The sequence below is a fragment of the Alcanivorax sp. DG881 genome (assembly GCF_000155615.1).
GTDB lineage: Bacteria > Pseudomonadota > Gammaproteobacteria > Pseudomonadales > Alcanivoracaceae > Alcanivorax.
This window is the reverse complement of record NZ_DS989915.1, coordinates 128,917-186,587: the sequence shown is the minus strand read 5'-3', so window position 1 is coordinate 186,587 and position 57,671 is coordinate 128,917. Positions and strand designations below refer to the sequence as shown.

The following is a 57,671-nucleotide window of genomic DNA, read 5'->3' as shown; positions in this document are numbered from 1 at the left end:
AGCAGGTGAGCCAGCGCCTGGAAGACGCCGCCCAGTGGCTACAGGAAGCCCCCGTGGTAATCGATGTAAGCCCGGAGCTGGATAGCGATCCAGTGGCGCTGATGGCCGCTGTGGATACGCTGCGCAGCCTGGGGGTCAATCTGGTTGCCCTGGCCCGCAGCGAGAACATTGATGCGGACACAGCAAGCATGCTGGGTCTGGGCACGTTGAGCCTGGCCGGCGGCCGTGATGTACCCCGCCGCGCCGAACCCGCACCGGCCACGGACGATGGTGCTGCGGACAGCAAGCCCGCTGCGCAGCAGGTTGAAACCATGGTCATCGACCAGCCAGTACGCTCCGGTCAGCAGGTCTACAGCCGTGGCGACCTGATCGTGCTCGCCCCGGTGAGCACCGGCGCGGAAATCATGGCCGACGGCAACATTCATGTGTACAGCAACCTGCGCGGTCGCGCCCTGGCCGGGGTTCGCGGCGATACCAGCGCACGTATTTTTTGCCAGCAACTGAATGCCGAACTGGTATCCATTGCCGGCCATTATCGGGTGGCCGAAGACCTGCCCGAGTCATACCGTAACCGGCCCGTGCATCTATACATGCAGGGCGAAGCGATGCATTTTACCGCGCTGAACTAGCGTGCATGAAACATGGAAGGTAAGGAGAAGAGCGTGACGAAGATCGTGGTCGTGACATCCGGCAAGGGTGGCGTCGGCAAAACCACCACCAGTGCAGCGCTGGCCACAGGCCTTGCCCTGCGCGGTTTTAAAACCACTGTGATTGATTTTGATGTAGGCCTGCGCAACCTGGACCTGATCATGGGGTGCGAACGTCGTGTGGTCTATGATCTGGTCAACGTGATCAGTGGCGATGCCAACATCAAGCAAGCGCTGATCAAGGACAAGAAGGTGGACAACCTGTTCATCCTCCCCGCCTCCCAGACCCGCGACAAGGACGCCCTCACCATTGAAGGCGTGGAAGGCGTGCTCAACGCCCTGCGTGATGACATGCAGATGGACTACATTATCTGCGACAGCCCCGCCGGTATCGAAAAAGGCGCCCTCATGGCCGCCTACTTCGCCGACGAGGCCGTGGTCGTCACCAACCCGGAAGTCTCCAGTGTACGGGACTCCGATCGCATCATCGGCATTCTGGCCAGCAAGACCCGCCACGCCGAACTGGGCGACGGGGACATCCCCTCCCGCCTGCTGCTGACCCGCTACTCCCCGGAACGGGTAGAGAACGGACAGATGCTATCGGTAGAAGACGTCCAGGAAATTCTCGCCATTGAACTGCTTGGCGTGGTCCCGGAATCCCAGGCGGTGCTCAATGCCAGTAACTCCGGCAGCCCGGTCATCCTGGATACGGATTCCGATGCCGGGCAGGCCTACAGCGATGCCGTTGCCCGCTTCCTGGGTGACCAGCTGCCGCACCGCTTTCTTACCACTAACAAGAAAGGTCTATTCGGCCGTCTGTTTGGAGGCTAACGGATGAGCATCTTCAGTTATCTGCTTCCTAAAAGGCAGAACACGGCATCTGTGGCAAAAGAACGCCTGCAGATCATTGTCGCCCGCGAACGCTCCACCCGCGGTGGCCCGGATTACCTGCCGCAGCTTCAGGAAGAACTGCTGCAAGTGGTGCGTAAATATGTCCCTGTGGACCAGGACGCCGTGAACGTCCAGATGGACCGGGAATCCGGCTGTGAAATTCTCGAACTGAATATCACCCTGCCGGAAGCCTGATTCCATGGCGATCGCCCCTGTTGCTGGCAACCACTGCAGCGCAGGGGCGACCTCTACCTCCCTGCCTCATCTCACTTCGGGCAAACCCACCTGCCCCCTTCTCACTGCGGTAACACCTGCCACTCCGGCTCGTCGTACTCACCGATCACGCTGACCTCAACCACTTTGGCGTGCTTTTCCAGAATCGCCTTGACCCTGGCGCTGCGGCTGTCGTCCTTGGCATCACGGTGTGCTTTGCTTTCCCAATGGGCGATGGCCAGTACTGTGTCCGGGTAGCCGATCTTGCGGTGTAAATAAGTACCTTTTGCTCCTTCGCTTTGCTGAATGATTTCGCTGGCCTCAACCCAACCCTTGGCATATTCCTCCACGCTAAAACCCGGCTTGACGCGTACCTCAAAAATAAATTTCATCATCGCTCTCCCTGTCGATAAAACTGTGCCAACAGGCGGTACAGAGCCGGCCAGTCCTTGTAGAGCTGATCCGGCCCTTCGAAAAAGGCCTCACTGCACACCGCAAAAAACTCACCCGGACCGGTCAGCGCATAAGCATCCACCGGCATGGGCCGGTGGTGCTGATAGTCGCTCAGCAACTCTTCCCAACACGCGGTGAAGGTTTCATGCCATTGTTTCGGGTTCATCCCGGTATGCAACGGCGGCCTGCCGTTGGCGCCATTGCGGCGCATATCCAGTTTGTGGGACATCTCGTGAATCACCACATTGCTGGCCCGGTTTTCCGGCGCGCAGGCATCACAGATCGCGTCCCAGGACAGAATCACCGGGCCCTGATGCCAGGCCTCGCCAGCCAGCACCGGCCCCTGGGCATGGACTACACCGTCTTCGCTCAGGTGTGGTCGATTGGGAATAAAGGCGCCTTCATACAAAATCACCGTGTACCAACCGTCATACCAATCCAGTCCCAGGTACAGAATGGGCACACAGGCCATGGTCGCCACTTTCAGGCACATGGCATCGGTGTAAGCGAACCCACCGCCCGAGGCGATGCTTTTTCGGGCCAGAAAACGCAGCGAGAGATCAAACAACGCATCCCGCTCTTCACCCGCGAACCGGGCCATTAACGGCCAGTCCGATACTGCGGCCTCCCACTCCTGCCGGGTATATCCCATCTTCCTGACCCGGCGAGCGTCCCGCCAGTTCTTCCAGGCTGCAAACATGCACTGCCCTCACGTGATTGCTTGGTCGTATTGTGATTACCGGTGTCTACTTTGACCATGATCGCGGCGTTTCACCAGTCGTTACCGGCCGGTACGCCTGTGCTACCATCGCCGCCTGTCTCTGCTGCGAATAGTGTTCAGTGTCTATCCACCAAGCTCATAAAGCTGACCTGCTGCTTCTGGTGGTCACGCTTCTGGCTGCCATCAGCTGGATGTTCTCCAAAGAAGCCGTGCTGGCCATGCCTCCCCTGCTATTCATGTCGCTGCGTTTCCTGCTGGCCGCAAGCCTGCTGGCCATGGCGGCGCACCGCCAGCTGCGCCGCCTGAGCGGCCAGCAACTGCTGCGTTGTGTCCGGGTCGGTACCGTTTTCGGCATTGCCATGAGCTGCTGGGTAATGGGCCTGGCCATGGGCGAGCACGTGGGGGAAGGCGCCTTTCTGACCAGCCTGGGAGTGGTGCTGGTGCCAGTGATAGGCCGGTTGATCTTTGCCGAGCCGGTGCCTGGCAGTACCTGGCTGGCACTGCCGGTGGCCGCTGCGGGGCTGGCCCTGCTGTCCTTGGATCAGGGACTGCACCTGGAAGCCGGGCAGTTATTTTTTGTGGCCGCCGCCACCATTTTTGCGCTCTATTTCAATCTCAATACCCGCGCCGCCAATACCCTCTCCACGCAGGGCATGAATGGCGAGTGTATTGAACACCCACGCGTCCCTGCCCTGGCGCTGACCACGGTAGTGCTCGCCGTGGTGGGCATACTAACCGGGGTGTTGTCCGCCATTTTTGAACCCTGGCAAAGTGTTGCGGCCAACGCCACACCCATACTGGCCCTGTGGGTGGTACTCAGTGCCACGGTAGGCACCGCCCTGCGTTTTCTGGTACAAACCTATGCGCAAAGCCTGTCACTGCACAGCCATGGTGTTGTCATTATGGTGCTGGAACCCATGTGGACCGCACTGATGGCAGCCGCCTGGTTCGGTGAACAGATGACACTGCTGCAACTGGCAGGCTGCGCGCTGATCTTTCTGTCGCTTCTGGTCAATCGCTGGCGAGCTGTACGCAGCCTCCTCAAGGTTTTCCTGAGCCGGCTTTTTGTTTCAACCCCAAAGTAAAAGGAGTTCCAATGGGTGGAGAAATAGCGCAACTCATCACCATGACGCTACCGACCTTTCTGGTCGCCATCGCCGGCTTTGTACTGGCCGGCATTTTCATGCCAAAGGCACGGACCGCCGCCATTCTGGTATTGATCGCCTCGCTGCTCAGCCTGGTCCATATCGCCTATATGTGCCTGCAGCAATTCGTGCTGATAGAAATGCTGTATGACGACAAGATATCTGGCGATCTCTTTGCCCTGATCTCCAGCGGCATCTACAACGGGCTGTACCTGATCATCAGCGCATTGATGCTGGGTGCCGCCTTTAGCGGTCGCCATCAGCCTGTGACAAACGCCCCGCAAAACCCCGCCATCAACACCAACGCGGCGCCGCACCGTGGTGGGCTGGTACTGACACTTGGCCTGTTGGGGGTACTGCTTTTTGCCCCTGTCGGCATTGTCGCCTGGATCCTGGGCAACAAGGATTTAGCTGCCATGCGCCAGGGCAATATGGATAACAGCGGTGAAGGCATGACGCTGGCGGGCAAGGTGCTGGGCATTCTGGCCACAGTGATGTTCATCGTGGGGATCCTGGTGGTCATTGCTGCGGTTGCCATTGTCGCAACCAGCTATCGAGGATTCTGATCTCCATCCCCACATCCCTGCTTCACAACACCCGTGAAGCGGGGAGCATTCCCCCTCCGGCAAGCCCCACCTGACGACTTTGTCTACTCCCGTGTGACCCAGTTCCTTCTCTCATTCGCCAGTTGGCGCACCATTTGGGCCCAATAATGCCAATAAAAAAAGACTGACATAATGATGGGACCGTTCTCACGTGCTGCTCTCGCCAGCCTGACCCTGACATTGCTGCCCCTCGCCAGCATGGCCGACTCGGCTTGCCTGAGCGCAGCCCCCTTCGCTGCCTCATCCTCCTCACTGGCCATCAGCCAGGATGATGAACAGCTTCTGGACCTGCTGGGCCACCAGGCGACCACAACGCAAGCCCGTACACTGCTTGCCTATAACCAGCATGCCAGCAGCATCAACAAACCGATTCTGGGTAATTACGCGCGCCTGCGGCTGGCCGCACTGGCCCTGAAAGACGGCGATACCGCCTTTGCCCGTCAGCAACTCAGCGAAGTGGAGCAAAACAGCCCCGCTGCTGTCGATGCCGCCTTCCTGCTGGCAGAGAGCTATCGGCGCGACGGTGACGAGGAACGGGCCCGAGCCTGGTTTATCCGTATTGCCGCGCGCTTCCCGGGCAACCCCCGGGCAGTATCCGGGCTGGTGCTGGCCGGCGATGACTGGCGCAATCAGGGCGCCGATGCGCTGGCCCTGCCGGTGTACAACCTGGCGCTGACCAAGGCGGCGGAGAACCTCAATGCCCTGGATCAACTCTCCAGCCAGCCGGAGCAGCTCTACCGCACCCTGACCAACACCGTTGCGGGCAACAGCACCACGGTGATGGACCAGCTGGTACTGGCCATGGTTCGTGATAACGACAGCCAGGTACTCACCGCCACCCGCCAGTTAATAGCGGCGCACCATCAACAGAAGTGTCTGGATCGCCGGGAAACCGATCTGCACAACGCCATCCAGCATGCCACCGCCAGAGACCTGACCAACGGCGCCTTTCGCACCGCCGCAAAACGCGAAAAAACCGCCACCGAACAGGAAATTGCAGACCTGCAGCGTATCCTGCAAAACGCCCCGGATGCCGACGAACTAAACGCGCAGCTGGTCGATGCACAGGAACGGCTGGAGCGGCTGAATACCCGACTCAATAAGCTCGGCGGCACCGCGCTGCCCGCGGCACTCCAGCAACGCAAAGACCAGCTGGCACGGGAAAAACAGCAGGTGGAATCAAATCTGACCGACGCACGGCGCCGGGTGCGCGAAGCGCTGCAAGCGCAGCTTCCGGAACTGGAAACGTTCTACCGGAATCTGGCGGGGGAAGCGCAACTGGGCAAGGCCCAGTTGCTGCAGAAAAAATCCTGAAGGGAACGCCTGATGCGGGATGCCTGAACCACGATAGCCATCGTCACAGGCTCCCGCACCCTCACCCCTTGTGGCTTTTCAACAAGGCGTCCACCTTGTCGATGTATTTCTGCTTGGCCTCGTCTGCCCCCAATCCTTTGAGCTTGGCCCAGGCGTCATACTTGGCGCGCCCCACCATATCCAGCATTCCCGGGCGCTTGCCGGTCACATCTCCGGTGCTTCCCTGCTTGAAGTGCGCATAGAGAAACAGCAGATCATCATTGGACGGTTTGCTGTCGAGAGTTTTGACATCTTTCTGGGCTTGTTCAAATCGGGCAGTATCGGTCATGATGTTTCCTGTCGATGTGATCATTGTTGTATAAGGCTCGGGCCTTAATTTCTGCAGGAAATAGTGCGCTGTGATCGCGGATGAATCAACATACCAACACAACCAAAACGAAGAATAACCAGGTTACGCCATGAGCGACGCAGGGCAATCCCAGGCCAGCCAGAGTCTTGACCAGCAGCAGGAAGGCATTCTTCGTAATGCCCTCAATACTTTTCTGGTGCAATTCGACCGTGCCCTGGAACGGCGATACGGCGAGCACGCGCATCAACGCGCGCGGGATCTGATCAATCGCTCCGTTTACCTGCTGATGGGGCTGTACCTGTTGGTTGTGCTACCGGTCATTATGCTGGTCAAAACGCCGGAAATGGCCGCCTGGCGAAGCTACGGCGTTTACCCCATCGCCGTCGCCCTGATTGGGCTGTGGTGCTGCACCCGGCTGAGCTGGCTGCGCCCCCACGCCATTGGTGTCATGTATCTGGCGCTGGGCCTGTCCCTGTCCGGTACCGTTTTAGGGGCGATCCGCTTCGATGGCAGCTTCCCCGGGCAGATTTCCTCGTTTGAAACCATTTATCTGCTCATTATTGGCTTCTCGATTCTGCGTCTGCCGCCCCGGCAGACGTTGATCGCCTGCACCCTGGCCGCCGTGGTGGCCTTCGCAATCAGCCTGCTTATGCGCCTGGAGCTTCCGTTGTTGCTGGTGTCCCTGTCGTTCGGTATCCCGCTGATCATCTGCACCCTGAACGGCTATATCCTGGATATCAGTGCACGGCGAAATTTTGCCAACAACCTGTTGCTGGCCCATGAATCCGAGCAACTGAAGCACTGGCGGGAGCAGGCAGAAAAAGATACCCGTCGGCAGCAACAGCTCAATACGTTCATGGAGCAAATCGCCGGCAACCTGACCCCCACACAGCTACTGGAACGGGTGCTGGGTTATCTGGTTCAGCAAGTGAATGCGCAGGTAGGCGCGGCCTACACGCTGGAAGAGGACACCCTGGTGCGCCAGGCCGGCTGGGCACTGAACGACTCAGCTCAACGCCGCGACACCCTGCCCGCGGACGAAGGTCTGCTCGGCGCCGCGCTAAACCAGCGGCTGCTGATGCAGCAACATCACGTACCACAGGACTATCTGGATCTGGAAACGGGCCAGGGGAAACGACCACCGGGTGCCGTGCTGCTATGGCCCCTGATACAGGGAGACCACCCCCTGGGCATCATTGAGATCGCCAATACCCAGGCTTTTGATCAGGAACAACAGACGCTGATCAACGAGCTGCATCGCCCTCTCGCCTTTGCGCTGCAATCCGCGCAACGGCGCCAGCAATTCCTGGATCAGGCCGCCGGCACCCGCGCCTAACCGGCTTTGCAGCTGCGTCAGTCAATACCTCGTGCGGCCTTGGCCGCTTTCAGCGGGGCGGACAGCAGCGCCGGCTTACGCGGCACAATATCCGCCAGCGATGCCACCATCCGGGCCATGTCCGCATCCATATCCCCGGTAGGCAGGAAACAATCGACAATGCGCACCTGACGGCGCCGATAGCAAAAGCCCAACACCACAATCGGCACCGCCATCTGCTCGGCAATACGGTAAAACCCGGTTTTCCACCGCTTGGCGCCAGTACGGGTGCCCTCCGGGGCGAGCCCCAGCCAGAACGGCGTCTCGCGCATTACCGCCGTGGTCTGATCCACCACATCCCGAGCGCTGTCACGGTTCACCGGGATGCCTCCCAGCCAGTACATGAGCCGGCCCAGACGCCCTTCAAACAAGGTGTGTTTGCCCATGAAGCGCACCTGCACCCGTAGCGACTGGATGGCACTGATGCCGATCAGCCCGTCAATGTTCGAGGTGTGCGGTGCGACCGCCAGAACCACACGGGGCGCATTGGGCAAGCGGCCAACAATGCGCCAGCCCATGGCCCCCAGTATCAATTTACCCAACCCCGCCAGCAGCCAGTGGCCGCGACGGGGCACCTGATCCCCCAGTGTTCGCGCTGTCAGCGGTGCCAGTTCCGATTTCATGCAAATACCGTAAAAGTCTGTCGACTCAGTGCCACGGCCTTCCCGGCCGCGTCCCAGATCACCGCCTGGCTTTGGCCATAGCCGTCACTGCACTGGTCCGTGTTTACCCGATATTGCCACAAAGTATCCGCCGGTCGAGACTCTGGATCATCCAGCAATTCCATGGTCCAGGTCAGAGAGCTGGCCGGAGCCGGACCTTTAAGCAGTGGCAGCACCGAAGGCGGCCAGGTATCTACCAGAGCAATCAGCGCCGCTGTACTCATGGTTTCCGGGGGTACGGCAAAGCCCATGTACCCCCCGAAATCCGGCGCTGCGCTGGCGCTGAACGGTGGCATGCCCTCCGCATAGCGGATATCAAAATGGGACAGGAAATCCGGCGTCAGCCCCTTGATAAACGGTAGCGCGATGCTTTGTTCCGCCCCTTTCAAACCTGGCGCAGACGGCCCTTCCACCACCACTTTGGACTCCCGGCCCACACCGAAGCTGGCCAGCATAACCGCGACCACCTGCTCCCCCTGGCGAGCGGACACCATCGCCTGCATCACCGATTTCCCTTCCCGTAACACCGTCGCTTCCAATGCAACCTCACCGGGCGATGCCGGCGCCACAAAAGACAGAGAGAAACTGCGCAAGAATCGCCCAGTCGCCACTGTCTTTTGCAGATGGTCAAACAACACTGCACCGACCAGCCCGCCAAACAGCGCCCGGCCCTGCCCCCAGCCTTCAGGGAAGGAGGCACTGCCCTTGCCATCCACCGTGGCCAAAATTTCATCGAATGTCATGATCTCTCACTTTTTGCATGCCTGAAAATAGCGGCCCTTTATGTACCATCCCCGCCAGATCGGTAAAAGTCATTATCCCGAAACGGCGCCATAACCAACAAGAGTGCGCATAAAACAAGCGGAAAAAGTGTTTTCCCCATGCGCTTGGCGCCCCTTGCCGGTAGCATAGGCGCCTCTTTTTCAGTTTCGCCAGTACGGAGATAAACGCATGACCTGGTTGAAATCCCGACGCCTTCAGTACCTGTTGGCCATCACTGCTCTCTTTTTCTCGCTGATGGTTGTACTGCGCGCCGTGTTTTATTTCGGCTTTTCCCCTTTGTCCGGTGACAGTGACATCGCCACCGACACCATTCTCACTGCCTGGGGCATTGGCCTTCGCTTTGACTTGCGCCTGGCCCTGCTGCTGATGCTCCCGCTGGCGGCCCTGGCCTACCTGCCCTGGCTGAACCTGCTACGCAGCAGCATTGCCCGCTTTGTGGGTCATGCCTATCTGCTGCTGGCCCTGTTGCTGGTGGTGCTCACCTATATTCTCGATTTTGGCCACTATGCCTACCTGGGCGACCGGCTCAATGTCACCGCGTTGCGTTTCCTGGAAGACACCGCTATTTCCACCCAGATGGTCTGGGAAAGCTACCCCGTTATCTGGATTACCCTGGGCTGGCTGCTCACCACCGCGCTCACCTTCTGGGCCGCCCTGTGGATTGAGAAAACCTTGCTCGGCCGTCCGCAAACCCGCATTGCCAAAAGCCAGGCCACATTCGGCTTTTTCGTCTGTTTCGCACTGTTCTTCTTTGCGATCCTGGGTCGGGTCAGCGACATCAATATTCTTAACCCGATCCCGCTGCGCTGGAGCGAAGCCTTCGCCACCGGTAACAAGGCGGTAGGATCGCTGGGGCTAAACCCGGTGCTGTACTTCTACGACACCACCCTCATCCCTGCCTCCCCCTACGACAAGGACGCGGTGAAAGAGTATTACCCCGTCATGGCGGATTATCTGGGCATTCCGGCAGAGCAGCGCCAGGAGCTCAACTTCGACCGTGTTGTGGATGTGCAGCCCCACAAACTGAATTACGACCAACCGCCGAACGTGGTATTCGTGATGCTGGAGTCCCTCGGCGCCAGCCGTGTCGGCGCCTACGGCACCCCGTTCAACCCCACCCCGCATCTGGACCAGATTGCCGACGACGGCTGGCTCTTCAAACACTTCTACGTACCGGTTACCGGCACCGCCAAAACCATCTGGGCCACCTTCACAGGCATTCCTGATGTGGCGCCTACGGAAAGCGCCAGCCGTAACCCTCTCACCAGCCATCAACGCATGGTGCTGAATGAATTCAAGGGCTACCGCAAATTCTACTTTGTCGGCGGCAACGCCGGCTGGGCAAACATCGACGGGCTGATTAAGCAGAGCATTGACGGGATTGAGCTGTACGAGGAAGGGGACTGGAAAGCGCCCAACGTAGACGTATGGGGCATTTCCGACCTGGAGCTATTTCGCGAGTCCAACCAGATTCTCGACGACCTGCCCAACGATCAACCTTTCTTTGCCTTTATCCAGACCGCCGGCAATCACCGCCCCTTCACTATCCCCGAAAAGAACGGGGATTTCGAAGTGCGCGATATGCCGGAAGAAGAGCTGAGAGAGCACGGATTCCGCAACCCCGCCCAATACAACGCCGTGCGTCTGCTGGATTACAACGTGGGCGAATACATGAAAATGGCACGCGCCAGTGACTATTTCGACAACACGATTTTTGTGTTCTTCGGCGACCACAACAATCGCATTACCACCATCCCCCACATGCCACCGGCCATGGAAAAACTGGGGCTGGAGAGCAATCACGTGCCACACATGATTTATGCACCGGCTTACCTGAAACCCCGCGTTATTGAACAATCAATGGGGCTAACCGATGTGATGCCCACCATCGCCGGCATGCTGGGCCTGACCTACCGCAACACAACCCTGGGCCGGGACATTCAGAGCCCGGCGCCAGAAGGCGACCGCGCCAGTTTTGTGGTCATGCAGGAAGGGCCGCGTCCGGTGTATGGCGCCCTGACCAAGGATTACTTCGTGCGCATGAATCACGATGGCAGCAATGCCACCCTCCACGACCTGCACAGCGACGACCCGGAAACCGACCACGCCGAGCAGCACCCGGACGTGTTTGAAAAACTCTATGACCTGGCCCGCGGGCAATACGAAACCGCGCGCTACATGTTCTACGACAACGTGGACAAGTAACCTCCAGCCTCTTGTGGGCTACCGGTAACGCCCTCAGACTGAGGGCGTTATCATTTATGGGCTGACCACAAGTGCAACCACGGGAAACCATCGATACCGTCATTATCGGTGCCGGCATGATCGGCCTGGCTATCGCTCGTGAACTTGCCCCTTCAAGGTCAGTGGTTCTACTCGAGCAAGAAAGCCACTTTGGCGAGCACCTCTCCTCCCGCAACAGCGAAGTCATCCACGCCGGCCTCTATTACCCGCCAGATTCCCTGAAAGCCCGCCTGTGCCTGCGCGGCAACACCCTGCTGTACCGGTATTGCCAGGAACAAACCATCCCCTACCGACGGTGCGGCAAGCTGATCGTAGCCAATGCAGGACAGCAGGACTCACTGGAGCAACTACATCACAACGCTTTGAACAGCGGTGCCGAAGGATTACACCGCTGCACTCAGCAGTGGCTGCAGCGGCAAGAACCCTGGCTGCATGCCAGCGAGGCCCTACTCAGCGAAAACAGTGGCATCCTCGACAGCCATGCGTTGATGGGGCGCCTTGCCGAGCAGGCACAGGAACATCATGCCCTGCTGTGCTATCGCCACCGGGTGCGCCGGATCAACTGTGAACCCGGACATTTCCTGCTCCAGGTGGACAGCGACGACAGCCCTTTCGAATTACAGTGCCGACAACTGATCAATACCGCCGGCCTGGATGCCGTTCCCCTACTGAAACGCTGCAGCGGCTTTCCCGCAAAAAAGATTCCCGAACAACGGCTGGCCCGGGGCAATTATTTTTCCCTCAGTGGACACAGCCCCACCCGAAGGCTGATCTATCCGCCACCGGAAGCAGACGGATTGGGCATCCACCTCACCGTGGACCTGGCCGGCCAGGCCCGCTTCGGCCCGGATGTGGAATGGATCGAACACAGGGATTACCAGGTCAACAGCGCCCGGCTGCCGCACTTCGAAGAAGCGATACGACGCTACTGGCCAGACCTGAACACAGACAGACTCTCCCCTGCCTACACCGGCATCCGCCCCAAGCTGTTTATAAAAGGAGAGCCCTATCGGGATTTTCTGCTGCAGGGAGAAAAGGAGCACGGCATCAAAGGCATGATCAACCTGCTGGGGATTGAATCACCGGGGCTGACTGCGGCACTGGCCATTGCAGAAGACATTGCCAAGCACAGCTAGCTCTTACCTAGGGTGCCACTGAGCCCAAGCGAACGGCACCATTCAAACACCAACCGATTGCCGGGAAAACAGCCCCCCTGTAGAACCTGATTGAGATAAGCCGATTCCTGCTATTCACCAATGAAAAAGGTAGAATAACTCCCGGCATCAGCATCAATAAAAATAGCCGTTACAAGGTAAAGAACCAGGGAAGGGAAAATGATTAAAACACGCTATTGCACGGCCTTGCTGCTGTGTTCGCTTGGGTTAACTGCCTGTTATTGGGAAAGCGACCAGATAGATCAAGGTAACACTACGCAGCCTCGCGCCTCGCTGGCTCCCGAAACCATCATCCACTATTCTGAAACCGGCGAGCCTGAAGCCCTGGAGCAGTTTACCTACCAGAGCGTCAGTGAGTTCGATTCCGTACTCTATACCGGCCCTGGCGCAGACGAGATCTGGGGTACCCCGGATGACCTGGCAGACGGCCATACCCTGTGTCGCTACCAGGATGAAGGGTTTATGGCACCCACCCCCTTCCCGCTTTTTGTACTTTCGCTCAAAGAGTCCATATTCTTCGGCCAGATATTCGAGGAAGTGCTAGGTATCAACTCTCCAGCTACCGGGTTACAGCGCTGCCCCAGCAGGCTGCTTAGTAACCTGGTAGAAGAAAAAAACAGCTGCGAATCGGAGCGATGTGAAGCGCTGCTCGGCCCAGTCGGTAACCTGCAAATATCCAACGACATGCAACCCGGCCGGGTGTTGCAGCAGCAAATGACCCTGAGCCCAATGAATAATGGGCAGGCGGGCTCCCTGTACCTTTATTTCACTCAATTGATGGAAGTGCATTACGATGCCAGTGGCATCCCCACCCGTATTACCGAGCAATCTGTCGCCCCGCTACCTCCAATTGGAGAAGGCCTCGATTTTTCCCTGCCAGAATTTGCCGCCGAGAACTGTCCGGAGTCCCCGTCTTTCATTCTTGAACTGACTCTGACAGGGCCTGCATGCTGGGGCCTAAAACGTGAAAGCGAGCTATCTCTCAACAGCTTCCAGGCAGACGTTAATAGCCAACGCTATTACGGCCTCTACCCCCACGATATAGAGAACAGCAATCGCTATTACGATGAAACTGCGCAACGTGTTTATGATCTGGGAGCCGGCGACTTCCCGCCCTCACAGGACGACACCTTTCTGAAGGTAACAGACTTTTCCAACACTCAGGAAGTTAGCCGCTACACCTTGGAAAAAGGCCCGGACCAGGTCTGGTTCACTGACGATGATGAGCAACAAGTCACCTACCGAGCCAGCCTGAATTCAAGTGGGCAACCACTCATGATTGAAACGCCCTACTATGAATATCACTTTCGCTATACGCCCACAGGACAACCCGATCAGATAGACCATTTCATAGACGGTGAGCTTGATAAGCAACGGCAATACCACTATGAAAATGATGGAACCATCACTATCGACGAGAAGCGTCACTCCGATACGCTCGACCAGCTTGTCCTGAGACACAAGACCGTTCTGGCTCCTCAACCCCACATGGTTGATTTTATTGGCGACTTCCCCGTTATACCGAAGACTCCAGTTGCCCCAAACCTGCAGGTGGCGTTGTACGGGGAGCTACTTGATGGCTACTTCCCAAGCCTGTCATTGCTGTCCCAAACTCAGGGAAATAGCGCTATGGACATTACGCTGGATACGTCGTCCCTGCTCATCTCAGACCTTAACCTGTCGGGCGTCACGATCAGCGGCATCACCTTAGACAGTTTCCCGGTCAGCGGTGGCGCCCCATAACCGCTCCGGCCAAACGAACCACCGTGCTCATTGGCAACAATCTCACCACTGCAGCCAGCGCCTTGTAGTGCCAGCCCGGTACTACAACCGGCTTACCCCGGACAAGGCCACGCAGCCCCGCTGCCGCCACCGAATCCGCCGGCATCATGGCCTTTTCCAGGTTCGGGTCCAGGCTGTCACGGGCCTTGCCGGAAAATTCCGTGCGAGTGCCGCCGGGAGCGAGGGTGGTCACGGTGATACCAGCAGACTTCCACTCCTCGTGCAGGGCTCTACCCAAGGTCAGCACAAAGGATTTACTGGCCGCGTAAGTCGCCATACCGGGAATGGGGAACCAGGCAGACACTGACGCGACATTCAGTATCCAGCCCTCTCCGCGCTCGGCCATGGGCACGGCAAAAAGCTGCGTGAGTGCCAGCAGACTGCGGACGTTCACGTCCACCATACCCATCTGCTCGACCATTGGAATGTTCAGCATCGGTTGCTGAAAGCCGAAACCCGCATTGTTAATCAGAACATGGACGTTCCGCTGCAGATTTAGAACCTGATCGAACACCGCCTGAGGGCTGTGTGAATCAGCAAGGTCCGCCGTAATCACATCCACCTGCACCGACTGTAACTCCCTGGCCAGCGCATCCAGCCTGTCCGTGCGACGCGCCACCAGAATCAGATTGCAGCCCACAGCAGCCAGCTGCCTCGCCATCTGTTCACCGATGCCACTGGAGGCGCCGGTAATTAACGCGGTTTTTCCGTTGAAGGTTTGCATGGGGTATCTCGGAGGGACCATGAGTTGAAAGTTCAAAGTGTAAAGTTAAAACGCGGACAAGGGCCGAGAATCCTGCCGGGCCGGCACCGCGATTATCGGTAATGGCGCGGGCATGCCCATTCAAAATCAGAGCAACTTCCTCGCGCTTTTAAACTTTAAACTTTGAACTTTCAACCAAAAACAAAAAACCCGGCACAAGGCCGGGTTTTTCTGGTGCTTAACTGCGAGCTGTTTTTACAGCTTGCCGTCCAGCTCCGGTACAGCTTCGAACAGGTCAGCCACCAGGCCGTAGTCCGCCACCTGGAAGATGGGGGCTTCTTCGTCCTTGTTGATAGCAACGATGACCTTGGAGTCTTTCATGCCGGCCAGATGCTGAATGGCACCGGAGATGCCCACAGCAACGTACAGGTTCGGCGCAACGATTTTACCGGTCTGACCGACCTGCATGTCGTTGGGTACGAAGCCTGCGTCAACGGCAGCACGGGATGCACCCACGCCAGCGCCCAGCTTGTCAGCCAGCTTGTACAGGATTTCGAAGTTGTCACCGTTACCCATGCCACGACCACCGGAGATCACGATCTCGGCAGAAGTCAGCTCAGGACGGTCAGACTTGGCCAGCTCTTCGCCCACGAAGGAGGAAATGCCCGCGTCTTTTGCAACGTCGATGTTTTCAACAGAAGCAGAACCGCCTTCTGCTGCAACGCCGTCGAAAGAAGTACCACGCACGGTGATCACTTTCTTGGCATCGCCACACTTAACGGTAGCAATAGCGTTACCGGCGTAGATCGGACGCTTGAAGGTGTCCGCATCAATTACGTCGGAGATCTCGGAGATCTGGGCCACGTCCAGCAGAGCCGCCGCGCGGGGCGCGAAGTTCTTGCCGGTGGTGGTGGCAGCCGCCAAGATGTGGCTGTAATCCGCACCCACTTCAGCAACCAGGTCACCAATGTTTTCAGCCAGCTGATGCTCGTAGGCATCATTGTCTGCGCACAGTACCTTGGAAACGCCATCAACCTTGGCCGCTTCTTCAGCAACAGCACCACAGCCTTTACCGGCTACCAGTACAGTGATGTCGCCGCCGATTTCTTTGGCAGCAGCAACCACACTCAGGGTAACTTTGTTGAGCGCGGCGTTATCGTGTTCGGCGTAAACTAATACACTCATCAGATCACCTTCGCTTCGTTCTTCAGTTTCTCGACCAGCTCGTCAACGGAGCCAACGATAATGCCAGCCTGACGCTCGGCCGGTGCTTCCACTTTCTCGGTGGTTACACGCGGAGTCAGGTCAACGCCCAGATCAGCTGCGGTCTTGGTGTCCAGCGGCTTTTTCTTGGCTTTCATGATGTTCGGCAGAGACGCGTAACGCGGCTCGTTGAGGCGCAGGTCAGTGGTAACCACTGCCGGCAGGCTCAGCTCAACAGTCTGCAGGCCACCGTCGATTTCACGGGTCACCTTCACTTTACCGTCAGCCACATTCACTTCAGAAGCGAAGGTACCCTGCGGCATGCCAGCCAGCGCAGCCAGCATCTGGCCAGTCTGGTTGTTGTCGCCATCGATAGCCTGCTTGCCCAGAATAACCAGCTCAGGCTTCTCTTCATCAACAATGGCTTTCAGCGCTTTGGCGATGCCCAGCGGCTGAACGTCTTCGTCGGTTTCGACCAGGATGGAGCGGTCAGCGCCCAGAGCCATGGCAGTACGCAGCTGTTCCTGAGCGGTCTTAGGACCGATGGAAACGGCAACGATTTCGGTAACTACACCCTTTTCTTTCAGACGCACCGCTTCTTCTACAGCGATTTCACAAAAGGGATTCATGGCCATTTTAACATTGGCGAGATCAACACCAGTGTTGTCAGCCTTCACGCGAACCTTGACGTTGTAATCAACGACTCGCTTGATGGGTACAAGAACCTTCATAGGATCCTCGGAATGTTCCATTGGGTGACTTGTAGAAGGAGGCGACATGACGCCGTTGCCGGGTCCACCCCCGCGAAAGAGCCGCTATCTTGAACGCTCGCCCACAACAGGTCAATAGGCCGAAAATCTGTAAGCAGATGATTTTGCTGCAAATAGACCACACAAAGTGTCCACTTTTTGTGACCTGTCGGTCGGCGATTTTCTTGTAAATCAACCATCTAGCAAGAGATAATCCAAACACTTGTTTGAAAGTGCCCTGCGCCGGTTCAAATGTTGACACAAGTTCGCGTCCGCAGGGTCAACCCCAGTAGTGGTGTGGTTTCTTCTATCTCTATATACTCCGCGCCACCCCAAGGCTGGTCTCGGTTGGCCACTGAGAAAGGTTTTCTGTTACCACTAATGTCAGAACATCTTTCTCAGTGGCTCCCGGGCCAAACACGCAATCGATAGCGAGGAGACAGGCTGTGGAACGCGAATCTATGGAAGTCGATGTAGTCATCGTCGGCGCCGGTCCTTCCGGTCTGGCAACTGCCTGCCGTCTGGGTCAGATCGCCCAGGAAACCGGTCAGGAAATCAGTGTTGTTGTGGTAGAAAAAGGCTCCGAAGTGGGCGCCCATATCCTTTCCGGTGCGGTGCTTGAGCCGCGCGCCCTGAATGAACTGTTCCCCAACTGGCAGGAACTGGGCGCCCCGGTGAACACCAAGGTGACCGGCGACGATATCTTCTTCCTCACCGGCCCGGAAAAGGCACAGAAAGTGCCCAACATGTTCGTCCCCAAAACCATGCACAACGAAGGGAACTACATTATTTCCCTGGGTAACCTGTGCCGCTGGCTGGGCGAGCAGGCCGAAGGCCTGGGCATCGAAGTCTTCCCCGGCTTCGCCGCTACCGAAGTGCTGTACAACGAAGACGGGTCTGTTAAAGGCATCGCCACCGGCGATTCCGGCATCGGCCATGACGGCGAGCACAAGCCCAGCTACACCCCGGGCATGGAACTGCACGCCAAGTACACCATCTTTTCCGAAGGCTGCCGTGGCCATCTGGGCAAGCAGCTGCAGGAAAAATACAACCTGCGCGAAGGCACCGACCCCCAGCACTACGGTATCGGTATCAAGGAACTGTGGGACATCGATCCCGCCAAGCACCAGGAAGGCCTAGTCGTTCACACCGCAGGCTGGCCGCTGACTGAATCCGGCTCTCCGGGTGGTGCTTTCCTGTACCACATTGAAAACAACCAGGTTGCCCTGGGTCTGATCACCGACCTGGCCTACTCCAACCCGCACGTTTCTCCATTCGATGAGATGCAGCGCTGGAAGACCAACCCGGAAATCAAGAAGCATCTGGAAGGCGGCAAGCGTGTCTCTTACGGCGCCCGTGCCATCGTCAAGGGCGGCCTGCAGTCCCTGCCCAAGATGACCATTCCCGGTGGCCTGCTGGTTGGCGACAACGCCGGCACGCTGAACTTCGCCAAGATCAAAGGCACCCACACGGCCATGAAGTCCGGCATGATCGCTGCCGAAGTACTGGCTGAAGCACTGAAAGCCGGCCGCGGCAGCGACGAGCTGACCGAATACAAGGATGCCTTTGAGAAGAGCTGGGTGTACGAAGAGCTGCACGCGCAGCGCAACTTCGGCCCGGCCCAGCACAAGTTCGGCAACCTGATCGGTTCCGCTTTTGCCTTTGTCGACCTGAACCTGTTCAACGGCAAGCTGCCCTTCACCATGCGCGATACCACCCCGGATCACGCTACCCTGAAGCCGGCTGACCAGAGCAAGAAAATTGACTACCCGAAACCGGACGGCAAGATCACCTTCGCCAAGCTGGACAGCGTGTTCCTGTCCAACACCAACCACGAAGAAGATCAGCCCTGTCACCTGACGCTGAAAGATCCGAGCGTGCCGCTTGAGGTTAACCTGCCCAAGTGGGACGAGCCGGCCCAGCGTTACTGCCCGGCGGGCGTGTACGAAGTGGTGGAAGACGAAAACACCGGCGAAAATCGTTTCCAGATCAACGCCCAGAACTGTGTCCACTGCAAAACCTGTGACATCAAGGACCCGACCCAGAACATCAACTGGGTGGCTCCGGAAGGCACCGGCGGCCCGAATTACCCGAACATGTAATTCCCGTCACGGCTTCCGTGTCACAAACAAAAAAGGCGCCTTTTCAGGCGCCTTTTTTGTTATGGCCGGACTGTCAAACCCTGACAGCCCGGCAAAAAGGGTCAGGCCAGAGGTCTCTGCAGACGCTGGATAACCCGGGCACGCTGCTGCGCACGGTTCTTGCGCAGGCGGTACCAGGCCAGACGAATGCGATAATCAAGGGCATCCATCATCGCCAGCGGAGGCATGGCCGGCATGTGCAGGTCCGGTTTGCGGGACTGAATCCGTACCGGGGCTTCAAGTGGCTGGGTTTCGTTGTGCTTCATGGTCTCCTCCCTGTCTGATGACAATATGGAGTGGCTGGGCTGTGATTGGCCTCCATAATGCAATTAGGTTTATCATCAGTAAATCGAAAAGAACTGCACCTATCGTTCAATTTTTCTGAAAGGTTAACCATGCCACCCAACACCCCTCTCCAGCCCCTGCTGGATACGGAAATCCTGCGCAGTTTCGTGGCCATTGCTGAAACCGAGAGCTTCACCCAGGCCGCCAACGAAGTGTTCCGCACCCCCTCTGCGTTGAGCATGCAAATCAAGCGCCTGGAGGAACAGGTTGGCCAACGGCTATTTCTCCGCGAAGCCCGGCGAGTCAGCCTGACCGCCGAAGGGGAAGCCATGCTCGGTTACGCCCGGCGGCTACTGAAACTGAACCAGGAGGCGATCAGCCACTTCACCGCCCCGGAGCTGGAAGGCACCGTACGGCTGGGCACCCCGGATGATATCGGCACCCGCATTCTGCCCCAGGTGCTGACCCAGTTTTCCCGTTCCCACCCTGCGGTGCAGGTGAATGTGATTGTCGGTCGCAGCGCCGACATGTTGCAGCAACTGGATGCCGGCAAACTGGACCTGATTATGGTAACCACGGGCAAACAGGCGCGGCCGGCACGGGGGGAAGTGGTGCATAGCGAGCCGCTGGTATGGGCAGGCGCCCAGAGTGGTATCGCGGTCACCCAGAATCCTCTACCCCTGGCCTTGGCCAGCCAGGGCTGCCCCTGGCGCAAAATGGCGCTGGAAGCGCTGGACCACAGCCAGCATCGCTACCGGGTCGCCTATACCAGCGAACATTGTGCCGGCCAGGAAGCTGCCATGCAGGCAGATCTGGCCATTGGCCCCTTCCCCCTCAGCCTGATCCAGCCACCCTTGCAGCAACTGGGTGACGAATACGCCCTCCCCGAACTGGGCGATTATCAGATCGCCATGCTTTACCGCGGGGAAGAAGGGTCAGCCACCCACGTACTCGCCGGTCATGTACGGGCGGTCTTCCGGGCACTGCGGTTATAGTGGGCCACAACGCATGCCGAGAAACGATACAAATAATTAATTTTGTCTCATTGTTTAATGAATACATCCTCGTTAGCATAAATTGAAACGAGCGTATGACCGGCTTAGCCGCCGGCTTTCGAGGATGAACAACAATGACCGCACAAGCCTCTGCTTTCGACAAAAAAAACCGGCTTGAGAACCAATGGCCGGCCCCCCTCAGCGCCAAAGAGCTGGACCGCACATTCCCCGGCATTCTGGACAGCACCGTCATGTTGTCTGCCGGCGCCAATATCATCATGCAACTGGCCCTCCCCGCCGTCGGTTATGGCGTTGCCGAGAGCCGGGTGAAAAGTGGCTCCGTTTTGCACCGCCCGTTCAAACGCACCCGCACCACCTTTACCTATCTGGCCGTGGCCATGATGGGTACCAACGAGGAAAAACTGGCCTATCGCAAGGCCGTCAACGGGGCGCACAGGCAGGTCTATTCCACCGACAGCTCGCCGGTGGAGTACAACGCTTTCGATCCCGAATTGCAGATGTGGGTGGCCGCCTGCCTGTATTGGGGCTTTGTGGATACCTACCAGAAAGTTAACCGGCCGCTGAGCCACGCGGAGCAGGAAGCGTTCTACCGGTTATCTCACCCGCTCGGCACCACCTTGCAGGTGCGCCAGGACATGTGGCCAAAGGATCTGGACGGCTTTGAGGCGTACTGGCAAAACGGCCTGAAGCACCTGAGCATTGATGAGCGTGTGCGGGAGTTTCTGATGATCATCGCCGACCTGAAGTTTCTCAGCCCGGTCAGCCAGTTCCTGTTCGGCCGCTTCAACCGGTTCATCACCACCGGCTTTCTTCCTCAAGAACTCCGCGATCAGATGCAGCTGGAATGGAACGACGACAAGCAGCGCAAATTTGAACGCTTTGTGCGGATGGCTGGTCGTATCAGCCGTCTCTTTCCTCGCCCTATTCGCCAGGCCGCTTATCTGCTGCCGCTCTGGGACTTCCGTCGCCGGCTGAAAAAAGGCAAACCGCTGATTTAAGGTCATCGCGGACGCGCGTAAACCTGTCGCACTGTGCCGGAGGCTGGCGCCGGCGGCCTGACGCTAACCCCGGGAGGACAATCCCGCGATACCGGCCACCTCCCCAGGCATCAGGTCACGGCTCTCCCCCGGGGCCAGGCTTTCATCCAGAACCAGATGACCAATAGCCAGACGGTGCAACGTCAGCACCTTGTTATCGAAACGTCCGAACATTCTCTTGATCTGGTGATAGCGGCCTTCGCACAGCCAGACATCCGCCTCGTAAGCACTGCGAATCTTGATCTCTGCCGGGCGTGTCTTGATGCCCTCGAATGCGAACCACATGCCTTCGGAAAATGCGGCCACATACGCCTCCGTCAAAGGCTGCTCCACCGTCACCCGATAGTGCTTGCGAACCTGGCTCTGCGGCTGGCTCAGCTGCCGGGACCAAGCGCCATCATTGGTCAGCAACACCAGTCCGGTACTGTTGAAATCCAACCTGCCGGCCAGATGCAAACCCTGGCGCTGTGACGCAGGCAACAAATCCATCACGGTGGTGTGCTGATCGTCACTGGTGGCACTGACCACGCCGGCGGGCTTATTCACCATCAAGTAACGCGGCGCTTCACTTTGCAGTGGTTGACCGTCCAGCTCTACCCGATCAAACGGGCCGATTCGCTGCTGGCGATCCCGTACCGGCACGCCATTTACCCGCACCCGCCCCGCAGCCAGCACTGGTCGCAGCCCGCTGCGGCTGACTTGCAGAACCTGGCTGAGAAAACGATCGAGACGGTGGTAGCGGCTTGGCATCGGCACAGTTTACCTGCCGGCCATTCAAACCGTGATAGCTAAATGCTATTTAGCCATTAGAAAAAGACTATTATGAAAAGAGAATACAAACAGTTCCCATTAGCAGTCATAATTTTACCAAGAGCTCCCAGGATAACGCTTTGCTCCACTGCCGCTGGGCCGTTATCCAAATGCTCCCTCCGCTGTCACTACAGGATTGCCATGTCGACCTTTCCCTATCGCCTGACCGCACTGACACTCGCCTGTTTCACCGCCTCCTTTGCCCATGCAGACGAGGAACAGAGCCATGTTCTTGAAACCGTAAAAGTACAAAGCAGTGCCGACGCCTCCAAGGAAGGTCTTAGTGAAGCGTACGCCGGTGGCCAGGTGGCCGAAGGCGGTTCTCTGGGGATCCTTGGCAAGCAGGATAGTCTGGAAACCCCTTACAATTTCACCAACTACACAGAACTGCTGATCGAAGACCAGCAAGCGGAGAGTGTCGGTGATGTGCTGCTGAATGATCCGGCAGTGCGTGTTGCCCGCGGCTTCGGCAACTTCCAGCAAGTCTATCTGGTGCGCGGCCTGCCGGTGTACTCCGACGACATGAGCTACAACGGCCTGTATGGGCTGCTCCCTCGCCAATACCTGTCTTCGGAGTTCATTCAGCGCGTCCAGGTATTCCGCGGTGCCAATGCGTTCCTGAACGGCGCCGCGCCCGGTGGCAGCGGACTGGGCGGCGCAATCAACGTACTGCCCAAGCGCGCCCCCAACTACGCGGTGAACCAGTTTACCCTCGGCGTGGAGAGCGGCGGCCAGGGTTACGGTGCTGTGGACCTGGCGCGCCGTAGTGACGACGGCCGTGCCGGCATCCGTATCAACGCCGCCCGCCGCGATGGCGACACCGCTGTGGATGGTGAGAACCAGAAAATATCCATGTCACATATCGGTGTGGATTTCCGCGAAGAGAATCTGCGTCTCTCCGCCGACCTGGGCTTTCAGAAATTCAGCATGGATGCATCCATGCCCAGCATCACCTTTGCCTCCGGCGTGCCAATCCAGAAAACCCCGGATGCCGACAAGAGCATCGCCCAACCCTGGACTTACTCCAACTCTGAAGACCTGTTTGGCACCCTGCGCGCCGAGTATGACTTTGCGGATAACGTCACCGCCTGGCTCGCTGCCGGGGCCCGCCAGGGCGACGAAGATGCCATCTTCGCCAACCCCACTGTTAACAATACCGCTGGCGATTACACCGCGAGCCGTTTCGAGAATGTCCGGGAAGATACCGTCATCACTGGCGAAGCCGGGGTTCGCTGGGAACTGGCAACCGGCGAGGTAGGCCACACCCTGAGCCTGTCCACTGCCAGCTATGAACTGGACTCCAAGAACGCCTTTATTTTTGGGGGAGGCATCACCGGCAATATCTATAACCCCCAGACGGCTCCCATGCCGGCGTTGGGTTTCGCCGGTGGCGATCTCAACGATCCCAAAACCACCATCAAAACCCAGATGCGCAGCGTCGCACTGGCTGACCAGCTTGCCATGCTGGACGATAAACTACTGGTGACGCTCGGTGCCCGCTACCAGGAAATCGAAGACACCAGCTACGACTACAACACCGGTGATCGAGGCAACAAGTACGAAGACAACGATGTGACCCCGTCCGTTGGCGTACTGTACCGCCTCACCGATTCCGTCTCCCTCTACACCAATTACATCGAAGGCCTGGTGGCTGGCGGTAACGCTCCCGCCAACAACAACAGCCAGCCGGTGGCTAACGCCGGGGAAACCATTGCCCCCTTCACCACCGAACAGACCGAACTGGGTATGAAGTTCGACGCCGGAAATCTGGGCGGCAGCGTTTCCCTGTTCCAGAGCAAGAAGCCCATCACCGGTTTCGACGGCAACAACAAGTTTGAAATCGTAGACGACCAGACAAACAACGGCCTGGAACTGATGGCCTACGGCAAGCCACTGGACAGCCTGACGGTGCTCGGCGGTGTCAGCCTGCTGGATACCGACGTGGATGGTGAAGACGCCATTGGCTCCCCGGACACCCAGGCCAACCTGAATGTGGACTGGGCTGTCCCCGGCACGGAAGGCCTGTCCCTGGACGGCCGCGTGATTTACACCAGTTCCCAATATACCAACGCCGCCAACACCCAGAAAATACCGGACTGGACCCGCCTGGATCTCGGTGCCCGCTATCTGATCCCGGTCGGAGACGCTAAGATGCTGACCCTGCGCGCCCGGGTAGAGAATGTGGCAGATGCGGACTACTGGGCTTCCGCCGGCGGCTTCCCCGGCTCCAGCTACCTGACCGTAGGCGCTCCGCGTACCGTTATGCTATCCGGCACCTACGAATTCTGATCCCAGGGAAACGCCCCGGCCTGTGCCGGGGCAATCTTTTATGAAACAAAGCACGTTCCGAATCTGGTCTTCTCTGCACACCTGGACCAGCCTGATCAGCACCGCCTTCCTGTTAATGCTTTGCATCACCGGACTGCCGCTGATCTTTCATGATGAACTCGACAGCGTTCTCCACAGTGACCACTGGCAACCCGCCAACCCTGACGGTGCGCTGCTGAGTCTGGACGATATTCTCGAGCAGGCGGCGCAGCACCGCTCTGGTGAAGTCCCGCTGTACATGAGCTTCGATATCGACCGCCCGGTTATCAACGTCACCAGTGGTCCCGCGCCGGATTCCCCCGGACGCGACATGACCATGGCATCTTTCGATCGAACCAGCGGCGAGCCGGTACCCGGTCACGATGGCTTCGACATCATGGAATTCCTGCTGCAACTGCACACCGACATGTTCCTGGGCTTACCCGGCATGCTGTTCCTGGGCGCCATGGGCCTGCTGCTGATCATCGCCATTGTGTCCGGCGTTGTGCTCTACGCGCCCTTCATGCGCAAACTGGAATTCGGCGCCTTGCGCACCCAGCGCGCCAAACGCATCAAGTGGCTGGACTATCACAACCTGCTGGGCATCGTGACCGTCGCCTGGCTCACCGTGGTGGGCCTCACCGGCGTGGTGAACAGCCTTGCGGACCCTATCACCACTACCTGGCGAACCCAGGCACTGGCCGACCTGACTGCCGGCTACCAGGGTGACACCGTTCCCACCCCGGCTGAGATGGCCTCGCTGGATGATGCCGTCAAGCAGGCAGTGGAAGCAGCGCCGGACATGACCCTGCAATTCGTGGCCTTCCCCGGTGGTTCCTGGTCCACCAACTATCACTACGCCATTTTCCTGCACGGCAACACGCCGCTGACTTCGCACATCACCACCCCGGTGCTGATTGATGCGCGCACCGGCGAGTTTGCCGGCAAGCGGGAGATGCCCTGGTACAACAAGGCACTCGCCCTTTCCGGGCCACTACACTTTGGAGATTACGGCGGATTACCGCTGAAGATTCTCTGGTTTGTGCTGGACCTGTTTACCATTGTGGTGCTGGTGACCGGCCTGTACCTGTGGTGGGTGCGGCGGCGTAGCAGCAACGCTGGATGTGCATGATGAGCCGAACCTTTGCCCTTCCGCTGTTCATTGGTATCACCAGTATCGTGGGGCTTCTGGCCGCCCTGCTCGGCGATGGCATCTACGACGGAGTATCCTGGTTGGGCCTGGGCATCCCGGTGGCCGCCGTGATTTACGCCTACGCCAAACGACACTGACCCCCGCCACAGCAGACGACTGTAGGAGCGCCACTTGAGGGGCGAACAGCGACGGGGAGATCGAAACTCGTCTCACCACAGAGCAGAAACCACAAAGACAATTAATGGTTCTACCCTGTGATCTCCATTCCCTCTATGAGAATTGGCATTGGCAGATGTCTTTTCAGGTTTGGATTTCGCCCCTCAAGTGAGGCTCCTACAGGGAAGAAAAGCCATTAGAAGCGCACGGTAACGGCCGAAATAAACGCATCGCGAGTACCGATAAATCCATCGTATTCCAGCATCACCGATAGCCGCGGCGTTACGTCCCAGTTGGCTCCCGCCACCAGATTCCAGCGATCCGAATTGCTCTGATCCACCTTGTAATCCAGCACTTGATCGGTACCCGGAATCGCCAGGCTACCGGCTGCCACCGTCCGCACATCCAGATAGTTCCCCCCGGCAAACACCGTCAACCGCCCTGCCCGGTTTAATGCAAAGCCGCGACCCACTCGCGGGCTGACGGTGAAGGCGCGCCCCTCCAGCGTTGTCTTGTCGGAATCGGTCCAGGTGACGTTAAACGGCACCAATAAAAACCAGTCCCGCCACCCGGAGGCCACCACGCCCCCGGCGCCGTAATTCATCGGGCTAAGGTCCACATCAATGGGGAAACGCACCTGCTTGCCTTCAAACAGATAGCACACCGGCGGCCTGATGGCGCCGGTGCAATCCTTGCCGGTCTGAGCCAGCAGAGTATCGCCATCCAGTTGAATATCCAGATCCAGATCCCCGTTTACCTGCCCGAAGGTGCCATACAGATTCAGGAACGGCAGCACCCAGGCGTCCACCTTGATCTGCTCGGTAATCAAGTCACTGTCGGCACCAAAGGACACGAACTGGAACGGCCGGGTGCCATTGTCATTAAAGCCCACTTCCAGGTTTTCAATCCGCATATCCTGGCGTACATCTGCCCGCAGCACGCCAATCCCGAAAGGCATAGGCAAATCATAGCCACGGGCCACCGCCTGCTTGCCCAGAAATGGCAACGGGTGGTTCCAGTAACGGGGAACATCGTCGCCGCTACTGTCGAGCGCTGAGCGACGGTTGGGATAGTTATACTGGGACAGACCGGTGTTGGTCAGACGATGGTTCACCCGCACCTGACTGATATCCATGCTGGCCCCGGCTGACACTCCGGATTCGCTGGCAGTGAACAGCTCAATACCTGCATTGGCAGAGCCCAACTGCTCATCACTGTTGCCCACATTGGAACTTGCATTGGAGCGTAACAGCCACTTGCCCCGTGTGATCTGGTCGATCACAGCCGGGTCGCTAATCACCGCCACAAAGCGCTCCGCCCGCGCACCAATCCCCAGCCCCATGCGAACGGAATGAATATCCAGGTAGGTATGGGTGTTATCGCGCTGGTCGTGTAATACCGCCACCGACGTGCCACCCCCCAGGGGACCCAGAAGCAAAACATCGGTGGTGCCGACAATGTAACCCGGGGCAGCATCCAGTTTTTGTTGCAGCTCCGGCATCTCGGCAGAGAACTGTTGCAGCGCCTTGTCGGTTTTCCAGTCAACCTGTTCGCGCACGGCATCCACATCAGCCACCGGCGTCCCCACACAGCCGCACAGCAATCCCATCACCCCAATTAACAGGAATACCTGTTTCACCAGAACAAACCACTGCCCCATTGACCGCTTCCCTTGTGAAGGACTTTTCTAACGCACCCTTGTGGCGTAATCGCGTTTACCGCAGTTTCATACCACGCCCACTGGATGGTGGACGGTTTCAGCGCCACTGTCACGTCGCAGACACAATGCGACGGGCTAGTACGGTGCAGTTGCTGCTGAACTGCGTAAACGCCGGGCCGCTTGCAGCACACTTCGCAGTGAAAGCCACCAAGGCAAAAGTGTTTGGGGGTGGAAATGACGCTGAGGACACCATACAGGCAATCGGCGAATGAGGGACCGGGGTTGGCGGCAGGCTCTCCCTTCCATGAATTCATGGCGCATCTGCCGCAAGACTTTCGGGCAGCGCGCCCGAAAGTCTCACAGGAAGGCAATCAGGGCTGAGTCGGTTCCGGCAAAGTGTATTCTCCCGAAATGACGGACTCCGCCGGCAGGTACACACGAAAATTGATCCAGAACGTTTCCGTTGGAACGATCAACTCATTGTCATGGCTGCCGTATTCCGACTCCGGCACGTAGTACAGATCAAAGCTCTTGCCATCCTCGTTGAGGGTAATTTCCTTGTTGCTAATGGTAGACCCCTTGTCCGTGTGCAAGTACTGGTCATCGCCATAAATTGTGATGGAATAAAACCCCAGGTCCGGGTCTGCCATACCAGGCACCGGATAGGTCGCTTTTAGTGTCTTGCCCTGCCCAGCCTGATAGGACGCCGTAAGGTAAACGGCTTCCTTGTCTGGCAGCAGCCCGGTGGCAATGGAAATGCCGCGATTTCTGTCTTCCTGGGACACCGGGTGTTCAAGCGTGCCCATCGTACCCATCACCCCTTCTTTCCCGGCAATGGCCACATACTTGGCATGCACTTTATTGAAATCATCCATGTTCCAGTTAGTGACTTTGAAAGGTTTGGGCTCATAGCCGTTGAGAAACTCGATTTTCAACTGATCCTGATAGCCATTGACCTTCTTCACATCACCCGGGCTGGAAGCGTCGACCTGGGTGCGGACATTGGCAACAAAAAAATCGCTGGTCTTGTCCGCCGGAATGACATACCGACCGGGACCATAGAAGGTTTTATAGGTCACATGATCATGGTTCCAGACATGCAGCGACTGATAGCGGCCATCTGTCTCCGGCAGGGTAATTGCCACGTCACCGCCACCATCGAGAATGGAGAAGGAATACAGGGTATCGCGGTTCATCATCGGCGCGGGCTGCTTGTCCAGCTCCATGATGGTGCGATGGTGATGCCATTGGGTGTTGCTCGCTCCCTGCGCAAATTCCTTCTGCATGGCCAAGTCGGACATGGCCGTGGAATAATTCGCATCAGTCACCGCGACAGTATCCGCCACGGCTTTTTTCTCAACGCCAGCGCTTTTATCCACCGGCTCTTGTGCTTTCCCGGGCTCTTCCGAGCAAGCCCCGAGCATTATCGCCAAACCGACTATGATCCATTGTTTCATCATTATCAATGTCCTTATCGCTGAAGATGTAGGCAGATCCTAGCACAGCGTTTCACCGTAACCCGCAAGCCAGTACACGCTGCCGCTCCCCTGGAATGTTGACCATATCTCAGCCCCGGGAGGACCACAATCAGGGTTGCTTATCGAAGGTTTTCACCCCTTCCGGAATCTTGAACCAATCCTGTTTTTCGCTGATCCAGATATGTGCCTGCGGCTCAAGAATGCTGGTATCCGCCAGATTGGCTGGTTTGAGTTTGATACTGCCTGGCTCATCCGGGTTAACGTGGTAAATGCGATTGCCGCAGGTGGGACAGAACATTGCCGCACTGGTATTGCCACTGTCCGCAGTACGCAGCCATTCGCGCATTTCACCGTGAAACACAATGTCTTGGGCGCGCACAACCGCGGTAAGGCTGAATGCGCTGGTGGACAGCTTCTGGCACGCCTTGCAGTGGCAGGCCAGTACTTTCTGGGGTTCAGCCAATAACTGGTAGGTCACCGCACCGCACTGGCAAGCACCGTCGATTGGATAGGTCGCCATCTCTCCCTCCTTCGCTTATTCAGAATGATCGCCCGCAGGCTCATACCGATAATGCCCGGTGATGCGGTAGTCGAACAACATGTCTTCCAGGCGAGGCCCCGCACCAATGTTATGCACGACCTTCGGAGTGCCCGTGTTCGCCGCCAGCTTGTCGGTAACAATGCCAATATGAGGCAGATTCCCGGGTAACATCCAGGTCACCAAATCTCCGGGCTTATAATCCGACGGAGTCTGGCTTATCGGCAATGACTTGCCATGGCGAGCAAAGAAAGCCTGCAAGTTCGGCACGCGGCGGTGATCGATATTGCGATCGGTGGAACTTAGCCCCCAGATCCGTTTGGACGGATAAGCCGCGAAGTTGGCTGCCATATCCTCATGAACCAAAACCTGAAGATCCACGCCCAGAGTACGGTAAGCGCGAATCACCACATCGGTGCAGACACCGATATTCGCCGGCACATCACCATTGGGGTAATCCAACCGATAGTAGGCGCCGTTGTAGCTAACCTGATGCTGCGTGCGCTCAAGCGCCGCCGACACCAGATCCTGTTGAAAAGCGTTTGCTTGCACAACGCCTGACAACAGCCCCAAAAGTAACGCTAACCCGCATCCCAGGCGTTGTGACATACCCCTACCCCGCTCGCTTTCCAATCATTCAGATCCATTATCCGACCGCCATCAGGGAAGTCTGTTCCGGTAAGCCCGCAGGATGTCGTCCACCCGCTCTGCATGATCCATATCAACACGGAGGAAAAACGGAACAACCCAATCGCAACCGGCAAGCTGACAATGCCGCTTCCAGTCACCAAACGTATCGATACTGTCCAGCGTCAGAGCCACCGAACCGCCCCGCTCGGCAAACCCTCCACCAATGCTTTCTCCCAACACCAACCATTTGTCATCGCAGAAGGGCCGTATGGAAACGGTATACACATGATGCCGCTGATCCTGCTCAGTGGGTGCACGGTTCTCCATGCCCAGGGTCAAGGTCGCCGTCTTCAAATCCGCAAAATCCACTGTTTCAGACCACTCCAGCAGTGCCGGCACGTCCAGCGACGCTTCCTGCTCCCACACATTTTGGCCATCCCACATCTGGGTTTTATCCAGGGCCGTCCAGCTCATCGCCCCGGGGGTGACGTCACAGGCTCGCAGCTTGAGAGGAAACGCCAGAAACCACAGCGGTGTATCCGCGACCCGGGCAGAGGGAAACTGGCGAAAACTGCCATCATCGAACTCGATGATCAGCTTGAACGACTCCAGTGGCACCACACGTTTGATCGACAGCGGCATTAACGTCTCCCGGCTTACTGGCGGGCCGCCAGCGTTACGATGTTAAGACAGTAGAATATGCTCATCGCATCCCCCCTGAGCGCCAGCAACCGGCACACTGCCGAAGGAGAAAATCAGTCAACAGATGCCTCAGGCTTTTGCACAATCATGTAGGTATGAAGCTCGGGATACTGGTCATACTCCAGATGCCGGCACACACCGCCAAGCCGGGATACCAGCGCCAGGAATCCGTTAACCCCCAGTGAGGAGTAATACATTTCCGGCCCCATGAAATCATCCCGGTGATCTCCCGGTTCATCGCTACCGCCAAACGAGAAGATCAACACCCCGCCCGCTTTCAGGCTGTTCACCAGCCGGGTGATAACATTTTCCTGTTCCAAGAGAGGCACATGCCAGATGCTGTCCCACGCCGTGATAAAAGCATAATCAGCAGGGCTGTCCCACTGGCAGATATCCTGATGATGGAACGTCACATCCGGGTGGCGATCGCGGGCCAGCCTCAGCATCTTCGCCGAAATATCCACGCCTTCCGGCGTAAAGCCTTGCTCCTGCAGCAAATCAATAAACCGGCCCGTACACCCACACCCCACATCCAGCGCCCGGCCCTTGCGGCGGACAAACTGCAGCGCCCGCTTGTGCGCCTCAACGCCATTCTGACGATTGAACTTCTCGCTTTCCCACAGGTGGGTCAGGGTGTCGTACTTCTTCCCGGTTTCAGTGGGGTCCATGGGCAATCAGCCCTTGGAACGCTGCGAAAGGAACACCCAGCCAAAGAACAGCATAAAGGCCAGATCGTTGAGCCCATAGATGCTGTAAAACACCCCGGCAAACAGATCCTGCTCATACACCGCGCCAAGGCTATGGTTCGCCATCCACAGCCCCCACGCCACCACGTACACCAGCTTCTCCACGGCAAACGCCGCCGCCAGCCAGCGGATATTGCCCTGGATAAACGCCGCCCCCAGATAGGCCAGCCCCCAGACCACAATCATCAGCAGCCCGAAGTTGGACATGACCACCGGATCGGCCTGGTTGATAGCGTCATTGGTGAAGGCACGGGAAAAAAGCAGGACACCGCCGATGTTCATCAAGGCGGCGGCGATAAAGCCGTTTCTAACCAGGTTGGCGTTCATTGTCTCTCCAGAGGGTTTGAGGATTATTTTGATTTCATTCAGCTTGTCAGGCGAACAACAAGATCGACATTTCTACACTGACCCGAGAGCCTGCTGTAGGAGCGCCTCTCGAGGCGCGAACAGCCTGACCACCAAGAGCCGATGGGCTCTTGGCAAGACCTTACTGTCTAGCTGCCAATGTCCATTGCAACGAAATGTTGAGCCTCATGACTTCAGCCCGGCAATTGGTTTAATCGACACTGCCAATTCGTATTCCGCCAATGCAACATCTGGCAAGCCCGCACAGGCGAGCCGAAGATCTTCACTAATGTTCTTTGCGACAATCACGCCTCTGACGCTCTGACCTTCGTCAGCTTGATTGATCTTGATCCAGTTCACGTAGCGAAGGAGCTGGCCGACTACCCGATCATAGCCCTTCGATACCTTGAGCTCGATCACGACGTAATTCCCAGATGAATCAACAGCTAGTAGATCGATGAAACGGCCGCCGACTGGAAATTCCACACCAGTGATACCTTCATCGGAGTACAGAGTAAGGCCTGGCTCAAGAAGTTGAAGATTCCTAGCAAGGAAATCTCGAAGGTCGTGCTCATAAGCAAACTGACCAGTTCCCTCTGAAGTGGCTTCAGCCGGCTCTTCACTGGCCGGGGTGGATTCTGAGATCGGCGTTGGGTCTCTTCCTAGTTCGTATAGGCGAAAAGTGCTGCTATCGATCTTGAAGAAATGATCATCCGACCCGTCTGGCCGAACGCTATATTGCAGCCTGGTCGGCACATTGGTCGAGAGACGGACTAAGTGTGCAGCGACAGTGCCCTGTTTAATCTTTGGATAATTTTCAGCGAACCATTGGACAGCTTGTTCCCGGGTGAAGGTATCACCTGGAGAAAGTTTAAGGGCGGGGATCATTTCCTGCATGAGAATTCGGACAGGCTTGTCGTACATTGCTGGCATTTAATGCTCTCCTTATGACGCCCAACGTCGCCATGCACGCACTAGTCGCGTGCATGGTCTTTGTTACATAGTTGCACCGAACAAGGCCGCATAGACTTCGTCGACACATTCAATTTTTCTAAATTTACCCTTTGGAAGGACTCTGATATTCGGCCTTTCAGCCTTAAACCCGTCCTGATCACCCTTGGTATGCTTTGCGACTTTGAGCCCGTCAAGGGCTGGAAGTCGTTCGCCTGGCTGTGCCCCAAAGAAGAGGAATGGACCAAGCTCTAAGGTATCTTCGTTAAAGTAAATCCAGAGAACACACCCAGATGGTTTATCAGAAAGTCTTGTATGGACTTTCTGATTAGCTGTTCTACCGCCAATGTATGAGGCTTTTAGTTGTATATGCCTTACTATTCCATTGTCTTCCGCTATTACATCGTATCCAGCATTATCGACTTCTGGGCTGGCCACCTCTAGCGTGCAATTAGAACTCTTCCAAGAGAGCTTTAGTAGCTCTCCAATAAACAGATGCTCTATGAGCTTTTCTCGAAATGATGAGTTCTCAGTGTGATTCACTTACTCTTTCCATGTAACGCCCGCAGCACGCGCGGCTTTGTAATAGAGGTGCAGCCGGAATGGAAAAGCCGTGGCTGTGTCTGCACTTGCTAGACACAGCTTACTCCAATAGCTGATCTAGCTTTTTCTTTAGGAAATGTTCTAGCAGCTTCTGGCTGCCGTCGAATAGGACTCTGAATGGAGCGTCTTTCAATTCCGACCGAAGCCTCACCAAAACCTCTTTGTTTTGCAATGCATTGGCGAAATCATGGCCCGACTGGGTAAGGCGTATTGGGGTCGATACAAGCGAAACCCCGCCTCCGGCCCCAATAGTAACACCCAGTGACTTGAGACCGTTTACCTGAAGATCTCGGTTACTGATCAAACCATTTTCAGCAGCCAACTGGAAATGGAAAAGAAACTTTTCATCCAGGCCATTTTCCCCGGCTATCTGTAAACCAGAGCGCTCAATTTCGGGGACAGAAATATGGGCGGCATCTGCCTCTAGGAAAACATCTAGCAGGCGAGCCATGTAGTCCAAATCAATACGCATTTCGTCCTCTATAGGTGCGGGCTAAGGTGTATTACAGCTATTAGGAAACCCGCTCGAATACCCAATAAACGCACCGATTTCATGCCACATTTATAAAATTTATATACCACCGATAAAAGCAGAAATCTCAATGGGTTACAACGAAGCCCTTTTCAGGCGGCTGTGATATGAGGAAGGCGTCGTTTTCTGATCCCGGTTTCTTCTGTCTGATAACGGTGCAGTTCGCGCCTCAAGTGGCGCTCCTACAGTTGATAACGGTGCGAAGGCAATCGGCAGGGCCGGGCGGCCCTGCCTTGGCAGGATTCAGTCTTTATTCTTCCAATCCAGACTATAAAGATCATCTCTCCGGTCGCGCAGGTTGGTCACCGACCCTTCCCGGTGTAGCAGCTTCAGTTTTTCCAGATCCACATCCGCAAACATCAGCATTTCGGTGTTGGGAACCGATTCACTGATGATGGCATCGTGGGGGAAGTAGAAGTCGCTGGGGGAAAATACCGAGGACTGGGCGTACTGGATGTCCACCGCATCCACCCGCGGCAGGTTGCCCACGGAGCCGGAGATGGCCACGTAACATTCGTTTTCGATGGCGCGGGCCTGGGCGCAGTGACGTACGCGCAGGTAGCCGTTCTTGGTGTCGGTCCAGAACGGCACGAACAGGATATCCATTTTCTCATCGGCGAGAATCCGGCCCAGTTCGGGGAATTCCACGTCGTAGCAGATCAGGATGCCCACCCGGCCCGCGTCGGTGTCGAATACCTGCAGCTTGTCACCACCCTGAATCACCCAGTCACGGCGTTCATGGGGGGTGATGTGGATCTTGTACTGGGATTCCACCGAGCCATCGCGGCGCATCAAGTAGGCCACGTTGTAGACCTTGTCATCTTCGATCACCGGCATGGAGCCGCCGACGATGTTGATGTTGTAGCTCACCGCCATGTCCGCCAGCGCATCGCGGACTTCTTCGGTGAAGCTGGCCAGGAAGCGCACCGCTTCCACGGAGTTCAATTCCGGGCGCAGGCCCATGAGCGGGGCGCTAAAGAATTCCGGCAACACGGCGAAGTCTGCCCGGTAATCGGACAACGCATCGATAAAGAATTCCACCTGATTGAGCAGGTCCTGCACGTCACGGGCGGCGCGCATGCGGCGCTGGACTACCCCCACACGCACTACAGTACGGCGCGGCCATTCGGCGTCGTCATCTTCCGGTTCGTAGAGGATGTTGTCCCATTCCAGCAGGGTGGCGTAGCCGTGGGAGTCTTCGTCTTCCGGCAAGTACGCTTTCATCAAACGCTTCACATCGAAGCCATTGGAAAGCTGGAACGACAGAATCGGGTCGTAAATGGCGCGGGATTCCACCTGTTCGATGTACTCGGTGACCTTCATCTGGTCAGCGTAGTTGGTGAACCCCGGCAGGCGCCCCCCGGCCAGAATGGCGCGCAGGTTTTCTTCCCGGCACAACTCCTTGCGAGCTTCGTAAAGACGACGCCCCAGACGGTAGCCGCGGTACTCCTTGTCCACAAACACGTCCAGGCCGTACAGGGCATCCCCCTTCTTGTCGTGGGAGCGCACCTTGTCATCAGTGATCAGGTCTTCGTAGCGGTGCGGGTTGGAGAAACGGTCGTATTTGACCTTGATGGTCAGCGCCGTGGCCACCAGCTCGCCATTGTCTTCGATCACCAGCTGCCCATCCTGAAAAATGCGGATCAGGGTCTTGATGGTGTCTTCCGGCCAGGCCCCACCGATATCGTGATAGACCTGATTCATAAGACGCGCCAACGCCGGGTAATCGTCTTCGGTGAGCGTACGCAAACGCAGGCGGGTTGTTTCTTCGGCCATAAAAAAACTCCGTTTTTCGCTGCACGCGTCACGCTCAACGCCACAACGCGATACAGGTCTATTCATCTCTTCAATGCCGCAGCCGCGCTTCAATGCTGCAGGTTACGACGGTTTTTGCTTTTCCGTGTTGCGTGCCGCGTGTTGCTTCTCTATTTAGGCATTCAGTGGCGGGAAGGTAATCAACCAGCTCATGTCCTGATTCTGCAACGCATGCATGCCACTGGGATAGAGCGCCACCCCATCGGGGCGAATAAAAAGCACGCCCCCTTCATTCAGGCCAACAAAGCCGGATTGATGCTCGCGGACAAAACCGCACACCTCGCTCCACTGCGGCTGCAATGAAGGTGGAATGGTTTCGTAGCCGATGACACCATTGGCCAGAGGGTCATCGATGGCGACCCGGTCGCGATACAGGCCCACCGCGTCTTCGCCGACCAGCAGCACCATGCCCTGATGAAAGTGGAGCAGGGTCACGTTACCGCGCGGTGGCAGGCTGAGGTTTTCCTGTAGGTCGATAATGGTGTCCATAGAATCTGAAACCTTACGTAATACGGGCGGATAAATGGCTGAAAACATTGTAATACTTACCGGCGCCGGAATCTCTGCGGAATCCGGGATCAAGACCTTCCGCGCCGCCGACGGGCTGTGGGAAAACCACCGGGTAGAAGATGTGGCCACCCCGGAAGCCTTCCTGCGCAATCCCCTGCTGGTGCAGAACTTCTACAACCAGCGCCGCCAACAGCTGCTCACACCGGCCATTCAGCCCAATGCGGCCCACCGGGCACTGGCCAAGTTAGAGAAAGCCTTCCCGGCGGGCAAGGTACTGCTGGTGACCCAGAACATCGACGACCTCCACGAACGGGCTGGCAGCCGCAATCTGATCCACATGCACGGCGAACTGCTCAAGGGCCGCTGCCAGACCAGCGGCGGCCTGGTGGACCTGGACCACGACCTGACCGTCAACCTGCCCTGCCCGCTCTGCGGCGGCAAAGGCTGCCTGCGCCCCCATGTGGTGTGGTTCGGGGAAATGCCCCTGCAGATGGAGACCATCTACCGCGCCTTGTCCCAGTGTGACCGCTTTATCAGCATCGGCACCAGCGGCAACGTGTACCCGGCCGCCGGCTTTGTGGAAGAGGCCAACCGCCATGGTGCGCACACCGTGGAACTGAATCTGGAGCCCTCCCAGCGGCTCACCGCCTTTGCCGAACACCAGCATGGGCTGGCCAGCGAACTGGTGCCGGCCTATGCGGAAGAGTTGATTGAAGGACTAAGCTGCTAGCTACGAGCTTCTAGCTGCGAGGAACACCCGTTTCTTAAATAACCTGTCAGGTATGCGGATTCGGTCGGAACGCGGGCACTGACTATTCGTACCCCAGGACCACCTCGCGCCTGGTAGCTAGCAGCTCGTAGCTAATAGCTGGCCTTTCCTTCATTGCCCCACCCTATGGCGCAGACAGGCCCCTTGATATTTCTATAACCGGCTGATTCCGCTAGACTGCTGGACCTCTACAAAGGGAGTGTCAGCCAGAGCCCGCCGCGCAAGAACGGGGCACGGGGCCTCCAGCAACTACAGGTAGCAAAGCACATCATGACCGACAAGCAGGTAGACGACCTTAACATTGCCTCGCAGGACGTACTGATTACGCCCAACGCGCTGAAGGAAAAATTGCCTCTCAGCGATAACGCCCGCCAGACTGTTATCAGCGGCCGCGAGACCATCCGTAATATTCTGGACCGCAAGGACCATCGCCTGTTCGTGGTGATTGGCCCCTGCTCTATCCACGATACGGACGCCGCCATGGAATACGCCGCCCGGCTGAAGAAGCTGGCCGACGAGGTGAGCGACACCATCTACCTGGTGCTGCGTGTCTACTTTGAGAAGCCGCGTACCACTGTGGGCTGGAAAGGGCTGATCAACGACCCTTACATGAACGATTCCTTCAAGGTGGAAGACGGCCTGCATATCGCCCGCAAGCTGCTGCTGGATGTGGCTGAACTGGGCCTGCCTGCCGCCACCGAGGCGCTGGACCCGACCACCCCGCAGTACCTGCAGGACTTGATCGCCTGGAACGCCATTGGCGCGCGCACCACCGAGAGCCAGACGCACCGGGAAATGTCTTCCGGCCTGTCCAGCCCGGTGGGTTTCAAGAACGGTACCGATGGCAGCCTGGATGTGGCCGTAAACGCCATGCTCAGCGTAAAGCACCCGCACCGTTTCCTGGGCATCGACCCGGAAGGCCGCGTGGCGCTGACCACCACCAAAGGCAACCAGTATGGTCATGTTGTGTTGCGTGGCGGTGGCGGCAAGCCGAACTACGATTCCGTATCCGTGGCGCTGGCTGAACAGGCACTGGAGAAAGCCGGTGTCTCCACCAACATCATGGTGGATTGCTCCCACGCCAACTCCAACAAGGACCCGGGCCTGCAACCGCTGGTGATGGAAAACATCGCCAACCAGATTCTGGAAGGCAACGACTCCATCCTCGGCCTGATGGTGGAATCGCACCTGAAATTCGGCAACCAGAAGATCCCGCCAAATCTGGACGACCTGGAATACGGCGTGTCCATCACCGACGGCTGTATCGCCTGGGACACCACCGAAGAAGCCATTCGCAGCATGGCCGACAAACTGCGCGAGGTGCTGCCGAAACGGCAGAAGTAATCGCCCCGTTGCTGACAAAAAAGCCGCCTTCAGGGCGGCTTTTTTGTGGGCGTTCCCCTATGGAGACTCACTGCAGGTATAGCCCACTTCGCTTGCAGACAAATCCCCAGTGCAAAAGCGCTTCTTCGCTAAGCGCACAAAAAAAGCCCGGCAATTGCCGGGCTTCTTCAAACGGTTAGCAGGGCTAACTTAGCCGCCGAACAAACCGGCCAAGCCAGAACCTCCCTCCAGCAAACACTCGAATGCCAGCGTCGGGCTAAGGCCACCCGCTGCTGCATCAGGGCAGATTCCATCAAGGATCGGATCAAGCGGCGTGCCGTCACCGCCAGCGCCACCACTGATGGCTTCCATGAAACACGCCGCAGGGTCCACGTTACCGTCGGCAGACTCTTCTGAACAAATCTGGTCGGTCAGCGGATTGGAGCCCGAGATTGCATCCTGAATGTCTCCGAAAGCAGAACCGGCTTCAATCAGACAATCGAAAGGCGTCGTCGGCCCCAGATCCGCTTCGGAAGCATCCGGGCAGAACTGACCCAGTACTGGCGCCAACGGGTTGCCATCGGCACCCGGCAGGCCACCACCACCCGGAGCAAAACCACCAGCGGCTTCTTCGAAACAGGCAGCCGGATCAATCGGGCTATCTGCAGAGGCTTCCGGACACAATTGCTCGGTCAGCGGGTTGCTGCCCAACAGCAGGTCCTGTACGTCACCAAAGTTACCGCCCGCTTCGGTCAGGCAATCCAGTGGAGTGGTCGGGCCCAGATCTGCTTCGGAGGTGTCCGGGCAGAATTGAGCCAGTACCGGCTCCAGCGGGTTGCCATCGGCACCCGGCAGCTCACCACCGCCTGGCGCAAGACCACCGGCCGCTTCCATAAAGCAGGCTGCCGGATCAATCGGGCTATCTGCAGAGGCTTCCGGACACAGTTGCTCGGTCAGCGGATTGCTGCCCAGCAGCAGGTCCTGCACGTCGCCAAAGTTACCGCCCGCTTCGGTCAAGCAATCCAGCGGAGTGGTCGGTCCCAGATCCGCCTCGGAGGTGTCCGGGCAGAATTGTGCCAGTACCGGCTCCAGCGGGTTGCCATCGGCACCCGGCAGCTCACCACCGCCTGGCGCAAGACCACCGGCCGCTTCCATGAAACAGGCTGCCGGATCAATGGGTGCATCCGCAGAGGCTTCTGGACACAGCTGCTCGGTCAGCGGGTTGCTGCCCAGCAACAGGTCCTGCACATCGCCAAAGTTGCCACCAGCTTCAGTCAGACAATCGATCGGCGTGGTCGGGCCCAAATCTGCTTCGGAGGTGTCCGGGCAGAATTGAGCCAGTACCGGTTCCAGCGGGTTGCCATCAGCACCCGGCAGCTCACCACCGCCCGGTGCAAGACCACCGGCCGCTTCCATAAAGCAGGCTGCCGGATCAATCGGAGCATCCGCAGACGCCTCCGGGCACAGTTGCTCGGTCAGCGGGTTGGAACCCAGCAGCAGGTCCTGTACGTCCTGGAAGTTGCCACCGGCTTCCGCCAGGCAATCTACCGGGGTGGTCGGGCCGACTTCGTTTTCAGCGGTTTCCGGGCAGAACTGTTCCAGCACCGGCGCCAGCGGGTTATCACCGCCACCACCGGGCAGACCGCCTGCACCACCGGCAGCCTCTTCAAAGCAGGCAGCCGGATCAACCGTGCCGTCAGCAGACTCTTCCGGGCACAGCGCCTCGGTCAGCGGGTTGGAACCGGAGATCAGATCCTGAACGTCGCCAAAGGCGGAACCGGCTTCGGTCAGACAGTCGATGGGCGTGGTCGGGCCCACTTCGCCTGCAGCGGTTTCCGGACAGAACGGCTCCAGCACCGGTGCCAGCGGGTTATCACCGCCACCACCGGGCAGGCCGCCAGCACCACCGGCCGCTTCTTCAAAGCAGGCAGCCGGATCGATAGGCGTGGTCTGGGCCGCTTCCGGGCACAGGTTTTCTGTCAGCGGGTTCGGACCGAGCAGCAGATCCTGCACGTCCTGGAAGTTGCCACCGGCTTCCGCCAGGCAATCTACCGGGGTGGTCGGGCCGACTTCGTTTTCAGCGGTTTCCGGACAGAATTGTTCCAGCACTGGCGCCAGCGGGTTATCACCGCCACCGCCGGGCAGACCGCCAGCACCACCGGCCGCTTCTTCGAAGCAGGCTGCCGGGTCAATCGGCGTGGTCTGAGCCGCTTCAGGGCACAGGTTTTCCGTCAGCGGGTTCGGGCCCAGCAACAGGTCCTGAACGTCACCAAACGCAGAACCGGCTTCAGTCAGACAGTCGATGGGCGTGGTCGGGCCCACTTCACCTGCAGCGGTTTCAGGACAGAACTGTTCCAGTACTGGCGCCAGCGGGTTATCGCCACCACCGCCACCGGGCAGTCCGCCACCGCCAACTTCCATGAAGCAGGCTGCTGGATCAATCGGCGTGGTCTGGGCCGCTTCCGGACACAGGTTCTCGGTCAGCGGGTTCGGGCCCAGCAGCAAGTCCTGCACATCTTCGAAATCACCGCCCGCTTCCGCCAGACAGTCCACAGGGGTTGTCGGGCCGATCGGTGCGGCAGCGGTATCCGGACAGAATTGTTCCAGTACCGGCGCAAACGGGTTGCTGCCATCGCCACCGCCCGGGTCGCCGGGGAAACCACCAATACCCATGGTCGCTTCGGCGAAGCAATCCGGCGGGTTCACTCGGCCATCCGCCGCATCCTGAGGACAGATCTGTTCTGTCAGCGGATTGGGCGCGGTGATCATGTCGATGATGGTGATATAGACACGGCTGGCTTCATCCAGACACGCGGTTGGAGAGGCCGGGTTGGGCGCAATCGAGCCGGTTTCCGGGCAAAGCTGCTCGGCAATCGGGTCTGCGGCGCCATCGCCACCGTCACCACCACCGGGCAAATTGCCACCAGCAGCGGCTTCTGCGAAGCAGTTGGCCGGGTCAACGTTACCGTCCAGGGATTCTTCCGGGCAGATCGCCTCGGTAATCGGGTTGGAACCGCCCAGCAGATCGCCTGCGTTCTGAAGATTGCCCGCCGCTTCCTGCAAACAAGCCGCAGCAAAGGTGCCGGACTGCTCGAAGAACCCGGTCAGGGCAGCCTGCGGATCTTCCTGCAGCATGGCCGGATCAAACAGGCCGGCAGGATCAAAGGCCACCGCCGCATCCGGGCAGAACTGCTGGACAATCATGTCCTGTGACAGCTCGAAACCGGTGTCGTCTTCCGACCCTTCTTCACCTTCAGTCAAACACTCACCGGGATCCATGGATCCCCCTTCACCGGCGTCGCCAGACGCATCCGGACACAAGGCATCGGTGAGCTCATTCTGTTCGTCGATGATCTCTGCGATTTCCGGTGGTAGCGCGCGCGTGGCAGCGTCCGAGGTGTTGGAAGCTGGCGCTGAACTGCTGCCTCCCCCACCACAGGCTGCCAGCATTGCCGCAAGGGCGCTGCTGCCGACCAGAAGTTTGAATTGATTAGCCAAGATGAACCCCTCCATCATATCTTTGTCGTTATGGCCCCCAGAACAGGAGCTGGTATCAACGACTATGGAAGGGATGTGCAATCTGCTGTAGAGCAAGGAGGTTGGTAGACTGTTAACAAGCGTAGCCAGCGTTACCCATTAGTGTCTGAACAAGGCTCAAGACAACTTTTTGATTACAGTCTGCGGAATTACCCCTTGGCAGAGCGCCAGGAATTGCCTCCGGCAATCTGCGCACGGGCCCGTACATGGGCAGCCTCATCACTGTGGCCTAGCCTGGCATTTACAAATACGCCAATCTCGCGCAGTGCCATACTAGCCTCGGGCAACCAGGCGGCCAGGGCATGGAACACATGGGGCATCTGCTCCCAAACCTGCAGCGTATGCTCTACCCCCGCCCGCTCGGCCTGGTCCGCCACCCGCACCGCATCACTGTAAAGCACCTCGGTACTGCCCACCTGAATCAGCAATGGTGGCAACCCGGTGTAATCGGCAAACACGGGGGACAGCAAGGGCGCAGCAGCATCCTGGCCCCGGCTGTAAGACTTGGCCACAAAGCGCAATGCGCCAAGCGGGATCAACGGATCGCTTTCTGCGTTGCGATGAATACTCTCTCCGCTGCAGGTGAGATCGCCCCAGGGGCTGATCAGCACAGCCGCAGCAGGTAACGGCAGATTCAGTTCACGCAATCGCAGCAAGGTGACCAGGGAAAGATTGCCACCAGCGGAATCCCCCGCCAGCACGATATGCTCCGGCCGGTAACCGGTATCCAGCAACGCCTTGTAAGCGCGCACCGCATCTTCCAGGGGTGCAGGGTAGGCCCAGTCCGGGGGCTGGCGATAATCCAGCGCCAGCACTTTGGCGCGGCACTCGCGGCTGAGTCGCCAGGTCACCGCCCGATGGGAACGGGGCGATCCGAAAAAATAGGCACCGCCGTGAAAATACAGCACCACCCGATTACTGCGCACGTTGCGCCCGGCAATCAACCACTCACCGGGGACGCCCCCCATATGAGCGCGGGCAATATGCACTGACGAAGGCACTGGTAAAGCCAGGGTAACGGCATCAAACCCCAGTTGAGAGAATTTCATGAAACGGCGGCTAAAACGGATACGGCTGACCACCGGTTTGACCACACCCTTGATGGTCCGGGTGATCACTTTTCCTTGCCAGCTCCGGGCCGGATAATGTTTCTTGTTGTTGTCTGCCATGCTTTTGGCCGTCCCACAATGGAGACTTGAGCCTAAGTGGTCATCCCGGCTTGAACAAGCCACAATAAGTCACACTTTGTTCATCCACGGTCAAGGATTCAACCCGCGTATGGAAACCCTGCGGCAACGCTGGCAACACATTATTTTCGGCACCGACACCCCCGCCGGGCAGTTATTCGACATCATTCTGATTGTGGCGATTCTGGGCAGTGTTATTGCCGTGATGCTCGACAGTGTGTCCAGCCTGCACGAAGAATACGGTGTCGCGCTGTACGCCGCCGAATGGTTCTTCACCATTCTGTTTACGATTGAATACACCATCCGGCTGTGGGTCAGCGAACGACCGCTCCGTTATGCACGCAGCTTTTTTGGCGTTGTGGATCTGTTGTCGATTATCCCCACCTACCTGAGCCTGCTGATCCCCGGCTCCAATTACCTGCTCACCATCCGGGCCTTGCGCGTACTGCGCGTATTCCGGGTGATGAAACTGGCCAAGTTCATGGGCGAGGCCAACCAGTTGGGTATTGCCTTGATCCGCACCCGACGCAAGATCGCCGTGTTCATGTTTTCCGTGTTCGTGGTGATTATTATTTTCGGCAGCCTGATGTATGTGGTGGAAGGCCCCGAGAATGGTTTTTCCAGTATTCCCCAGAGCATTTACTGGGCTATTGTGACGATCACCACGGTTGGCTATGGGGATATTTCACCGCAGACAGGCCTGGGGAAACTTATCGCCTCACTGGCCATGATCACCGGTTATGCGATTATTGCCGTGCCCACCGGGATTGTGACCGCCGAGATTTCCGCCGCCCGCGTGAGCATGCGCTATGAGCGTGAATGCCCAGGATGCCACCGCCATTCCCACGAGCCCGATGCCCGCTTTTGCCTGCAATGCGGTGAAGAATTACCGAAGCTTTCCCTGAAAGGACCGGATGATTAAAGAAAGCGGCAGGTTTTTAGCTTCTAGCTTCTAGCTTTGATCGTCCTGCGGACGATGTTCTCGCTTCGCTCGGTTCGCACCCTAAACGGTGCTCCTACAGCAGCTTCGTAGAAAAGCAGCTGCTGAGGAACTTTTCCGCCTTTCTTTATCGAAGCGAGCGTAGCTCGTAGCTCGTAGCTCGCCCCTGCTTTTAACTGTCAATCAGGCCCTTCTCGCGCAACACCTGAATAAACAGGTCAGGCTCCGGGCGGACCCGGTAATTGTCTGTCAGGTGTTGATACACCAGCCGACCTTCGGCATCGACGATAAACACCGTTGGCATGACCGTATCGCTGTCGTAACCCAGCGCTTCCAACCCGGCCGGGGTACCGCCGGCATCCATAATGCCCAGGGCTCGCGCCGCCTGGTTGTTATCATCACGCAGGTACTCGAAGTCCACCTGAAATTGCTTCGCCAGGTCCGCAGACTGGCTATGGGATTGCGGGCTGATCAATGCCACCCGAACCCCCTGGGCCTGCAGTGACTGATATTGCGCTGCCACTTCACGAATCTGTGCCATGCACAACGGGCACCAGTTGCCGCGGAAGAACAGCATCACCATTGGCTGGCCCGCATAATCCGCCACGGTTACCGGCTTGCCCTCCAGGTTCGTGAAGGTGACGGCCGGCAACGATTCACCCAGTGCCACATTCGCCTCGCGAGTGCCGTAGCGGCTATACCAGCGGATATAAGCGTGCACCCCGAGCAGGTTGAGAATCGCCAGGCTAACCATCACCACACAGGCCTGCCCGGCCAATGCCAGGCTGATGACCGCCAGCGTACCCAGCAAGGTCGGCCAAAATACCGTTGGCAAATTCTCGCTGGTGCGAGCCGGCTTCAATACGAACAGATAACTGAAGAATCCCACCGAGGGGACACAGGTCAGCAGCAATACCGCCCACGGCCAGCCGCCACCGGTAAACAGCTGCCAGAGCGCCATGCCGGTGGTGAACACCGCCAGGGAAATAAACGTGGAGATAAACAGTGATTTAAGGCTTTTCATCGTCGTTCCCGTTTCGAATCAGTGGATAAGATGCGAAACGGGAACCCGCGTTACAAGCAAAATGATGCCAGGGAGAAAATAAGAATTAGGGAGCCTCTGCAAAATCCCTTACGTGCTCAGCGTGGCCTGAAGCGTGCAGCTGTTGTGACTTGTCTCGACGGACAGGGTGGTTCCCTTTCCTAGAGGCAAGACGCAGCAGATGGGCGCTTCAGGCCGCGCCCTTCGGGTCTTCCAGGCTGAGCATGCAAGGGGTTTTGCAGAGGCTCCTTAGCTGGTGCAGGTTTCCAGCAAGCCCCGCAGCTCCGGAATACAGGAGCCACAATTGGTGCCCGCCTGGCAGCCTTTGCCAATGGCTTCCACGGAATCCGCGCCCTCTTCCACCACACCCTCGATGGTTTTCTGACGGACCTGGAAACAACTGCAAATCACTGGCCCCAGATCCGGGCCGGCATCCGCCGGTTGCCCGGCCAGGATCGCCATGTGCTGGATGTCCGCCTCCACAGCAAAACAGTCTGCCAGCCAATCCACATCACACACTGGCAGGGTTTCGCCGATGGCCAGCCAGGCCAGCAAGTGGCCGTCCTTGTCCAGCGCCGCGCGCCGGTAGTGTCCCGTGGCGGGATCGTTCAGCGCCAGCCACTGGGCAGCCTGGGGCAGCCAGTCGTGAAGCTGTTGTTCGGTTAGGTCCGCATCGCCGGCCAGCCGATAGCGTTGTACCTGGCCCGCCTGCAAAAATGCATCGACGGGAACTCGGGCCCAGTACTCCACGGCGGGTGGGGACGCCGCCGTGAACAACCAGCCATGCCAGCGGGGTTGCCAGTCGCTGACATTCACCGGCGTATGCTTGAACGCCGGCTGGCCGGAATGCGGATCCAGACGTGCCGGCACCAGGGCATCCACCCGGGCGCGGCGAGAAAACTGATCGGTCCAGTGCATGGGCATGAACGCGGTGCCGGGGCGCTGCCCGGTATCGCGGGTGACCCGCACCAACGCATCACCGACACGGCTGGTCAGGCGCACGAAGCCGCCCTCCTGCAGCCGGTAACGCTCAATATCCTGGGGATGCAACGCCGCAAAGGGCTCGCTGAGGTGGGCAAACAGACGCCCGGCACGGCCGGTGCGCGTCATGGTGTGCCACTGGTCCCGAATCCGCCCGCTGTTGAGAATAATCGGGAAGGCATCACCGATCTGGCGCGCGGGTGGATTTTCACAGCTCACAAAACGGGCCCGCCCACTGGGAGTAGAAAACTGGCCGTCGGCATAGCAGCGAGGGTCGCCGTTCAGCGGCCAGTGCTGTGGCTGCCACTGGGCATATTGGTCGGCGCTCAGATCCGCGGCTCCGGTCAAATCCAGCCGCTTGCCAAATTGGCCAGCCACCGCGGTGAGCGCCGAGTACTCGGCAAAAATGTCGTGTTCATGCTGGTAGGGAAAAGCGTCGGCAAAGCCCATGCGTTGAGCCACTTCGGTAATAATCCACCAGTCTGCTTTCGCTTGCCCGGGGGCTGGCACAAATGGCCGCTGGCGCGATACGCATCGCTCTGAGTTGGTGACCATACCGGATTTCTCGCCCCAGCCCAGGGCCGGCAAGCGAATATCCGCGCAGGCAAGCGTGTCACCGCTGGCCACGCAGTCGGACACCACCACGGTGTCGCAGGCCATCAGGGCCTGGCGTACCTTGTCCGCTTCCGGGAGGGAGTCCACCGGGTTGGTGGCCATGATCCACACGGCTTTCACCTCGCCGCTGGAAACCGCCTCGAACAATTCAACCGCTGTAAGACCATTTTTTGTGGCCAACGCCGGCGCCTGCCAGAAGTCCGCCACGGCGGCGTGGTGCGCCGGGTTATCGATATCCAGGTGCACGGCCAGCTGATTGGCCAGCCCCCCCACTTCCCGGCCCCCCATGGCGTTGGGTTGGCCGGTGATTGAAAACGGGCTGGCGCCGGACTTGCCGACACGGCCGGTGGCCAGGTGGGCATTGATAATGGCATTGCCCTGGTCAGACCCGTTGCGGGCCTGGTTCACGCCCTGGGAGAACACGGTGACCGTGCGCTCGCAGGCGGCGAACCAGTGGTAAAACGTGGTCAGGTCCACCTTGCTCACGCCCATCTTCGCGGCCAGTGCTTCCCAATCGTTGCCCTGTCTGCGGGCAGTCTCCAGGGTGGCCTGAAAGCCTTCGGTGTGAGCATCGATGTAGGCCTGGTCCAGCGCCTTGTTGTCGTCCAGCCAGGTGAGCAGGCCATTGAACAGCGGCACGTCCTGCCCCGGGCGAATGGCCAGATGCAGATCAGCCAGGTCACAGGTAGCCGTGCGGCGAGGATCAATCACCACCACTTTCATATCCGGGCGCGCCTGTTTGGCGGCCACGATGCGCTGGTACACGATGGGATGCGCCCAGGCGGTATTGGACCCGGTGAGGATAACCAGATCCGCCAGCTCCAGATCTTCGTAGCAGCCGGGCACCACGTCTTCACCAAACGCCCGCTTGTGGGCCACCACAGCGCTGCTCATGCACAGGCGGGAATTGGTATCGATATTGGCGCTGCCGATGTAGCCCTTCATCAGCTTGTTGGCCACGTAATAATCTTCTGTCAGCAGCTGGCCGGAAACGTAGAACGCCACGGCATCCGGGCCGTGTTCGTCAACGATACGCCGGAAGCGCCCTGCCACTTCATCCAGCGCCTGGTCCCAGGACACCACTTCGCCATCCACTTCCGGATTCAGCAGGCGATCTTGATCACCCAGGGTTTCCAGTACCGATGAGCCTTTGACGCATAGCCGCCCGGCATTGGCCGGGTGCTGCGTGTCCCCTTTCAGGGTTACGCCGTCGGTGCGGATACCACAACCGACGCCGCAGTACGGGCAGGTCGTACAGGTAGATAACGGGGCGTTCTTTGGCTCCGTTTCCTGGATCTTCGCTTCAACACTCACGCAGCGACTTCCTCCGAATGCTCATCACTGTCGCCGGGGCGTTTGCAGAAAACCTCGCCCAGCAACAGGGCTTCACGCAGCGCGCCGATGTCCGTCTTTTCTTTCCACAGTTTTTCGAAAAACGGGGCGTCAGACACATCGCCGTACAACACCATGCCGACCACACGGTTATCGCGAATCTGTACACGCCGGTAGCTGCCGGGCAGATTCAGCTGCAGGGTTTCCCCCTGCTCTGTTCCCTTGCCCCGGTCACCGAGAAAATCGCCACAGGACACCAGATCGATACCGGAAATTTTTAATCGTGTGGCGGAATCCGCATACAGATAACGGCGATGGCCCAGCTCGGCCAGGTGGCTGGCACAGACCGACGCCTGCTCGTACAGCGGCGCCACCAGGCCAAAGGTGCGCTCGCGGTGCTCCACACACTCACCGATGGCATAGATGGCCGGATCAAAGGTCTGCAGGGTGTCATCCACCCGCACCCCTTGATTCACGGTCAGCCCGGCACTGGCGGCCAGCTCGGCACGGGGCACAATGCCCACCGCCTGCACCACATAATCCGCGGGCAACCGCTGGCCATCTGCCAGGTGCACAGCCGCAACCGCGCCCTGGCCGTTGTCTTCGATGGACTGGGTACGCGCCTGCATGACGAACTTGAGCCCGCGGGCCTCCAGGTCCTGTTGCAGGCGATGCCCTGCACTTTCATCCAGCTGCTGGTTGAGCAGATGGCCGCGACTGTGGACCAGAGTCACGTCGTGCCCCTGCTTCACCAGCGCGTCCGCGGCTTCCAGACCCAAAAAACCGCCGCCCACAACCACCACCCGGGCAGCCGGGAGCGACAACAACCGGCGCACGTCGTACAAGTCACGAAAACTGACAACACCATCCAGGGTGACACCTTCCACCGGCAACTGGCGCGGTGCCGCACCTGTCGCCAGCAACAACCGATCATAATCCAGCAGGTGCCCGGCGGCGGTTTCCACCTGCCGGCGGCGGCGATGAATAGCCACCACCGGGGTGCCGGTAATCAAACGAATATTGCGATCCCGATACCACTGGTGCGGGTGCGTGGTAATGGTTTTCTCATCGGTGCCACCACCCAACAGCGGCGACAACATGACGCGGTTATAGCCGGCGAAGGGCTCATCCCCCACCACCGTGATCTGATACAGATCCGGTGCCAGGCGGGTCAGCTCTTCCAGCAGGCGGCAAGCCGCCATGCCATTACCCACTACAACCAGTCGCTTCATGCGCGCGTCGTCCTGTCGATTTGTTTCAGGCCGGGGTGGCCAGTTCGATCACATCACCTTGCACACGCACCGGGTACACGGTCAGCTTAACGCTGTCGTCTTCGATGCATTGCCCGGTTTCCAGCTCAAAGTGCTGCTTGTACAGCGGTGAGGCGACAACACGTTTGTCACCCAATGAGCCCAGCAGTCCCCGGCTGAGTACGTTGGCATGGCTAAACGGGTCCATGTTGTCCAACGCATAGAAATTGCCATCACGGGTGCGGAACAATGCCGCCTGCCCAGAGGGCAGACGCACGCCCACTCCTGTGCCCGGCAATACGTCGTCAACGCTGCAGATTGCTTTCCATTCCACGGTCACTGCGCTGTTCATGGCTTACGCCTCCTCGACCAGTTCGATGCGTTCATGCTCGTAGGCGGGACGACGCTGGCCGCGCTCACGCACGTAGGCCAGGTTGTCATCCGCTTCGGCGGTCTCATTGATGAAGTGGTTAAAGCGTTTCACCGCTTGCGGATCCTCAATGGTGGACTTCCACTCGCACTGATAGGTCTCAATCACGTGCTGCATCTGCGCTTCGAGTTCGTCGCCCATGCCCAGGGAGTCGTTCAGGATCACGTCTTTCAGGTAGTCCAGTCCGCCTTCCAGGTTTTCCAGCCAGACGCTGGTGCGCTGCAGGCGATCCGCCGTTTTGATGTAGAACATCAGGAAACGGTCGATGGTTTTAATCAGCTGCTCATCGGTGAGATCCGACGCGAACAGATCCGCATGGCGCGGACGCATGCCGCCGTTACCGCACACATACAGGTTCCAGCCTTTCTCGGTGGCGATCACGCCCACGTCCTTGCTTTGCGCTTCCGCGCACTCACGGGTACAGCCGCTCACCGCCATCTTGATCTTGTGCGGGCTACGCAAGCCCTTGTAGCGGTCTTCCACCTGAATGGCGGTGCCTACGGAGTCTTTCACTCCATAGCGACACCAGGTGGACCCCACACAGGATTTCACCGTACGCAGGGATTTACCGTAGGCGTGACCGGTTTCGAATCCGGCATCCACCAGGATTTTCCAGATTTCCGGCAACTGCTCGACACGGGCACCGAACAAATCCACCCGCTGGCCGCCGGTGATCTTGGTATAAAGGTCGTATTGCTTGGCCACTTCCCCCAGCACGATCAGTTTGTCCGGGGTGATTTCACCGCCCGCCACGCGCGGCACGATGGAATAGGTGCCGTCGCGCTGCATGTTGCCCAGGAAGTAGTCGTTGGTGTCCTGCAGCCCGGCATGGGGTTTGTTGAGCACCCAGTCGTTCCAGCAGGAAGCCAGCACATTGGCCACGGTCGGCTTACAGATGTCACAGCCGTCACCGCTACCGTGTTTTTCCAGCAGCTCGTCAAAGGTGGTGATCTGCCCGACGCGTACCAGGTGATAGATTTCCTGACGGGAATACGCGAAGTGTTCGCAAATGTGGTTGTTCACTTCCACACCGCGTTTTTCCAGCTCGCTGTCCAGCACTTGCTTCACCAGCGCGGAACAACCGCCACAGGTAGCCGATGCTTTGGTGCAGGCTTTCAGGTCGCCCACGGTCTGGGCGCCACCGTCGATGGCGGCACACAAATCGCCTTTGGAAACGTTATTACAGGAACAGATCTGCGCTGTGTCAGGCAGTGCATCGGCGCCCAGCAGCGGCGCACCATCTGACATGGGTGCTACCAGGGCAGACGGGTCACCGGGCAGGTCCATTTCATTCAGGCAAAGCTGCAACAGGTTGCCGTAATCCGCGGCATCGCCCACCAACACAGCACCCAGCAGTTTCTTGCCACACTCACTGATTACCGCCTTCTTGTAGACACCGGCTGTCTGGTCCATGAACACGGTGCTGCGACAACCGGGCGTATTGCCGTGGGCATCACCAATGGATGCCACATCCACGCCCATCAGTTTCAGCTTGGTGCTCATGTCCGCACCGGCAAATTCCTGTTCGGCTTTGCCCATCAGGTGTTCAGCGGCCACCTCGGCCATCTGGTAACCCGGCGCCACCAGACCAAAGATGCGACCTTCCCACAACGCCACTTCGCCAATGGCATAGATGTGCTCATCGGAGGTGACACAATGGTTGTTGACCACGATGCCGCCGCGTTCACCAATGGCCAGCTCGCAGGCCCGGCCCAGTTCGTCCTGGGGACGAATGCCCGCAGAGAAGACAATCACATCGGTTTCCAGATGCTGGTCGTCACCGAAATTCATGCGGTGCGTGCAGTGTTCACCATCCACGATGTCCTGGGTGCCGGTGCTGGTGTGCACGGTGACGCCCAGTTCCTGAATCTTGTCTTTCAGCAAACCGCCACCAAAATCATCCACCTGCACGGCCATCAGGCGCGGGGCGAATTCCACCACGTGGGTCTCCAGGCCCAGATCGTGAAGCGCCTTGGCCGCTTCCAGGCCCAGCAGGCCGCCACCGACAACCGTGCCCACCTTGCCGGTTTTACTGGCGGCAATCATGGCATCCAGGTCATCAATGGTGCGGTACACAAAGCAGTTATCGCGATCATTACCGGGAATCGGCGGCACGAACGGATAGGAACCGGTGGCCAGAACCACCTTGTCATAAGGCAGGCTCTCACCGGTGTTGGTGGTGACCGTTTTAGCAGCCCGATCAATCGCGTCCACCTTGGTATTCAGTTTCAGCGTAATGTCGTGCTCTTCAAAAAAGCCTTCCGGCACCAGCGACAGGTCGTCGGCGGTCTTGCCGGAAAAGTAACTGGTCAGCCCTACGCGGTCATAGGCCGGCAGCGGCTCGGCACACAGTACCGTAATATCAAAGTGCTCCCGGCCACCCTGGGCCACCAGAGACTCCAGATAACGTTGTCCGACCATCCCGTGGCCGATCAGAAGAAGTTGTTGCTTTGCCATAAGGCTCACCCTCGCGGTGCGTAACTGACACCCGCACTACAGCAATCCCTATGCCAACTTTATAACTCTATGTAATTTATGGATTTATTCTCTTTTTTTCCGAATAACCACAAAAAACCTGCTTTCTTTTAATGCGCCAGTGCACGAGATGAATGCACTTTTATGTGCACCGATATGAACCACAATCGCGCTCTCCCTTTGCGCACAGCCGGTGCATTTCCCTCGCAACAACACCGCTTACCCAAGACAAATCAAACAGTTAACTGGCTGGCACAGGAGTTGCTCGCAACCCCCCACCGTTAATCGCCCATGCATGGAGTAGTCATGAGCGCAGATAGACTCAATCTTCTGAATTTTTCCTTGCCACGAATCCGCCTTCTCCATTTAAGTTGGGTGGCGTTCTTTATCAGTTTCGCCCTGTGGTTTTCCCACGCCCCCTTAATGGGGCACCTGCGCGACGTCTTCGACCTGACCGGCGAACAGGTTAAGGCACTACTGATTCTGAACGTGGCCCTGACGATTCCGGCACGCGTGGTGATCGGCTCCCTGGTGGACCAGTTTGGCCCGCGGCGGGTTTTCTCCACCCTACTGATGAGTGCGGCCCTGCCCTGTTGGGCCTTTGCCTTGTCCAACAGCTTCGAGCAGCTGGCGATCAGCCGCTTGCTACTGGGTTTTGTGGGCGCCAGTTTCGTGGTCGGCATTCGCCTGATCAGTGAATGGTTTCCCGCCCGGGAGGTGGGCCTGGCTGAAGGTATTTATGCCGGCTGGGGGAACTTCGGTGCCTTTGCCTCTTACGTCACACTTCCCACCCTGGCCCTGTTTTTTGGTGGCGAAGACGGTTGGCGCTGGGCGGTGGCCAGCACCGGCTTTATCTCCTTCCTGTACGGGCTGTTCTTTATGTGGCGCGCGCGCAATACCCCCGCCGGCGCGTCCTATTTCAAACCGAAAAAAGCCAGTGCGCTGGAAGTCAGCAACCGGCGTGACCTGTTCTTCTATATTGGCGCCAGCCTGCCGTTGTACATCGCGTTGTACATTATTGTGTGGCGGCTGGGCCCGGCAGGATTCCGCTTGTACGACAACAGCACCCAGGCCATTTTCATCGTCGCTGTCAGTTTGCTGGCCGCCATTCAGTTATCACAGATATGGCAGGTCAATCGCGAACGCTGGCAGCAAAGCGCCCCGGAACAGGACAGCTATCCCTTCAAGCAGGTGGCCATTCTCAACCTGTCCTACTTCATTACGTTCGGCTCGGAACTGGCAGTGAATTCCATGCTGCCGTTGTTCTTCCTCGACACGTTCAGCGAAGTCACTCCGGTTACCGCCGGATTGCTGGCGTCCGCCTTTGCCTTCACCAATTTAGTGGCGCGCCCCGGTGGCGGCTGGCTTTCTGACCGCATTGGCCGCAAGAAATCCCTGACTATTCTGTTTTGCGGTTTGTTAATGGGTTTTGTGCTGCTCAGCCAGATCAACAGCGGCTGGCCTGTGCTTCTCGCCATGGCGGCCACCATGGTCTGTTCCTGCTTTATTCAGGGCGGCGGCGGTGCCATTTTCGCCACTGTGCCGCTGATCAAACGCCGCCTTACCGGGCAGATTTCCGGCATGGTCGGCGCCTACGGCAACGCCGGCGCCGTGGTCTTTCTCACCGCCCTGACGTTTGTGGATGCCAGTACCTTCTTCCTGGTAATCGCCGCCTGTGCCACCGCCGTACTGGTTGCCGTCCAGTTTCTGGACGAACCCAAGGGGCACATTGCAGAGGTGGATGAAGATGGCCGCGTTCAATTAATCGAAGTGAGCTGAATGGCCCCACATGCGCGCGCTTCATCGCGCCTCTCATCCATCCTCCACCCACAGGACCGGGGCTCCATCCCGGTTCTGTGGGTAGGGAGCAATGCCCCAATCACGAACACTTTTCGTGCACCACCCTACAGCTTGTCGTTTCACCAACAGGCACCCCGCTTGCTGAAAACGCACAAGAAAACAAAATTAATTCATTAAAATCATAACGTTACAAACTGGCACGCAGATTGCTTTATCCACACTTGTCATCAATGCTTCCGTGTATGGAGATACCATGAGCGCCGACAAGCTGAACCTGCTGAATTTTTCCGCGCCACGCATCCGGCTGTTGCACCTGAGCTGGCTCGCTTTCTTTATTACCTTTGTAGTGTGGTTCTCCCACGCGCCCTTAATGGGCCACCTGCGCGAAGCCTTCGATCTAAGTGCAGAACAGATCAAGGCGCTGTTGATTCTTAACGTGGCATTGACGATTCCTGCCCGCGTCGTGATTGGTTCGCTGGTGGATCGCTTTGGCCCACGGCGGGTGTTCGGCCTGTTGCTGATACTCGCCGCGTTTCCCTGCTGGGCCTTTGCCCTGTCGACCACCTTTGAACAGCTGGCAGTCACCCGCCTGCTGATGGGTTTTGTGGGGGCTGGCTTCGTGGTCGGCATCCGCCTGATCAGTGAATGGTTTCCGGCCCGGGAAGTGGGCCTGGCCGAAGGTATCTATGGCGGCTGGGGCAACTTCGGCTCTGCCGCTGCGGCCATTACGCTTCCTACCGTGGCGCTGCTGTTCGGCGGTGACAATGGCTGGCGCTTGGCAATTGCCAGCACCGGTGCACTGGCGATGGCTTACGGTGTTTTCTTCCTGTGGCGGGCTCGCAACACCCCGGCGGGCGCCTCCTATTTCAAACCAAAAAAAGCCAGTGCACTGGAAGTCAGCAGCCGCAAGGACCTGTTTTTCTACCTGCTGATGAGCCTGCCGCTGTATATCGCGCTGCTGGTGATTGTATGGCGCCTGGGCCCCAGTAATCTGGATCTGTTCGGTACCACCACGCAAATCATGCTGGCCGCGCTGATCGTCAGCCTGGCAGTCGTGCAGCTGGGGCAGGCCTGGCGCGTTAACCATGAACGCCTGAAAACCGGCGTCGAGGAACACGACCGCTACAGCTTCAAGCAAGTGGCCATTCTTGATCTGGCCTACATGGTGACCTTTGGTTCAGAACTGGCCGTGGTCTCCATGCTGCCGCTGTTCTTCACCGACACCTTCAGCCTGTCTGCAGTGACCGCCGGCCTGCTCGCGTCTGGCTACGCCTTTATGAACCTGGTCGCACGGCCGGGCGGCGGCTGGGTCTCTGACAAGTTTGGCCGCAAGAAATCCCTGGCGATCATGCTGTGTGGCCTGATGGTGGGCTACGGAATGATGAGCCAGATTGCTGGCAGCTGGCCCATCGCGCTGGCCGTGATCGCCACCATGTGTTGCTCGTTCTTCGTGCAGGCCGGTGAAGGCGCCGTGTTCGCCACCGTGCCACTGATCAAACGCCGGCTCACCGGACAGATTGCCGGCATGGTCGGCGCCTACGGCAATGCCGGTGCGGTGATCTTCCTGACCGTGCTCACGTTCGTCGATCCGTCCACGTTCTTCCTGGTGATTGCCGCCAGCGCGGCAGTGTCTCTGGCCGCGGTTCAGTTCCTGGACGAACCCAAGGGTCACATTGCGGAAATTGATGACGACGGCAATGTTCAGCTGATTGAGGTGGGATAACGTTTTCCCTCCGAAGTAGCGACCAGGCCGGCAGGGATGCCGGCCCACCCCATAGACAAACAAGAACCGCTCGTTAACGGCACAGGAGCCAACACGATGGATGCGTCCACCGCCCCGGCAAACATGGCAGCCCCCCCGGTCGAACCGGATCTGCACCCACGGGTGCGTATCGGCCAATTCAGTGACAGCGGCCCCAAGCTGCATAATCAGGACGCCCTAGCCATGCAGATACCGGAAGGCTCGCTGATGCGCACCAAGGGCATTGTGGCGGCACTGGCCGATGGCCTGTCCAGTGCGGGCGCGGCCCGGGAAGCGGCGGAATCCTGTGTGCTCGGTTTTATCAGCGATTACTACGCCACCCCGGCACTATGGAGCGTGCCCCGCTCTGCCCAGCGGGTGCTGGAAGCCCTGAACCGCTGGCTCTGCCGACAAACCCTGGCCGGGGAAAGTCATCTGTGCACACTGTCCCTGTTGATTTTGCGTTCACGCACCGCCCACATCTTTCAGGTGGGCGACTCCCGTGTCTGGCGCCTGCGCAACAACAAGCTGGAATGCCTGACCCGGGATCACAGCCGCATGATCGGCGAGAATCGACAGGTACTGACCCGCGTTATGGGCGGTGACACACGTCTGGATGTGGATTACAGCAACAGCGATCTGCAAGTGGGCGATGTCTATCTGCTAACCAGCGATGGCGTGCACGGCTTTCTCACTCGCTCACGCATGCAGGGTATTTTGCGTGGCGCCAACCAGCCGGAACTGGCGGCGCAAACCCTGGTGGAAGCGGCGCTGGCCAACGGCAGTGATGACAACCTCAGCTGCCAGGTACTGCACGTGGAAGGCTTGCCCGATGCCAGTGCCGATGAAACCCTGAAACAGCGTGGCAACCTGCCGCTTCCCCCGCCACTGTCTGCCGGTATCCGTATCGACGGCTTTACCGTGAAACGGGAGCTCTATGCCAGTGTGCGCAGCCACTTGTATCTGGTGGAAGACAACGACGGCAAACAATCGGTATTGAAAACGCCATCGGTGAATCTGGAAGATGACCGCGATGCCCTGGAGCGTTTCGTCATGGAAGGCTGGGTGGGCAATCGGTTACGCAACCCGCATTTACTCCATGCCCTGCCCGTGCCCGACAACCCATCGTGTTTGTACCAACACCTGGAATTTATCGACGGTGTGACCTTGAAGCAGTGGTTAAAGGAACACCCGGATGCACCGGTTGAGGAAAAACTGTATCTGGCCGATCAATTACTCAATGGCGTGCGGGCCCTGCACCGTGCCGATGTGATTCACGGCGACCTGAAACCGGACAACATCATGGTGGATACCGAGGGGCTGGTCCGCATCGTGGATTTTGGCAGCTGCCATTGCCGCGGCATGGAACAGCACACCGCCAGCATTCCGTTAGGGACCCGGCACTACAGTGCGCCGGAACTGGTGGAAGGCGAAGCGCCCAGTGAGCAGAGCGACCTGTTCTCCACCGCCGTGATTATTCATGAAATGCTCACCGGCGCCCTGCCCTGGCAAGGCCGTTATGAAAAATCGGTGCACCGCCCGCTTCCTCCCCTGCAAGGCCACAATGCGTTTATTCCGCTCTGGATCAACAACGTCTTGCAGTTAGCCCTGCAACGGCAACCGAAATTGCGGTTTACCGATGCGGCAGAATTTCGCGACGCACTGCGCCGCCCGGTACGCAGCAATAAACCGGTAGCGGACAGTAATATTCGGCAATTACGGATGTGGAAAGGCGCGGTGGTGGTCCTGGCCGTGTTGCTGCTTATCAGCGTTGCGACGAGATAATTAATAACGCGCGATACCCTATTATCTTGTTTGCA

General features: G+C 58.2%; 51 protein-coding genes (1 of these 51 running past the window's edge). 22 read left to right on the top strand and 29 right to left on the bottom strand.

The genetic code is table 11. The features are described from left to right. The 3 genes in view from minC to minE are tightly spaced (at most 33 nt apart) and all read left to right on the top strand, a layout consistent with a single transcriptional unit that may run on beyond the window. Window positions 1–629: the 3' portion of a septum site-determining protein MinC gene (gene minC, locus ADG881_RS00805; RefSeq protein WP_007151293.1), read on the top strand. It extends 103 nt beyond the left edge of the window; 629 of the gene's 732 nt are visible here — the last part of the coding sequence; its start codon lies off the left edge, out of view; the stop codon is at window positions 627–629. Window positions 630–662: 33 nt separating this feature from the next. Then, on the top strand, window positions 663–1,478 hold the full coding sequence (gene minD / locus ADG881_RS00800) for a septum site-determining protein MinD (RefSeq protein WP_039925873.1): 816 nt from the start codon (window positions 663–665) through the stop codon (window positions 1,476–1,478). Window positions 1,479–1,481: 3 nt separating this feature from the next. Further along, a complete protein-coding gene (minE, locus tag ADG881_RS00795; protein ID WP_007150134.1) occupies window positions 1,482–1,733 on the top strand; it encodes a cell division topological specificity factor MinE in 252 nt (83 codons plus the stop codon). 101 nt (window positions 1,734–1,834) lie between these two features. Here minE and ADG881_RS00790 read toward each other — a convergent pair whose 3' ends face one another. Together ADG881_RS00790 and ADG881_RS00785 are read right to left on the bottom strand one after the other, a co-directional pair. Further along, window positions 1,835–2,143: an antibiotic biosynthesis monooxygenase gene (locus ADG881_RS00790; protein ID WP_039925871.1), complete on the bottom strand. Its 309-nt coding sequence runs from the start codon at window positions 2,141–2,143 to the stop codon at window positions 1,835–1,837. Then, window positions 2,143–2,904, bottom strand: coding sequence for a zinc-dependent peptidase (locus ADG881_RS00785; RefSeq protein ID WP_007151037.1), 762 nt, complete (start codon window positions 2,902–2,904; stop codon window positions 2,143–2,145). The genes ADG881_RS00790 and ADG881_RS00785 overlap by 1 nt, the downstream gene beginning before the upstream one ends. Before the next feature lie 140 nt (window positions 2,905–3,044). Here ADG881_RS00785 and ADG881_RS00780 point away from each other — a divergent pair, with 140 nt between their 5' ends. The 3 genes from ADG881_RS00780 (at window position 3,045) to ADG881_RS00770 (ending at window position 5,989) form a co-directional block, all read left to right on the top strand. Next, window positions 3,045–4,010 (top strand): DMT family transporter, encoded by a 966-nt coding sequence (locus ADG881_RS00780; protein ID WP_007149600.1) that lies wholly within the window; start codon window positions 3,045–3,047, stop codon window positions 4,008–4,010. A gap of 11 nt (window positions 4,011–4,021) precedes the next feature. Continuing rightward, window positions 4,022–4,636 (top strand): hypothetical protein, encoded by a 615-nt coding sequence (locus ADG881_RS00775; RefSeq protein ID WP_007148775.1) that lies wholly within the window; start codon window positions 4,022–4,024, stop codon window positions 4,634–4,636. A 171-nt stretch (window positions 4,637–4,807) separates the two neighbouring features. Next, on the top strand, window positions 4,808–5,989 hold the full coding sequence (locus tag ADG881_RS00770) for a tol-pal system YbgF family protein (protein WP_007149866.1): 1,182 nt from the start codon (window positions 4,808–4,810) through the stop codon (window positions 5,987–5,989). Window positions 5,990–6,050: 61 nt separating this feature from the next. On the opposite strand, the gene ADG881_RS00765 is transcribed toward ADG881_RS00770, so the two are convergent. Then, window positions 6,051–6,317, bottom strand: a complete 267-nt coding sequence (locus tag ADG881_RS00765; protein ID WP_007149309.1) for an acyl-CoA-binding protein — start codon at window positions 6,315–6,317, stop codon at window positions 6,051–6,053. Between the two features lie 130 nt (window positions 6,318–6,447). Between ADG881_RS00765 and ADG881_RS00760 the strand changes: the two genes are divergently transcribed. Then, window positions 6,448–7,674 carry a GAF domain-containing protein gene (locus tag ADG881_RS00760; RefSeq protein ID WP_007150784.1) on the top strand — a complete coding sequence of 409 codons (1,227 nt, stop codon included), beginning with the start codon at window positions 6,448–6,450 and terminating at the stop codon, window positions 7,672–7,674. Between the two features lie 17 nt (window positions 7,675–7,691). On the opposite strand, the gene ADG881_RS00755 is transcribed toward ADG881_RS00760, so the two are convergent. After that, a complete protein-coding gene (locus tag ADG881_RS00755) occupies window positions 7,692–8,336 on the bottom strand; it encodes a 1-acyl-sn-glycerol-3-phosphate acyltransferase (protein ID WP_007151221.1) in 645 nt (214 codons plus the stop codon). Further along, window positions 8,333–9,118 (bottom strand): acyl-CoA thioesterase II, encoded by a 786-nt coding sequence (locus ADG881_RS00750; RefSeq protein WP_007150412.1) that lies wholly within the window; start codon window positions 9,116–9,118, stop codon window positions 8,333–8,335. Before ADG881_RS00750 ends, ADG881_RS00755 begins: the two co-directional genes overlap by 4 nt. A 208-nt stretch (window positions 9,119–9,326) precedes the next feature. On the opposite strand from ADG881_RS00750, the gene ADG881_RS00745 reads away from it, so the two are divergent. From ADG881_RS00745 to ADG881_RS00735, 3 genes are all read left to right on the top strand, one after another. Next, entirely contained in the window at window positions 9,327–11,363 is a 2,037-nt protein-coding gene (locus ADG881_RS00745; RefSeq protein WP_007149457.1) for an LTA synthase family protein, read from the top strand. A gap of 71 nt (window positions 11,364–11,434) precedes the next feature. Further along, entirely contained in the window at window positions 11,435–12,538 is a 1,104-nt protein-coding gene (locus ADG881_RS00740; protein ID WP_007150090.1) for an NAD(P)/FAD-dependent oxidoreductase, read from the top strand. Window positions 12,539–12,736: 198 nt separating this feature from the next. Beyond that, window positions 12,737–14,320, top strand: coding sequence for a hypothetical protein (locus tag ADG881_RS00735; protein ID WP_007149587.1), 1,584 nt, complete (start codon window positions 12,737–12,739; stop codon window positions 14,318–14,320). Here ADG881_RS00735 and ADG881_RS00730 read toward each other — a convergent pair. From ADG881_RS00730 to ADG881_RS00720, 3 genes are all read right to left on the bottom strand, one after another. After that, window positions 14,301–15,083 carry an SDR family oxidoreductase gene (locus ADG881_RS00730; protein WP_007150856.1) on the bottom strand — a complete coding sequence of 261 codons (783 nt, stop codon included), beginning with the start codon at window positions 15,081–15,083 and terminating at the stop codon, window positions 14,301–14,303. The genes ADG881_RS00735 and ADG881_RS00730 overlap by 20 nt on opposite strands. 234 nt (window positions 15,084–15,317) lie before the next feature. After that, window positions 15,318–16,247 carry an electron transfer flavoprotein subunit alpha/FixB family protein gene (locus ADG881_RS00725; RefSeq protein WP_007148550.1) on the bottom strand — a complete coding sequence of 310 codons (930 nt, stop codon included), beginning with the start codon at window positions 16,245–16,247 and terminating at the stop codon, window positions 15,318–15,320. Continuing rightward, window positions 16,247–16,996: an electron transfer flavoprotein subunit beta/FixA family protein gene (locus ADG881_RS00720; protein WP_007149354.1), complete on the bottom strand. Its 750-nt coding sequence runs from the start codon at window positions 16,994–16,996 to the stop codon at window positions 16,247–16,249. Before ADG881_RS00720 ends, ADG881_RS00725 begins: the two co-directional genes overlap by 1 nt. 464 nt (window positions 16,997–17,460) lie before the next feature. On the opposite strand from ADG881_RS00720, the gene ADG881_RS00715 reads away from it, so the two are divergent. Then, window positions 17,461–19,116, top strand: coding sequence for an electron transfer flavoprotein-ubiquinone oxidoreductase (locus ADG881_RS00715; RefSeq protein ID WP_039925869.1), 1,656 nt, complete (start codon window positions 17,461–17,463; stop codon window positions 19,114–19,116). A gap of 101 nt (window positions 19,117–19,217) precedes the next feature. On the opposite strand, the gene ADG881_RS00710 is transcribed toward ADG881_RS00715, so the two are convergent. Continuing rightward, entirely contained in the window at window positions 19,218–19,421 is a 204-nt protein-coding gene (locus ADG881_RS00710) for a hypothetical protein (protein WP_007150948.1), read from the bottom strand. 129 nt (window positions 19,422–19,550) lie between these two features. Between ADG881_RS00710 and ADG881_RS00705 the strand changes: the two genes are divergently transcribed. Beyond that, window positions 19,551–20,435, top strand: a complete 885-nt coding sequence (locus ADG881_RS00705; protein ID WP_007149636.1) for a LysR substrate-binding domain-containing protein — start codon at window positions 19,551–19,553, stop codon at window positions 20,433–20,435. A gap of 134 nt (window positions 20,436–20,569) precedes the next feature. Continuing rightward, on the top strand, window positions 20,570–21,454 hold the full coding sequence (locus ADG881_RS00700; protein WP_007148592.1) for an oxygenase MpaB family protein: 885 nt from the start codon (window positions 20,570–20,572) through the stop codon (window positions 21,452–21,454). 63 nt (window positions 21,455–21,517) lie between these two features. On the opposite strand, the gene ADG881_RS00695 is transcribed toward ADG881_RS00700, so the two are convergent. After that, window positions 21,518–22,243, bottom strand: a complete 726-nt coding sequence (locus ADG881_RS00695; protein ID WP_007148425.1) for a pseudouridine synthase — start codon at window positions 22,241–22,243, stop codon at window positions 21,518–21,520. Window positions 22,244–22,444: 201 nt separating this feature from the next. Here ADG881_RS00695 and ADG881_RS00690 point away from each other — a divergent pair, with 201 nt between their 5' ends. Genes ADG881_RS00690 through ADG881_RS17650 form a run of 3 tightly spaced genes read left to right on the top strand, consistent with a single transcriptional unit; the run spans window position 22,445 to window position 25,900 of the window. Continuing rightward, on the top strand, window positions 22,445–24,592 hold the full coding sequence (locus ADG881_RS00690) for a TonB-dependent siderophore receptor (protein WP_007148695.1): 2,148 nt from the start codon (window positions 22,445–22,447) through the stop codon (window positions 24,590–24,592). 40 nt (window positions 24,593–24,632) lie between these two features. Beyond that, window positions 24,633–25,742: a PepSY domain-containing protein gene (locus ADG881_RS00685; RefSeq protein ID WP_039925866.1), complete on the top strand. Its 1,110-nt coding sequence runs from the start codon at window positions 24,633–24,635 to the stop codon at window positions 25,740–25,742. After that, on the top strand, window positions 25,742–25,900 hold the full coding sequence (locus tag ADG881_RS17650; RefSeq protein ID WP_198005050.1) for a hypothetical protein: 159 nt from the start codon (window positions 25,742–25,744) through the stop codon (window positions 25,898–25,900). The genes ADG881_RS00685 and ADG881_RS17650 overlap by 1 nt, the downstream gene beginning before the upstream one ends. A gap of 215 nt (window positions 25,901–26,115) precedes the next feature. Here ADG881_RS17650 and ADG881_RS00680 read toward each other — a convergent pair whose 3' ends face one another. The 12 genes from ADG881_RS00680 to ADG881_RS00625 form a co-directional block, all read right to left on the bottom strand. Beyond that, window positions 26,116–27,579, bottom strand: coding sequence for a hypothetical protein (locus tag ADG881_RS00680; RefSeq protein WP_007149810.1), 1,464 nt, complete (start codon window positions 27,577–27,579; stop codon window positions 26,116–26,118). Between the two features lie 371 nt (window positions 27,580–27,950). After that, entirely contained in the window at window positions 27,951–29,039 is a 1,089-nt protein-coding gene (locus tag ADG881_RS00675) for a DUF1214 domain-containing protein (RefSeq protein WP_007150379.1), read from the bottom strand. 127 nt (window positions 29,040–29,166) lie between these two features. Next, the gene (locus ADG881_RS00670) at window positions 29,167–29,577 is read right to left on the bottom strand and encodes a GFA family protein (RefSeq protein WP_007151191.1); all 411 of its coding nucleotides are present in this window, start codon (window positions 29,575–29,577) and stop codon (window positions 29,167–29,169) included. Window positions 29,578–29,592: 15 nt separating this feature from the next. Then, entirely contained in the window at window positions 29,593–30,204 is a 612-nt protein-coding gene (locus tag ADG881_RS00665) for a DUF1287 domain-containing protein (RefSeq protein ID WP_039925864.1), read from the bottom strand. 51 nt (window positions 30,205–30,255) lie between these two features. Continuing rightward, window positions 30,256–30,867, bottom strand: a complete 612-nt coding sequence (locus ADG881_RS17170) for a hypothetical protein (protein WP_007150580.1) — start codon at window positions 30,865–30,867, stop codon at window positions 30,256–30,258. 113 nt (window positions 30,868–30,980) lie between these two features. Beyond that, window positions 30,981–31,595: a trans-aconitate 2-methyltransferase gene (locus ADG881_RS00655; protein ID WP_007148514.1), complete on the bottom strand. Its 615-nt coding sequence runs from the start codon at window positions 31,593–31,595 to the stop codon at window positions 30,981–30,983. A gap of 6 nt (window positions 31,596–31,601) precedes the next feature. Continuing rightward, window positions 31,602–32,000, bottom strand: coding sequence for a hypothetical protein (locus ADG881_RS00650; RefSeq protein ID WP_007149548.1), 399 nt, complete (start codon window positions 31,998–32,000; stop codon window positions 31,602–31,604). Between the two features lie 204 nt (window positions 32,001–32,204). Next, window positions 32,205–32,951: an endonuclease NucS domain-containing protein gene (locus ADG881_RS00645; RefSeq protein WP_039925862.1), complete on the bottom strand. Its 747-nt coding sequence runs from the start codon at window positions 32,949–32,951 to the stop codon at window positions 32,205–32,207. Window positions 32,952–33,014: 63 nt separating this feature from the next. Continuing rightward, window positions 33,015–33,512: a hypothetical protein gene (locus tag ADG881_RS00640; RefSeq protein WP_039925860.1), complete on the bottom strand. Its 498-nt coding sequence runs from the start codon at window positions 33,510–33,512 to the stop codon at window positions 33,015–33,017. Between the two features lie 100 nt (window positions 33,513–33,612). Then, entirely contained in the window at window positions 33,613–34,044 is a 432-nt protein-coding gene (locus ADG881_RS00635; protein WP_039925858.1) for a DUF2513 domain-containing protein, read from the bottom strand. 303 nt (window positions 34,045–34,347) lie between these two features. Next, the gene (locus ADG881_RS00630) at window positions 34,348–35,880 is read right to left on the bottom strand and encodes a bifunctional GNAT family N-acetyltransferase/carbon-nitrogen hydrolase family protein (RefSeq protein ID WP_007149923.1); all 1,533 of its coding nucleotides are present in this window, start codon (window positions 35,878–35,880) and stop codon (window positions 34,348–34,350) included. A gap of 153 nt (window positions 35,881–36,033) precedes the next feature. Further along, window positions 36,034–36,408, bottom strand: coding sequence for a hypothetical protein (locus ADG881_RS00625; RefSeq protein WP_007150715.1), 375 nt, complete (start codon window positions 36,406–36,408; stop codon window positions 36,034–36,036). 34 nt (window positions 36,409–36,442) lie between these two features. Between ADG881_RS00625 and cobB the strand changes: the two genes are divergently transcribed. Continuing rightward, on the top strand, window positions 36,443–37,159 hold the full coding sequence (gene cobB / locus ADG881_RS00620; protein ID WP_007149623.1) for a Sir2 family NAD+-dependent deacetylase: 717 nt from the start codon (window positions 36,443–36,445) through the stop codon (window positions 37,157–37,159). 309 nt (window positions 37,160–37,468) lie between these two features. After that, window positions 37,469–38,542, top strand: coding sequence for a 3-deoxy-7-phosphoheptulonate synthase (locus tag ADG881_RS00615; RefSeq protein ID WP_007151566.1), 1,074 nt, complete (start codon window positions 37,469–37,471; stop codon window positions 38,540–38,542). Window positions 38,543–38,731: 189 nt separating this feature from the next. Here the strand turns inward: ADG881_RS00615 and ADG881_RS00610 are convergent, their stop codons facing one another. Both ADG881_RS00610 and ADG881_RS00605 read right to left on the bottom strand, forming a co-directional pair. Beyond that, a complete protein-coding gene (locus tag ADG881_RS00610) occupies window positions 38,732–42,019 on the bottom strand; it encodes a hypothetical protein (RefSeq protein ID WP_198004979.1) in 3,288 nt (1,095 codons plus the stop codon). 188 nt (window positions 42,020–42,207) lie between these two features. Then, window positions 42,208–43,227: an alpha/beta hydrolase gene (locus ADG881_RS00605; RefSeq protein ID WP_007150954.1), complete on the bottom strand. Its 1,020-nt coding sequence runs from the start codon at window positions 43,225–43,227 to the stop codon at window positions 42,208–42,210. 109 nt (window positions 43,228–43,336) lie between these two features. Between ADG881_RS00605 and ADG881_RS00600 the strand changes: the two genes are divergently transcribed. Beyond that, entirely contained in the window at window positions 43,337–44,167 is an 831-nt protein-coding gene (locus ADG881_RS00600; protein ID WP_007149174.1) for an ion transporter, read from the top strand. A 190-nt stretch (window positions 44,168–44,357) separates the two neighbouring features. On the opposite strand, the gene ADG881_RS00595 is transcribed toward ADG881_RS00600, so the two are convergent. The 5 genes from ADG881_RS00595 to nirB form a co-directional block, all read right to left on the bottom strand. Next, window positions 44,358–45,209, bottom strand: a complete 852-nt coding sequence (locus tag ADG881_RS00595; protein ID WP_007151376.1) for a peroxiredoxin — start codon at window positions 45,207–45,209, stop codon at window positions 44,358–44,360. 267 nt (window positions 45,210–45,476) lie between these two features. After that, window positions 45,477–48,137 carry a nitrate reductase gene (locus tag ADG881_RS00590; protein ID WP_007150388.1) on the bottom strand — a complete coding sequence of 887 codons (2,661 nt, stop codon included), beginning with the start codon at window positions 48,135–48,137 and terminating at the stop codon, window positions 45,477–45,479. Next, window positions 48,134–49,387, bottom strand: coding sequence for an NAD(P)/FAD-dependent oxidoreductase (locus ADG881_RS00585; RefSeq protein WP_007148938.1), 1,254 nt, complete (start codon window positions 49,385–49,387; stop codon window positions 48,134–48,136). Before ADG881_RS00585 ends, ADG881_RS00590 begins: the two co-directional genes overlap by 4 nt. Window positions 49,388–49,412: 25 nt before the next feature. After that, the gene (gene nirD / locus ADG881_RS00580; RefSeq protein ID WP_007151458.1) at window positions 49,413–49,757 is read right to left on the bottom strand and encodes a nitrite reductase small subunit NirD; all 345 of its coding nucleotides are present in this window, start codon (window positions 49,755–49,757) and stop codon (window positions 49,413–49,415) included. Window positions 49,758–49,760: 3 nt separating this feature from the next. Further along, window positions 49,761–52,292, bottom strand: a complete 2,532-nt coding sequence (gene nirB, locus ADG881_RS00575) for a nitrite reductase large subunit NirB (RefSeq protein WP_007150926.1) — start codon at window positions 52,290–52,292, stop codon at window positions 49,761–49,763. 324 nt (window positions 52,293–52,616) lie between these two features. Between nirB and ADG881_RS00570 the strand changes: the two genes are divergently transcribed. The 3 genes from ADG881_RS00570 to ADG881_RS00560 all read left to right on the top strand — a co-directional run bounded on the left by ADG881_RS00570 (window position 52,617) and on the right by ADG881_RS00560 (window position 57,636). Next, on the top strand, window positions 52,617–54,089 hold the full coding sequence (locus tag ADG881_RS00570; RefSeq protein ID WP_083787438.1) for a NarK family nitrate/nitrite MFS transporter: 1,473 nt from the start codon (window positions 52,617–52,619) through the stop codon (window positions 54,087–54,089). A 274-nt stretch (window positions 54,090–54,363) separates the two neighbouring features. After that, the gene (locus tag ADG881_RS00565) at window positions 54,364–55,833 is read left to right on the top strand and encodes a NarK family nitrate/nitrite MFS transporter (RefSeq protein WP_007150069.1); all 1,470 of its coding nucleotides are present in this window, start codon (window positions 54,364–54,366) and stop codon (window positions 55,831–55,833) included. Between the two features lie 96 nt (window positions 55,834–55,929). Then, entirely contained in the window at window positions 55,930–57,636 is a 1,707-nt protein-coding gene (locus ADG881_RS00560; protein ID WP_007150977.1) for a bifunctional protein-serine/threonine kinase/phosphatase, read from the top strand. The last annotated feature ends 35 nt before the right edge of the window (window positions 57,637–57,671 follow it).

What these genes read in the sequence shown, in the direction of transcription:
- ADG881_RS00615 (WP_007151566.1), top strand. Translation starts at nt 37,469, where the DNA reads ATGACCGACAAGCAGGTAGACGACCTTAACATTGCCTCGCAGGACGTA.
- ADG881_RS00605 (WP_007150954.1), bottom strand. Translation starts at nt 43,227, where the DNA reads ATGGCAGACAACAACAAGAAACATTATCCGGCCCGGAGCTGGCAAGGA.
- ADG881_RS00630 (WP_007149923.1), bottom strand. Translation starts at nt 35,880, where the DNA reads ATGGCCGAAGAAACAACCCGCCTGCGTTTGCGTACGCTCACCGAAGAC.
- ADG881_RS00755 (WP_007151221.1), bottom strand. Translation starts at nt 8,336, where the DNA reads ATGAAATCGGAACTGGCACCGCTGACAGCGCGAACACTGGGGGATCAG.
- ADG881_RS00765 (WP_007149309.1), bottom strand. Translation starts at nt 6,317, where the DNA reads ATGACCGATACTGCCCGATTTGAACAAGCCCAGAAAGATGTCAAAACT.
- ADG881_RS00770 (WP_007149866.1), top strand. Translation starts at nt 4,808, where the DNA reads ATGATGGGACCGTTCTCACGTGCTGCTCTCGCCAGCCTGACCCTGACA.
- ADG881_RS17170 (WP_007150580.1), bottom strand. Translation starts at nt 30,867, where the DNA reads ATGCCGCTGTCGATCAAACGTGTGGTGCCACTGGAGTCGTTCAAGCTG.
- ADG881_RS00665 (WP_039925864.1), bottom strand. Translation starts at nt 30,204, where the DNA reads ATGTCACAACGCCTGGGATGCGGGTTAGCGTTACTTTTGGGGCTGTTG.
- ADG881_RS00710 (WP_007150948.1), bottom strand. Translation starts at nt 19,421, where the DNA reads ATGAAGCACAACGAAACCCAGCCACTTGAAGCCCCGGTACGGATTCAG.
- ADG881_RS00735 (WP_007149587.1), top strand. Translation starts at nt 12,737, where the DNA reads ATGATTAAAACACGCTATTGCACGGCCTTGCTGCTGTGTTCGCTTGGG.
- ADG881_RS17650 (WP_198005050.1), top strand. Translation starts at nt 25,742, where the DNA reads ATGAGCCGAACCTTTGCCCTTCCGCTGTTCATTGGTATCACCAGTATC.
- ADG881_RS00585 (WP_007148938.1), bottom strand. Translation starts at nt 49,387, where the DNA reads ATGAAGCGACTGGTTGTAGTGGGTAATGGCATGGCGGCTTGCCGCCTG.
- ADG881_RS00645 (WP_039925862.1), bottom strand. Translation starts at nt 32,951, where the DNA reads ATGCCAGCAATGTACGACAAGCCTGTCCGAATTCTCATGCAGGAAATG.
- ADG881_RS00650 (WP_007149548.1), bottom strand. Translation starts at nt 32,000, where the DNA reads ATGAACGCCAACCTGGTTAGAAACGGCTTTATCGCCGCCGCCTTGATG.
- ADG881_RS00560 (WP_007150977.1), top strand. Translation starts at nt 55,930, where the DNA reads ATGGATGCGTCCACCGCCCCGGCAAACATGGCAGCCCCCCCGGTCGAA.
- ADG881_RS00785 (WP_007151037.1), bottom strand. Translation starts at nt 2,904, where the DNA reads ATGTTTGCAGCCTGGAAGAACTGGCGGGACGCTCGCCGGGTCAGGAAG.
- cobB (WP_007149623.1), top strand. Translation starts at nt 36,443, where the DNA reads ATGGCTGAAAACATTGTAATACTTACCGGCGCCGGAATCTCTGCGGAA.
- ADG881_RS00705 (WP_007149636.1), top strand. Translation starts at nt 19,551, where the DNA reads ATGCCACCCAACACCCCTCTCCAGCCCCTGCTGGATACGGAAATCCTG.
- ADG881_RS00670 (WP_007151191.1), bottom strand. Translation starts at nt 29,577, where the DNA reads ATGGCGACCTATCCAATCGACGGTGCTTGCCAGTGCGGTGCGGTGACC.
- ADG881_RS00775 (WP_007148775.1), top strand. Translation starts at nt 4,022, where the DNA reads ATGGGTGGAGAAATAGCGCAACTCATCACCATGACGCTACCGACCTTT.
- ADG881_RS00690 (WP_007148695.1), top strand. Translation starts at nt 22,445, where the DNA reads ATGTCGACCTTTCCCTATCGCCTGACCGCACTGACACTCGCCTGTTTC.
- ADG881_RS00745 (WP_007149457.1), top strand. Translation starts at nt 9,327, where the DNA reads ATGACCTGGTTGAAATCCCGACGCCTTCAGTACCTGTTGGCCATCACT.
- ADG881_RS00760 (WP_007150784.1), top strand. Translation starts at nt 6,448, where the DNA reads ATGAGCGACGCAGGGCAATCCCAGGCCAGCCAGAGTCTTGACCAGCAG.
- ADG881_RS00700 (WP_007148592.1), top strand. Translation starts at nt 20,570, where the DNA reads ATGACCGCACAAGCCTCTGCTTTCGACAAAAAAAACCGGCTTGAGAAC.
- ADG881_RS00730 (WP_007150856.1), bottom strand. Translation starts at nt 15,083, where the DNA reads ATGCAAACCTTCAACGGAAAAACCGCGTTAATTACCGGCGCCTCCAGT.
- ADG881_RS00625 (WP_007150715.1), bottom strand. Translation starts at nt 36,408, where the DNA reads ATGGACACCATTATCGACCTACAGGAAAACCTCAGCCTGCCACCGCGC.
- ADG881_RS00695 (WP_007148425.1), bottom strand. Translation starts at nt 22,243, where the DNA reads ATGCCAAGCCGCTACCACCGTCTCGATCGTTTTCTCAGCCAGGTTCTG.
- ADG881_RS00595 (WP_007151376.1), bottom strand. Translation starts at nt 45,209, where the DNA reads ATGAAAAGCCTTAAATCACTGTTTATCTCCACGTTTATTTCCCTGGCG.
- ADG881_RS00570 (WP_083787438.1), top strand. Translation starts at nt 52,617, where the DNA reads ATGAGCGCAGATAGACTCAATCTTCTGAATTTTTCCTTGCCACGAATC.
- ADG881_RS00685 (WP_039925866.1), top strand. Translation starts at nt 24,633, where the DNA reads ATGAAACAAAGCACGTTCCGAATCTGGTCTTCTCTGCACACCTGGACC.
- nirB (WP_007150926.1), bottom strand. Translation starts at nt 52,292, where the DNA reads ATGGCAAAGCAACAACTTCTTCTGATCGGCCACGGGATGGTCGGACAA.
- ADG881_RS00720 (WP_007149354.1), bottom strand. Translation starts at nt 16,996, where the DNA reads ATGAAGGTTCTTGTACCCATCAAGCGAGTCGTTGATTACAACGTCAAG.
- ADG881_RS00655 (WP_007148514.1), bottom strand. Translation starts at nt 31,595, where the DNA reads ATGGACCCCACTGAAACCGGGAAGAAGTACGACACCCTGACCCACCTG.
- ADG881_RS00680 (WP_007149810.1), bottom strand. Translation starts at nt 27,579, where the DNA reads ATGGGGCAGTGGTTTGTTCTGGTGAAACAGGTATTCCTGTTAATTGGG.
- ADG881_RS00750 (WP_007150412.1), bottom strand. Translation starts at nt 9,118, where the DNA reads ATGACATTCGATGAAATTTTGGCCACGGTGGATGGCAAGGGCAGTGCC.
- ADG881_RS00790 (WP_039925871.1), bottom strand. Translation starts at nt 2,143, where the DNA reads ATGAAATTTATTTTTGAGGTACGCGTCAAGCCGGGTTTTAGCGTGGAG.
- nirD (WP_007151458.1), bottom strand. Translation starts at nt 49,757, where the DNA reads ATGAACAGCGCAGTGACCGTGGAATGGAAAGCAATCTGCAGCGTTGAC.
- ADG881_RS00565 (WP_007150069.1), top strand. Translation starts at nt 54,364, where the DNA reads ATGAGCGCCGACAAGCTGAACCTGCTGAATTTTTCCGCGCCACGCATC.
- ADG881_RS00725 (WP_007148550.1), bottom strand. Translation starts at nt 16,247, where the DNA reads ATGAGTGTATTAGTTTACGCCGAACACGATAACGCCGCGCTCAACAAA.
- ADG881_RS00675 (WP_007150379.1), bottom strand. Translation starts at nt 29,039, where the DNA reads ATGATGAAACAATGGATCATAGTCGGTTTGGCGATAATGCTCGGGGCT.
- minE (WP_007150134.1), top strand. Translation starts at nt 1,482, where the DNA reads ATGAGCATCTTCAGTTATCTGCTTCCTAAAAGGCAGAACACGGCATCT.
- ADG881_RS00635 (WP_039925858.1), bottom strand. Translation starts at nt 34,044, where the DNA reads ATGCGTATTGATTTGGACTACATGGCTCGCCTGCTAGATGTTTTCCTA.
- ADG881_RS00600 (WP_007149174.1), top strand. Translation starts at nt 43,337, where the DNA reads ATGGAAACCCTGCGGCAACGCTGGCAACACATTATTTTCGGCACCGAC.